Below are 56,078 nucleotides of genomic sequence, written 5' to 3'. Positions count from 1 at the left end.
GAATCAAGCCATGGATGAGCTTCAGGGCAGAGATGCGACGGTTTCCTTCTTTGACGACAAGGGCAGCGCGCGGGCCCGTTCCTTCCTTCTGCACCAGGATGTTTTCCGTGGGCAGGTAGCCATCATCGAGCAGGCTCTGGGTCAATGCCCAAAACCAATCTGGGTTCGTGGCGATAATCGCTTCGACGGCGCTGCGCTCATCTGGCTGCGGTAAGGTCCGGTAGTTGCTCAAATCAAGATTCAACTGCTTGACCGGCGTAAGCGCGGTAACTGGCATATCCCTGTCCTCCCCCTGTTGACCGCCGGAGTTTACCCGAGCTTACGGGGTAGGGACTGGCTTCAGGTTTACGGCACCCCGGAAGGGTTAGATCCTCGCTGGCATCCCGCCCAAGCCTCCTTGGCCCGTTTCCAGAACCTGGGACGACCGAATGTGGCATCCGCAATTTTCGATGCACGTTTTCTGACATCGTAAGGCGAGGGTGAATCTAAAGGAACTCTGGAGTCTGCCGCTATGCCTGTACCAATGCGGACAGGCGGGGAATGGAAATGCAACACCTTTCGGCGTACCTGATGGAGATTCCGGACCTCAACGAGGCAGAGGGGCGGGTGCTTTATCAAGAAATCGATTCGGTGGTCGATTCTTGGCTCAACAGAAAAGGGGTCGCCGACCTCTCTGCCGACAAGTCAACGTTTGTCTCGAAGACCGAGGGGCAGACCGGCTCCGTAACGCAGGCGTTCTTCTCGAACGACCAGGGCGATCTCAGGGAAGTTATTCTGGAGGAGCCCACATACGACGGGCATACCTTCAGGACGGCCCTCCGGGTTGTCCGTTCCTCACTGAGGGTAGTTGTGTATCTGACTTTGGCGGCGCGGAACAGCCACAGCATCATCCGGCCCGGGTTCGTTGTCCCACGGTGTCCCGAAATCATCCACAAGATTCGTGGCCTCCGTGATGACTGGAGCCTGGGAACCACGAAGCTGGGCGCTGGTGGTGTCATCGACTTTACCGAGGAGGCCGACGGCATCAGGCTGGCCAGTAGCATCCTGTCGCCTCGCCGGACCATGCCTATCGTGGCGGTTTCGGTCGATGAAGGTGAAGAGCGATGGCCGGGGCTGTCCAAGCAAATTGCCCGGGACCTCTCGGCACTCGCCACCTTGGTCCGCCTCAGTGAGGAAGCCAGCTGGGGATTAACGGACGAAGTTGGCAGCAGACTGTCCTGCTTCAACGGCGCGGTGCGCCTCTATTGGCCCGTTCTGAAGGGCACAGTCGAGCATAGGGTGCCGGGACGGGTCTGGACCCCCGACCGGTTGAGTAACCTCGACAGGGATGGCGAGGGGATGGAGAAGTTGAGGGACCAGCTTCGCATGACCGTAATGAGCGCGGCGGCCCTTGGCGTCGAGCCTCCCTTTGAAATCCAGGAGATTCGCAGCCACCGGGCAAGGATGCGCATCCGGAAGCTGGAGGAGGACGGAAAGTCCACAGCGGAGGAGCTGGTCCTCGCCCAGGAGTTTTTGAAAGAAAACGAAGAATTGCGGGAAGAGATAAAGGCTCTCCACCAAGTCATTGCCCAGATGAAGGGCGGGTACGAGGTGGAGGGAAACGCTGTCGATGAACCGGAGGAGGCTGGTGAGGCCAATGCCGGGGAGGAGAGTCCCGAACCTCAGCCCGGGGAAACCCGGTTCTACAAGAAAACCCATTCTAAGCCCGGCTACGACGTCCTGGTTCAGGTTGCCGATTGCGGCCATAACAACTGGGAGTCGGCACACAGCGCCCACAAGGCCCGGAAGGGATTGATTCGACTCGAAGGCAAAGACGACTGGACGCTCCTCAACCATTGCGCCACTTGTACAGGGGGTGGTCGCTGGCGCGTCCGCTGGTGACGGCTTGCCGAAGCCAAGCCGGGGTCTCAGAATCGGGGTCACAACCCAAACCACCGACTTGGGGCCTGAAAGCGTTGGTAGGGGTGGGGTCTAGCGTCTCCCAACCACTCCGGCAGAAACAAAGAAAAAGCGCCCCTCGTGGGCGCTTTTTTTCTGCCCGGACATCATGCCCATCGACGGCGCGAAGTAACCATATTCCCCGAGAACGGCACATACGTGGATCAGGCGTAGTCACGCTCATGCCGTTCGAGGAAATCCACCCGCAATGAACGCACTCGCCCAGGCATTTCCGGCAGCCCGCCTCACAACGGCATCGCGGCCCGGGCATGTCGTTCTCGGGGTCAACAATTTCTGCAATCTGCGTTGTCTCATGTGCGATGTCGGCACCGGCAATAGCGAGACCAACTTCGGCGCCAACCTGATGGGGGCACGGACGAAGTCCATGCCCTGGGACCTGTTCCAGGGCATCGCCGACGATATGGCGGCCTTCTGCCCCGAGGCGCGCCTGGGCTTCGCATTTACCGAGCCGCTCGCCTGGCGGCCGCTCGGTGACGCACTGGCCTATGCCTCTGCGCTGGGCTTGTATGCGACGGTCACCACCAATGGGCTGCTGCTGCCGAAACGGGCGGCGGAGTTCGGGGGAGGGCGCTGCCGCGGTTTGTTCGTTTCGCTTGATGGTCCTGCGGCCCTGCATGATCGCATCCGTCGCCACAGCGGCAGCTTCGCGCGCGCGGTGGAGGGGATCAGGGCCGTAGCGGGGCTACAGGATGCGCCCGAGATCTCCGTCTTCTGCACGATCAGCGAACACAACGTCGGTCACCTGAAGACCTTCCTTACCGACATCAGTGATCTACCACTGAAGCATGTCGGGCTGATCCACAATAATTTCGTGACGCCAGCGATGGCGAACGAACACAACATGCTCTATGGCGCGACTTATCCCGCCACACCTTCGAACAGCTTCGAATCCGATCCGACGACGATCGACATCGTCCGCCTGGCCGACGAACTGGCCGACATAAAGGCCACGACCTGGCCGTTCAGCGTCACGATCCAGCCTGATCGCACGAGCGAGGCGGACCTGGACATCTACTATCACCATCCCTCGCAGTTCGTTGGCCGTCGCTGCCACGATGCCTTTCGCATTCTGATGGTCGACGCTGATGGTGAATCAGTACCCGTGCATGGACGGTGCTATCGGTTTCCGATTGCCAATGTTCGGGATGCCGGGCTTGAGGGCATCTGGAATCACTCGAATATAGAAGCGCTGCGGACGGCGCTTAGCGAGGCTGGGGGGCTTCTGCCTGCGTGCAGCCGGTGCTGTGGTGGGTTTGGTATCTAGAGCAGCCCTTTGCTGCTGGTCAGCTGCCTCTTTTCCCATCTTCAAGAATTTATGGACTGGAATTGTCCAGAGCGATGCTCTTATGCTTCGAAGGCAGGCTGCCGCGATCGGTGCGGAGCGAATGACCACCTGTCTGGCTTTTGAGGATTCAAGTTGATGATTTTCGACAACGCGCTGGCTGGCGAAGTGAACGCGCGGATGCGCGATTGCCTGAAGATCTTGGATGAAACAGTTGGGCATGTTCAGAATGTGCTTCCGGAGGATGAGTTCAACCGCTTCCGGAAAGCTGCAGGCAAGGTTATGGGCGCTCTGATTTTTGAGATATTGAACCCGTTGTGTGAAGCCCATCCGGAGCTATGGCCACCTGAACTTGCCAGAGGCGTTCACCGCCCACGCAACGACTGAAACGCGTTCAATGCATCTTGGCGTGATGCGCCCAGCTCAACCATAGGCATCGGATATCCCGAGCGCTTGCGTGCCGACTCGTCTTTCCATGGCTCGTGCACCAGATCGACAGGCAGGTTGGCCAGTTCGGGCAACCACTTGCGCAGATACGCGCCCTCGGGATCGAACTTCTTCGACTGCGTTACCGGATTGAACACCCGGAAATACGGCGCCGCATCTGCCCCGCAGCCAGCCACCCATTGCCAGCCGAGCGTGTTGTTGGCCAGGTCCGCGTCCACCAGGGTGTCCCAGAACCAGCGCGCTCCGGTGAGCCAGTGCTGACGCAGGTTCTTGGTGAGGAAACTTGCCACGATCATGCGCACGCGGTTGTGCATCCAGCCGGTGTGCCATAGCTCCCGCATGCCGGCGTCCACCAGTGGGATGCCGGTGCGGCCTTGCTGCCAACGTTCAAGTTGCGCTTCGTCCTCGCTGGCCCAGGAGAATTTGGCGAAGCGGGGGTTGAAGCTTTCGGTGGGCGTGTGCGGAAAGTGGTACAGCAAGTGATGCGCGAACTCGCGCCAGCCCAGCTCGCGCAGGTAAGGCTCGATAACCGGGCGACGGCGCGCGTCCACGCGTTGCAGCTGCGAGTGTAGGGTGCGATGGATCTGCTGCGGCGAGATCTCACCGAAATGAAGGTGCGGCGATAGCCGAGAAGTGCCGTGCCTCGCGGGCTTGTCGCGTCCGGTGGCGTAGTCACCCAGGGCGTCGTCGCAGAATAGTTCCAGTGCTTCGTTGGCGCCGCGTTCGCCGGGTTGCCATGTTTCGCCAAAGCCCTTTTCCCAGCGCACGGGAGGCAATAGGCCGAACGCTTCCAGCGGAAGACCCCCGGATAGTTCCGCCCACTGAACCTTCTCAGGTTCCGCGAGTGGCGATGGCGTGCTGATCGTCTGGCGCAGGTTGCGCCAGTACGGCGTAAAGACGCGGTACGGCTCACCTTGTTGGGTTTTCACCTGCCAGGGTTCGGACCACAGGTTGGCCGAGTGGCTGTGTACGGCGACACCCGCGTCCTGCAAAGCCGCCTTGACGTGGGTGTCGCGTGCGATGGCCGCCGGCTCGTATTGGCGGTTCCAATAGACCGCTTCAGCGCCGCTACGATCGATCACCTGGCGCAGCACGTGTAGTGTCTCGCCTTGCGCAAGCTGCAAATGCACCCCTTGCTCATGGAGGTCCGCCTGCAACGCTTCTAGCGAATGATGCAGCCACCATCGGCTTGCCGCTCCCATCTCCCACGGGGCTTCTTCCCGGTCCGCCTGGATGTAGAGCGGGAGAATCTTCGCATGCTCGCTGCAGGCGGCAGCCAATGCGGTGTTGTCAGACAGCCGCAAGTCGCGGCGGAACAGCATGATTGCGGTACTCATGAAAGCGAGAGTTTCCTTACTGGATGCCGCGTGAAGATCATCACCCTCGATACCGCAGCGCCTCGATAAACAACGTGAAGGCCGACGACGTATGCCGCCGGTTCGGGTAATACAGGTGATAACCCGGAAATGGCACACACCATTCGTCCAGCACCGCGATCAATCGTCCATCGTCCAGATACGGCTTGGCGAGGTCCTCGGGAACCCAAGCAAGGCCAAGGCCTGCAATGGCTGAATCCAGGATCCGGGGACCGCTGTTCATGATCAGCTGGCCCTCCACGCGCACCTTGATTTCGCGGCCATCCTTCTCGAATTCCCACGGATACAGCGCGCCGTACGAGGGCAAGCGCACGTTGATGCAGTTGTGCGACACCAGGTCCTGCGGGGTGAGGGGCGGCTTCCGATCCTTGAAGTACGAGGGCGACCCCACCACGATCATGCGGAAGTCCGGCCCGATGCGCATGGCGATCATGCCGCTGGCGACCTGCTCGCCGATGCGCACGCCGAAGTCGAAGCGGTCGGCCACGATGTCCACCAGCTGGTTGTCGATCGATACTTCGATCTTGATGTCCGGATAGTTCGGCAGGAAGCGTGCGAGCATCGGCTGGATCACCGTGGCCGATGCGTGCTGCGACACGGTGATGCGGATCATGCCGGCGGGTTTTTCGCGGAAGGAACTTAAAGCTGCGACTTCCGCTTCGATGTCGTCGAACATCGGGCCAATGTTGTCCAACAGCCGTTCGCCCGCTTCCGTGGGCGACACGCTGCGCGTGGTGCGGGTAAGCAGGCGCACGCCCAGTCGGCTTTCCAGCTTGCGTACGCTATGGCTGAGCGCCGATTGGGTGGTGCCCAGTTTCTTGGCCGCGCGGGTGAAGCTGCACTCCCGGGCGACGGCAAGGAAGGCGCTCAGTTCGTGGAAATCCTTGCGCATGGGTTATGACCGCCTTTCATGACCGGCTGGAAAAAGTGGCCTCAAATGGCCGATTCATAGGATAGGCGCGTGGATAAGCATGCGGCAATCGCTTATTCATGAATCCAGGATATAGATCCTAGTAATTCCCAGGGGCTAATTCGAAGCCGGCCGCGCCCATAGACTTCTTGGGACCCCGCCACCCCTATCGGAGAATTCCCATGCAAAAACGAACCCTCGGCAACAGCGGCCTACAAGTGTCAGCCCTTGGCCTGGGCTGCATGAGCATGAGTTCTGGCTACGGCCCGGCCGCCGACAACAAGGAAGCCATCAAGCTGATCCGCACGGCGTTCGAGCGCGGCGTCACCTTCTTCGATACCGCGGAAGTCTATGGGCCTTATGTCAATGAAGAACTGGTGGGCGAAGCCCTGGCGCCGATGCGCCATGAGGTGGTGATCGCCACGAAGTTCGGCTTCAAGAACGCGGAGCTGAAGCAGGGCCTGGATAGCCGGCCGGAGACTATCCGCAATGTCGTGGATGCGTCGCTCAAGCGGCTGAAATCGAACGTCATCGATCTTCTTTACCAGCATCGTGTGGACCCCAATGTTCCCATCGAGGATGTTGCCGGTGCTGTGAAGGAGTTGATCGCACAGGGCAAGGTGAAGCACTTCGGTATGTCCGAGGCCGCCGCCGCGACCATCCGCCGTGCCCACGCCGTGCAACCAGTGACTGCGTTGCAGAGTGAATATTCCCTGTGGTGGCGTGAACCGGAAGCGGAAATTCTCCCCACCCTGGAAGAACTCGGCATTGGCTTCGTACCGTTCAGCCCGCTGGGCAGGGGCTTTCTTACCGGTGCGATCAACGACACCACCAGCTTCGATGCTACGGATTTTCGCAGTGTCTCGCCGCGCTTTTCGCCCGAAGCGCGCAAGGCCAACCTGGTGCTGGTGGAGGCCATCGGCCGCATCGCCGCCGACAAGCAGGTGACGATGGCGCAGATCGCACTGGCGTGGTTGTTGGCGCGTAAACCCTGGATCGTTCCCATTCCGGGCACGACGAAGCTGCATCGGCTTGAAGAAAACCTGGGTGCGGATCGCGTCGAGTTGACGTCGGGTGATCTAAAGAAGATAGCCGAGGCGATCGATGGGTTCGAAGTGCAGGGTGAGCGCTATCCTGCGCAGATGCAGGCGCTCGTCCAGCGTTGAGCGCCCACGGATCAGGCGAATGAACGCCTCGGCATTTACACCCTAGCCTGGTCTTCCGCCACTGGAATAACGGTTAACCAGACTGCTTCATGTCGCCGAGTACGTTCATTCGCCACCGTGGCTCGTCGCCCGGTCCCCGTTTCAAGAAAGGGTAGGGGTGGCGGGCGAGCCAGGGTCGAAGACCGGGAATGACGGCTGGGCATACGCCCGCCTGGTCGCCCGCCGTATGGCGGTGAACCCCGGGTCCCGCAGACGATGCTGCGGGACCCGGTCATTCCCCGGGCTTCGACACCCGGTTGCCGGACCTTCCGGCAACACGCAAATGATCCCGGTTTCTGCGCAGCGACTCCATATGCGAATCGTCGCAAAATAGCCCTACACAACCCATCAAACGATGCTCAATTCCAGACGACACATAACGACGCGTGTCGCCATCAAGGAAGCGTCTTCTACGCCATCGCAGGCTCGCCGGTCATCTGGACATACGCGGTAGCAACCGTCGTCTCCGCTGCAAAGAACGCAACAAGATTTCCCAACCCACCAGCTTCCCGATGCAAGCTGGCCGCCGCAGCCTGGATGTCATCCACCAGCTCAGCATTCTGTCCGGTGATGGTGTTCAACTCACCAAAGGCGGCGCCCATCTGCGCCAAAGCCACGGTCTGTTGCTTGCTACCCATGGCGATGGTGGCCGAGTGATCGGCCACGCGCGCGAAGCCGGTAACGATGTCGTCGAAGGAGGCGCGCGACTGGGCGGCAAGCACGGCGCCGGCTTCCACGCGGTCAGTGTTGTCATCGATCAGCGCGCGGATCTCCTTGGCCGAGTCCGCGCAGCGGTGGGACAGGCTGCGTACTTCAGCCGCCACCACCGAGAACCCGCGTCCCTGTTCGCCGGCGCGCGCGGCTTCCACGGCTGCGTTCAAGGCCAGCAGGTTGGTCTGGAAGGCGATGGCCTGGATGATCTCCACGACTTCGGCGATGCGGGCGCTGCCGCCCTTGATCTGGGCCATGGCGTCCAGGCTGCGCGCCACGATGTCGCGGCCATCGCGCGCTTTCTCGCCCAACTGCTTGATCTCGCCATCCACCGCCTGGGTGAGCGAGGCGTGGTGGACGATGGCATCGGAAAGGCTGGCCAGCTGGGCTGAGGATTCCTCGAGCGCCGCCGACTGGCTCTGCGTGCGGTGCGATAACGACTCGCTGCCGCCGGACATGATCCGGCTGATGTTGCGTACGGTGCCCGAGCTTCCGCGAAGGCCGGTGACGATGTCCTGGAGCTTGTCGTCCATGGTAGCCAGCGAGCGTGAGAGCACGGCCAGTTCGTCGTTGCCGTCCTGGGTGGTTGCCTGTCCAAGACGGCCTGAGGTGATGCCTTCGGCCACGGTGGATGCCGCACGCACACCGCGCAACACACGGCGGAGCAGCAGCACGTCCAGTAGCAGGGCCACCACGAAACCGATGCCGATGGCGCCCAGCATGGCCCAGCGGGCCACGGTTACCTGGTGCACCTGTTGCTCGAACCGCTGCGCGCCGTCGACGGCGACCTTGTCCAGGATGTTGCCGGCGTCGGTCTGCAAGGTGATGTAGACCGGCCCCAGCAGGTCGTCCTGCACTTCGCTGGCTTCGTCGTATTTCTCGGTGGTGAGTTTTTCGGCCATGCGGTCGAAGAACTTGTCGATCGATGCCTTGTGGCTGGCGAACGAAGTGTAGTCGTCGCCCTTGGGCACGCCGCCGCTGATCTGCAGGTACGCATCCCACATGCGGGAGATGAGCTTCTGGTTGGTGTGGATCACGCCGGCCGCGCTTTCCGAGCGCGAAGGCAGTTTCATCTGCAGCGACTCCTGCACTTCCTGGGCGCTGGAGCGGTAGACGTTCATCATGCGGCCCACGACGCTGGCCGTGGCAAGTTCGGAGCTGTACATCGTGCGCAAAGCATCGCCCGCGCGGGACATGGCGGTCATGCCGATGGCGGCAGATACCGCCATCACTACCACGAAGCAGGCGATGCGCAGGACGAAGGTGACGCGAAGGCCGGTAAGGCGGGGAAGGGTGGGGAGCTTGAAGCTGGGAAAAGGCACGATCGGTTTCCTGGGGAGGGAATATCGGGGGAGTACGTGGCTCGCCCGTTTATCGACCGTGCGTGGCTTTACTTAAGTAAAAAATCCTTTAATTTCAATTATTTCAGTTGTATTTCAAGGACGGGTCGAGCACGTGTCACCTGCCGCCATGCCATCCATCCCATCACCGCCAGCGCCACGAATCCTGCGTACAACACGGCGGTGACCAGAAGCGACTTGTAGACGTATTCGCCCACGTAGATCACGTCCACCACGATCCACAACGGCCACGCGGCGGTGTGCCGGCGCGCCTGCCACCATTGGGCGACCAGGCTGAAGGACGCGAGTGCCGCATCGAGCCACGGCAGGGCGGCATCGGTGCGGTAGTGCATGAATGCGCCCAGTGCCACGGCGCCCACCACGCCCAGGCCCATGTGCCATAACGCTTCGCGTGCCGGTAAGGGCGCCACGCGAACGCGGCCGTCGTCATCCAGGTTGTTCAACCATCGCCGCCAGCCGTACACGATGAAGGCCGCGAACGCGCCTTGCAGTAAGGCATCGGAATAAAGCCGCGCATCAATGAATACCCACGCATAGGCCACCACCGACACCAGGCCCACCGGCCAACACCATGGGTGACGGCGCGCGGTAAGCCATACCGCCACCGCGCTGACGACTGCGGATGCCATTTCAAACCAGGAAAGCTCAAAAGTCATACGTCACCGACAACCGTGCCAGTCGCGGCATGCCCGGGAACAGGTAGCTGTCGCCACCACTGGTGCCGGTGTCCCGCCAATAGAAGTGGTTGAACACGTTGTCCACGTTCAGGCGCCAGGTGAGTGCATGGCCGTTGAGCTGTGCCTCGTAGCGAAGGCCCGCGTCGAACACGTGGTAGGCCGGCACGCGCGTGGCGCCGTCGGGCGTGGCCACGTTCGGGCTGGCATAGCGCCAGCCGCCCAGCAGGCTCAGGCGCGGCACGAAGGGCAGGCGGTAGTCGGCGTAGACGGCCGAGCGCAGGCGCGGCACGTTCACCACCTGGTGATCTTCGTACGAGGGTATGCCTGTGTCCTGGGCGCGGGCACGGATTACATTGATGCTGGCGGTCAGCCGGAAATTCTCCGTGACACGTCCCGCGGCGTTCAACTCCACGCCGGTGTGCACTTCGTTGCCCTGCTGAACGAAGGTGAAGCCGGTAGCCGAGTCGTCAGGCCGAGCGAACTGGTAGGGCTGACTGATGCGATACACCGCCGCTTGCAGATCCAGCGTGTCGCTGAAGGCGTATTTCACGCCGGCTTCGAGCTGGCGGGACAACAGCGGCGGCAGGACGGTGCCGCCATTGGTGGTCCAATAGGGCGCCGCGGCGCCCAGCGACAATCCCTTGCTGAAGCTTACGTAGGTCGTCAGCGGGGCGGTCGGCTGCCACATCAGCGCCGCCTGCGGCAGGACTTTGATCAGGCGTGTTTCACGGGAAAGCACGCCGGTATCGTCGTACTCGCGCTCGTTCAGCCGCACGAAACGGGCGCCGGCGATGGCCTGCCAGGTGTCCGAAAAGTGCACGCGATCCACGGCGAACAAGGCGCGCTGCCAGCTGGTGAGGGTGCGCGCCGAGGGGCCCGGCTGGTTGGGCGAGGGGTCGAAGTAGGGCGGGTTCTTTTCGTCGATATTCGCCGTGCCGACGTAATCGTAGACATACGGCCGCTGGTCCATCGTGCGGCGGAAGGCGCTGGCGCCGATGTTCACTTCGTGGGTGATGGAACCGGTATCGAAGCTACCGGCGACCACAGCACGCACTTCGTCGTTCTGCCGAGTGTCGTCGGGGCTGCGGAAATCGTAGATATCGTAGTCGCCGTTGGGGGCGAAGAAATATCCTGGCGTGGCGCCCGAAGCGCAGCTTGCCGCGTAGAAGCAGCCATAGGCGAAGGCGACGTTGTCGTCGATCCGGGTGCGGCTGTGCCCGGCGGAAAGGCGCATCGTCCAGTCGTCGCTGAAACGGTAGCTATAACGCAGCGTGGTGTTGCTGGCGTTGATGCCTACCGGACGCTGCCAGGGTTGGTAACCCAACAGCTGCGTGCGGCTGGGATGCGGGGGAAGGGTGGTTCCGCCAAGCAATTGGTAGCCTGACACCGAGCGCTGGCCGCTGGTCTGGTAGTCGGTGTCCAGTTCCAGCTTGCTGTCGTCGTTGATCTTCCAGTCGGCCGCCAGCGAGATGAAGCTGCGGCGGCCGTCAAGGTGATCCACGTAGGAGTGCATGGTCTCGTGCGCGGCATTTACGCGCAGCCCGAACGCCGGTGTAAGCCAGCCACCCAGGTCTATGGCGGTATACGTCGAGCCGTGGGAATCGGTACCGATGGTGGCCGTATGGACGTCCGCAGGCCGCTTGCTGACATAGTTCACCAGGCCGCCCGGGGCCACCACGCCGGCTTCCAGGCCGCCAATTCCTTTGAGGATTTCCACGCGCTGCTTGTCTTCCAGTGGCACCAGCTGCTCAGCGGAAATCGTGAGGTCGTTAAGGCGGAAGGCGGTGGCAAGGTCCAGCGGGAAGCCGCGGATGGCGATGTCCTGGTAGTACCCCACCGGCGCGTAGTTGTCGCCGACGGCTGCGTCGCTTCGAACAAGTTCGCTCAACGAGCGCGGCTGGCGGTCGTCGATCTGGTCGCGGGTGATCACCAGGATCGAGGCGGGCGTGTCGTGCAGCGGCGCGGAGCCGAAGCTGCCGAAGGTGTCCAGTTGCGCGTCGCTGGCGCGATAGCCTTTGTCGACGGTGGCATTGACGTCAACGGTGGCAAGGTTCTTGGCCTGCGCCACCGAGGGCGCATCCGGCGCGTCCGCGGCATGGGCCACGGCGAGGGCGGAAAACAGGGCAAGGGCGAGCGGGGTACGGAGTAGGGTCATCGTCGTCTTCGGGCAAAACGAAGCGACGGTAAACCGCATCGCCGTCCTGGCGATGCGACTTATCAAGCTCCCTACGCCGGTACTAACCGGGTCAGGTTCCAAGGGACTCTCTCAGCCTGACTGTACGCCAGGCACCCCCGCTTCAATCCGCCAATTAGATCACGAATTGCCCGGATGTTGTCGAATGGCGGTGAGGAGCGCCTCGCCCTCCGGGCTGTGGAACCACGCCGCATGTCCCAGCAGGAAGGTCTCGTAAGCCACCTGGGCATGGGCGGGTGCGCCGGTGACGGCCTGGAAATACTCAATTTCCGAGAGCGCGAAATCGACGTGGACGATGGGCAGCAGGTCGGCAAGCAGGGCGATGTCGCCGGCCGATAACGGCCGCGCCTTTCGATAGCCCTCGATCAGCGCCAGGGCGATGTCCACGTGCGCAGCGCCGGGTTCGCCAAGGGCGAGCCAGGCAATCGCGTTGCGTTCGATGGCCGTGGCAAGGTCGAACAGGGCAAAGGTCGGTGCCGACAGGCCGAAGTCGAAGACGGCGGTGATCCGTGCATTGGCGTCCGCGCCGCTCCATCCGAGGTTGGATACGTGCCAGTCGCCGTGCGTCCATAGCGTGGGCTTTGCGGCCAGCGCGTCGCGGGCGCGTGCATGCCATGGTTCAAGCGCTGTGCGAAGTTGATCGCGCCACGGACGCTCGCGCAGGTAGTCGCGCAAGGCGGGGCGTTCGGCGAACTGGTTTTCAAGCGCCGTGATGGGATCAGCCGCCAGGATCAGGTCACTTCGCGCCACCAGGATATGCGTGCCGCGGTCGCGTTCGGCAAAACCTTCCGAAGCCTCGTGCAGCTTGCCCAGCATGTGGCCGGCAGTACGTGCGTGGGCGATGTTGTCCAGCGGCGACCACGAGAACGCTTCGCGGTAGACATCGCCGGTGATCGCCTCGTAGAGCTCGTAGACCCAGTCACCAGCCTGCACCGCGGTGCGTCCGATCGTATCGGTGAGCAGCTCGGGTACGGGCATGCCTCGCGAGCGAAGGTGATGCATGAAGCGATGTTCGATATCCAGTGACTGGATCGATCGCACCTGGCGGTGATGTCGCTTGACGAACACCGTGCCCTGGCCGTGGCGCACCAGGGCCGCCGCCGAGAGCGGCCGCGGGCTGTGCCATGTGATCGCCAATGGCGGCGCCAGATGCGGGTAGTCCATGCTTAGCGCCGCCAGTTCATCCAGGGTGAGCGCGGGCCAGTCCGGTTCGAGGTCGTCGCCGGCAAGGCCGTGGACGCGATGGCTGGTATCGCTCATGGAAGACGGGGCTTGAAGGCTAGGGTGGCTGATTATCACTCGTTGGCCCGACAAGAGGGGTTGCCAAGACGGCGCATGCTGGACACACTCCTTACGGCTCGCGCGTTGAGGGACGTAAGCGGGCGCCTTTCCACGACCGGAATGAACCATGCAGACCACCGTTCGCGCGGCTGTCGCCGCTTCCCTCCTTGCCCTGTGCTGCCAAGGCCTGGCTGCCACCACTATCGTGCAGGACGTCCCCCGCCCACTGGGCACCCACCGGCCCAGTGCGGCCACCATTGCCCAGTGGCAGGACCGCCGCTTCGGCATGTTCATCCATTTCGGGCTTTATTCCGCCCTGGGCGGCGAGTGGCAGGGCAAGCGCATCGACAACGGCTATAGCGAGCAGATTCTCGCCAACGGGAAAATCGACGGCGCAGCCTATGCCGCCACCGCGGCCTCGTTCAATCCGGTCGACTTCGATGCCGACGCCATTGCCAGGCTCGCCAAGGCGGCGGGCATGAAGTTCATCGTGATCACGTCCAAGCACCACGATGGTTTCAACATGTTCCATACGCGCGTCACGCCGTACAACATCGTCGATGCCACGCCATTCAAGCGCGATGTGGTGAAGGAGCTGGCCGAGGCCTGCAAGAAGGAAGGGCTGGCCTTCGGTGTGTATTACTCCACCATCGATTGGCACCATCCGGGCGGCAACACCTATATCGAGGGCAACAGCAATCCGATCACGGCGGGGCAGGAAGCCTTCAACGTGGCGCAGCTGAAGGAACTGCTGGGCAACTATGGGCCGATCGCCGAGATCTGGTTCGATATGGGCAAGCCCACGGCGGCGCAAAGCCGGCACTTTGAAGAAACCGTACACGCGCTGCAGCCGCAGACCATGGTCTCCGGCCGCGTGTGGAACCACCAGGGCGATTTCACCGTGATGGGTGACAACGCGGAGCCCAAGGTACGCGTTGAAGAACCCTGGCAGTCGCCGGCGTCGATGTTCCCTGAAACCTGGGGTTATCGCAGCTGGCAGGAACGCGGCGATGTGCAGGCGAAGGTGCGCGAGAACATCGCCCGCCTGGTGCGCGTGGTCAGTGCGGGTGGAAACTACATCCTGAACATCGGGCCGAAGGGTGATGGCAGCGTGGTGCCGTTCGAAGCCGACGTCTTGCGCGGCATCGGGGCCTGGATGAAGACCAACGGCGAGGCGGTGTATGGCACGCGGGCATCGCCGTTCGGCAAGCTCGATTTCGGCCATGCCACGACGGGACGCGACACGGTTTACCTTTTCATCGACCAGGCGCCGGCCGATGGCGTATTGCATCTTCCGGGCGTGGTCGGGTCGCCATTTGGCGATATGCGGGTGCTTGGTGGAGCAAAGGCCGTTGCCATCGAGGCCACGCATAAGGGCGATGGGCTCGACATCCAGGCCGGCAGCTTGCTCGCGAGGCAGGCGGCGAATGCGTTTGAGCCAGTGATCGCCCTGTCCCTGGCGCGGCCCCTGCGCGTCACCCCGCAGGATGTGCGCGCCCCGGTCAATGGCGTGGTGACATTACCTGGAGCGGACGCCGAGAAGTTCCTCAACTACAACGGTTACGGGTATGAAGATCCCGACACCGTGTACAAGTTGCAGTGGCACGCCGCGCTCGACAAGGGTCGCTACGAGGTGACCATCCGTTACGCCGCGTCGCCATCACCCAGAACCGTGGCGTTGGTGGTGGACGGACACGCCCAGGCACTGGTCCTTCCAGCCGGGCAGGGCGAGCAGTCGGTAACCGCGTACGTTGGGCGCGATATCGCCCGCCAGCCCGACGCCATGCAACTGGAACTGACGCCCTCCGAACCCTTCAGCAAGGGCACGCCGCTCGGCGTTGATGTCGCAGAGATATCGGTGCGTGCAACGGTGCCAGGCGAGAAACGCCCTCTTTGAAGATGGCGGTTCTAGTCCGCCACGGCGTACGGCGTACGATGGGCGAGCGACGGGCATGCCGGTGGATGGCTGCCGGGGCCGTGTACCGCCACCGATAGCGCGGTCAACGCGTAGGCCGCGCGGTCCGACAGCGGGTCGCTGCCTACGGGCGGCAGCGTGACATGGGCGCGCCTGGCAAGCTCATGGGCGAAGTGCATCATCGATTCGCGCCGCGTCGCTTCCGTGCTGTAGGTGAAGCTCACGGTGATCGACGATTCGTCCAGTGTCTCGACCATGTGCGGTGATGTCATCGGGATGTACGCGCCGGTGCCGGGTGCCAGGTCGTAGCGATGTGCGCGCTCGCGGAACTCCTCGCGCCATTGCACCAGGGCCAGGTCGTGGCGGGCGTGGAAGCTTGCCCGGGCGCGTTCGCTGCACACGTATTCATCGTCCGGATCCCAGACGTATAGCGTCTTGTGCCCGCGCACCTGCAGCAGCAGGCCATTGTTGCGATCGATGTGGTACGGCGTGACGGTATGCGGCGAAGCTACGAAGATCCAGCCAGCGCGGTAGTACATGCCAGGGTCGATCGCCTCGAGATGGTCGCGGATGGGATCCATCGCCTCGTCGATCAGCGTGCGGTAGACCGGGTCCGCCTGGATGTGCCGCAGCAGCACCCATGCCTTGGCGTTGCTGATGTCGTGGATGGAGTCCACGATCGAGCGGTTGTTCGGAAAGAGCTTGCCCACTTCGTCGAAGTTCGACCCTGGCGTGGCGTTGTTGTTGAATGAGAACCAGCGCGTCGTGCCGCGGCAGCGCTTGCCAAGTTGGGCAAGCTCGTCGGGCGCGAGCAACGGATGGTCGATGAAATCGTGGGTCAGGCCCTGGGTGCGGGCGGGATGGAAGTTGTCCCAGTCCATCGTGATGGACCGGCGTACCGGCATGTCCATGGGAAGGCACCAGCAGCTTGGTTACCACCGTTCTACGCCTGCGCCAGCAGGCGCCGCGACTTGCCGGAAGGTCTAGCGGCAGCCTTGCGAAAGCCGCAAGAACTTGCCGTTTATGAGCATTCCATGGCCCGTTCCAGCGGGATAGCAAGATGCCGCAATGGGACGCGCAAACACGCCAATTCGTAAGAATTTACGGGCATCCAAAAGCCTCTCCAGTGCGCATCTAGGCAGTTCGACCGATGTTACAGATGTGCATCACTTCGATGGCCAAGAACCTCGCGCATCCGGTCGCGGTCCGGCGCCGAGCCCTTGAACGCGGCGCGGCCGCACCTAAATAGCGGGAGCCGGTGCCTTCGGGGCCGGCCAACCATGCCCCACGAGGGGTTTTTGCTTTCCATTGCTCAGTTGAGGATGTGACCCACATGCGTACCGTCGATTTTGCCCCGCTGTACCGTTCTTCCATCGGTTTCGACCGTCTGTTCGACCTGCTCGAGACCGCCAACCGCGCCCAGCCCAACGACAACTGGCCGCCGTACGACACACTCAAGACCGGCGAGGACACCTACCGCATCACCATGGCGGTGGCAGGCTTCGCTGAAGGCGACCTCACCATCACCCAGCAGCCGAACCTGTTGATCGTCACGGGCGAAAAGAAGGTCGAAGCCGAAGGTGAATACCTGCATCGCGGCATTGCCTACCGTCCGTTCAACCGCCGCTTCGAGCTGGCCGACCACGTGCGCGTGGCGGGCGCGAGCATCTTGAATGGCCTGCTTACCATCGACCTCAAGCGCGAAGTGCCCGAGGCAATGAAGCCGCGCCAGATCGAGATCAGCACCGGCGCCACCATAGAGCATCGCCTGGCTGACGCTGCCAAGGCCGCCTAAGGCGCCTGAGGGGCAAGGAAGCCATGAAAAAGCCGCCCTTTGGGGCGGCTTTTTCTTTGTCAGGGAATACGGGCGGCCAGCGCCGCCTGCTCGACTCCTGGGTCTGGCGGTTCACGCGTACCCGGTGCCTCGGGATTGTCCGGGTGAATGGGCTGCTCCTCAGGAACTACATCCGGACCCGGTGCGGGAACCTCGGGTTTTGGCGCACTGGGTGTTTCTTCTGGATTGGCCGGGGTGAGGCCGGGCTTCTCCGGGATCTGCGGGCTCTGCATTGATCGCTCCGTGGCGAGTGTCCAGGCCACGGTGGATAAAGCTGCGTGATGGCAGTGTCGCGCGGGCGACAAGGCCCCGTATCGCTTGTTACCCTTGCCGTCTTACGCTCCCAAGGACATGGCCATGAGCCTCATCGAAACCCCCGTCTCGTTCGGCGAACTGATCGACAAGATCACCATCCTGGAAATCAAGTCCCAGCGCATCGAGGATGCGGGCAAGCTGGCCAATGTGCGCAACGAGCTGGAATTGCTTAACGCCACCTGGGGCAACGCGCCGGCGTCACACACCGACATCTCGACCGAGCGTGCACGGCTGCTCGCCGTGAACGAAAGGCTGTGGGACATCGAAGACGAGATCCGGGTGAAGGAGTCGGCGCAGGAGTTCGATGCCGCCTTCATCAAGCTGGCGCGCTCGGTGTATTTCGAGAACGACGAACGCGCCGCGATCAAGCGCGAGATCAACCTGAAGCTGGGTTCACAGCTGGTGGAAGAGAAGTCCTACAAGGATTACCGCGCCAAGTAAGACCTAAAGCCCGAGGAATTCCCGGCACGCCTCGAAGCGATCGATCATTTCATCGGCCTCGATGAGGTCGGTGACGCCGGGAAATTCGATCTTCGTTCCCCATGGAATGTCGCTCGCCGGCTTGCGCAGGAATTTCCGCGCGGCGGCATCGTACTTGTCCACGCACCAGCGCCGGTCGGAGTACGGCCCGGAACGATGCGGGTTGCTGGCGGCATGCAAGCCCAGGATCTTCGTGCCCACGGTGTTGCCCATGTGCATGGGGCCCGAATCGGGGGTTAGGAGCATCGGCGCGCGTGAGAGCAGCGCCAGGTAGCGCTTCAAGGTGTCGCGGCCTGTGAGGTCTACCGGCGCGTGCCTGACCTTGCCAAGGATGCGGTCGGCGAGCTCCCGCTCAGGCGCCGACGGGCCGCCAGTAAGCAGCACCCGGAAGCCGCGCTGGTGCGCATGGTCCATCACCGCCGCATAGCGTTCGGGCAGCCAGTTGCGCACGGTGTGGCTGGACATCGGGCTCACCAGCAGCGATGGCTCGTCGCCCGGCAATTGTTCAGCCGCCCACGCATGGGCTTCCTCGTCGATGGGAATATCCCAACGCACTTCGGTCTGCTTCAGTCCCAGGGGCTCGATGAAGCTGCCCATGGCGTCGAGCACGTGCTCGCCGGTGCGCGAGGGGATGCGTTCGTTGACGAACAGGCCGTGCAGGTCTTTCGAGCGAGCATGGTCGTAGCCGACGCGTCGCCTGGCCTTCACCGCCAATGAAAGGATGTTCGAGCGCAGCGCCACCTGCATGTGCAGCAGTGCATCGAAGCGGCGGCCGGCCAGCGCCTGGCGCACCTCGGCCATGCCCTGGCGGCCCTTGCCCTTGTCGAACGTGATGAATTGAACGCCCGGGACGTCGCCCACGAGCTTGCGTTCGAGCTTACCCACGATCCAGGTGATCGACGTGGCCGGCCATGCGGCCTGGATGGTGTGCACCAGCGGCACCACGTGGGTGACATCGCCGATGGCGGAGGTGCGAAGCAGGCAAAGGCTGCCTGGGACTGCGTTGACGGGGCTTGGCATTGCTAGACTCACCTTCCGGTGACAGTGGCGGCGGATCGAACGGTGCAGTCGATGATGATGACAGACGAGCGCGTACTTGCCGACCAGGGCGGCGGCATCGTCTTCGATGCAGCGCTGGTACCTGCGGTGGATCGCCGATGGTTCGAGCCGGCCTGGTGGCAGGGCCAGGGCGCACTGGCATCGGCCGCCGGCGGCCGCGGCGGCGTGAGCATCGTGCGCACCGGCGCTGGCGAAGCGGTGCTTCGGCATTACCGCAGGGGCGGCATGGTGGCCAACCTACTGGGCGACCGTTACCTGTGGCTCGGTGTCGACCGCACCCGCAGTTTCCGGGAATTCCGTTTGTTGGCGCACCTGATGGCCCGGGGCCTGCCGGTGCCGGCCCCGCTTGCCGCGGGATTTGTCCGGCATGGCCTGCGTTACAGCGCGGACCTGGTGACCTTGCGCATTCCCCACGCGTTGACCCTGGCTGAAAAAGTCGCAGCGCATGCACTCGATACCGAGCTTGCCGGACAGGTTGGCGCGCTGGTGGCGCGCTTCCACCGCGAGGGTGTGTGGCATGCGGATCTGAATGCCCACAATATCCTGGTCAACCCCGAAGGCCTGTACCTCATCGATTTCGACCGTGGCCGCTTGCGCGCGCCACACTTGTCCTGGCAGCAAGACAACCTCGACAGGCTTCGCCGTTCACTCTTGAAGGTAGGCGCGGCCCGCTCGGGCAAGGACGCTTTCGACACCGAGGTGTGGAAGCCGTTGGTCTATCGCTACGAAAGGACGTTGGGCGCATGAGCTGGCAGCTGCGTTTTCTCGGTACCGGAGCCGCCCACGCCGTGGAACTGGGTTCGTCCTCGGTCGTCCTGGAACACGATGGCCGGCCACGGCTGTTGATCGATTGCGGCCCGGATACGCTTGATCGCTACCAGGCGGCCTACGGCGCGCTGCCTGAGGCGATCTACGTCACCCATGTGCATCTTGACCACGTGGGCGGCCTGGAGCGCCTGTTCATCCGGCTATGGTTCGATCAAGCACTGCGTGGGCGCTGCAAGTTGTTCCTGCACGCAAGCCTGGTGCCCTGGTTGCAGGGGCGCATTGCCGACTATCCGGGCGTGCTGGCCGAAGGCGGGGTGAACTGGTGGGAGGCGTTCAGCCTTGTGCCCTGTTCGCGCGGCTTCTGGCATGAAGGGCAGTGGTTTGACGTTTTTGCCACGCGCCATCATCGCGCGGGCACCTCCTACGGCCTGGCGCTGCACGGCAGCTTCGTCTACACCGGCGATACGCGGCCGATTCCCGAGACGCTGGCGGTGGTTGCCGCACACGGCGAGCTGGTCGCCCACGATTGCGGTTTGGTCGGCAATCCCTCGCATAGCGGTGCCGACGACCTGGCGCGCGAGTACGACACGGACCTCCGGGCGCGCATGGTGGCCTACCACTACGGTTCACAGGACGACGGGCGGAAGCTTGAAGCCCTGGGCTGGCGCATCGCCCACCCGGGCGAATCCCTTGCATTGCCCGATCCGCTGCCGCCGAGGACCGATGCGGGCTAGGTCCGCCTTGTGCCCCGTGCCGCGTGTCATTACAATTCCGCTTCTTTGCCGGCACGGAAGCGGGCAGGGAAGACGCGTCAAGCGTGTGGAGAGGTGTCCGAGTGGTTGAAGGAGCACGCCTGGAAAGTGTGTATACGCCTTAAAAGCGTATCGAGGGTTCGAATCCCTCTCTCTCCGCCAAGTCGATTGGCCGAAATACGGTGGCCCTGACGGTCCCCCCGCGACGATAGTTCGTAAACTCCGCCAGGTCCGGAAGGAAGCAACGGTAGCGAATGATTCGGGTGCCGGGGTGTGGCTGGCAGGGCCGCCACCTTTTTGGGCGTTCGCATCCCAAGCCACTCCTTGGCACAATCCACTGTCGCCCCAAGGTAGTGAAGGCATGAGTTATCAGGTTCTGGCGCGCAAGTGGCGCCCCCGTAAATTCGCCGAACTCGTGGGCCAGGAACACGTGGTCCGCGCGCTCACCAATGCGCTCGAATCCGGGCGCATGCACCATGCCTACCTTTTCACCGGTACCCGCGGCGTGGGTAAAACCACCATCGCGCGCATCTTCGCCAAGTCGCTCAACTGCGAACGCGGCGAATCGTCCGATCCGTGCGGCGAGTGCTCCGTATGCACCGCGGTGGACGCCGGCCGCTTCGTGGACCTTCTTGAAATCGATGCCGCCAGCAACACGGGCGTGGACGATGTCCGCGAGGTGATCGAGAACGCGCAGTACGCGCCTTCCCGCGGCCGCTTCAAGGTGTACCTGATCGACGAGGTGCACATGTTGTCCAAGCCCGCGTTCAACGCGCTCTTGAAGACACTCGAAGAACCGCCGCCGCACGTGAAGTTTTTGCTCGCCACCACCGACCCGCAGAAACTGCCGGTGACGGTGCTCTCGCGCTGCCTGAAGTTCAATTTGAAGCGCATGTTGCCCGACCAGATCAGTGGGCAGATGCTGCATATTCTCGGTGCCGAGGGCATTGCCTTCGAGGACGAGGCCGTGGATGAAATCGCCCGCGCCGCCGACGGCTCGATGCGTGACGGCCTGTCGTTGCTCGACCAGGCCATCGCCTATGGTGCCGGCGCGCTGAAGGCCGCCGACGTGCGCGCCATGCTGGGCAGCGTCGATCGCGGCCAGGTGGTGGGCCTGCTCCAGGCACTGGCGGCCAACGATGGCCCGGCATTGATGGCCGAGTGCGATCGTATCGCCTCGTTCTCGCCGGATTTCGCCGGTGTCCTTGACGACATCGCAGGCGTCCTGCACCGGCTGCAGATGACGCAGCTGGTGGCGGGCCACGGGCTGGATGATGCCGCCGAAGCCGCCCTGGCCGAACGCCTGTCGGCCGAGGACGTGCAGCTGTACTACCAGATCGCCACTACCGGCCGCCGCGACCTTAACCTTGCCCCGGATGCGCGTACCGGCTTTGAAATGACCTTGCTGCGCATGCTGGCGTTTGCCCCGGCTGACGGCGAAGCCGCACCCGCGCCGCGACGCGCGCCGGCGATGCCCGCTGGCGATGCCACGGGTAGCCGTGGCGGCACGTCCCGCGGCCATGCGGCGACTGCCCCGGCGCCGGCGGCAAGTACGCGCCCGCCGCCGCCGGCTTCATCGCCAGCGAGCCGGGGTCAGGGTAATGACTCTGACCCCCAGCCACCGCCACGCGCGCCCGCGCCAACCGCCCCGGTATCTTCCGCGGCCGCCGACGGAGAGATCCCCGACTGGCACACGCTGATCGAGCGGGCGAACCTGCGTGGACCACTGGGCCAGCTGGCACAGAACGCATCGATGCGCGGCGTCGACGGCGAAACCATGACGCTGGTACTGAAGCCCGCCTACATGCACCTGGCCGTGGAACCGCTCACCGGCCAGATGGAGGAGCGGCTCACCAAGGCCGTGGGCAGGCGCATCCGCCTGCGCTTCATCGCCGACCACGCCCCCGGCGAAACACCGGCCGACCGCGCCGCCCAGATGCGCGATGCACGCCAGGCCGATGCAGTGGACGCCATCGGCAACGATCCCCTGGTACAGGCACTGCAGCGCGATTTCGGCGCACGTGTCATACCCCAATCCATCAAGCCCCTGGAGCAATGACGTGAAGGCACAAATCGGTCAGCTGATGCAGCAGGCCCAGCGCATGCAGGAAGACATGAAGCGTGCGCAGGAAGAAATCGCCCGCATGGAAGTCACCGGCAGCGCCGGTGGCGGCATGGTCACCGTGATCGTGACCGGCGCCCACGAGGTTCGCCGGGTGAAGATCGATCCGAAGCTCGTTGCCGACGACCTGGAAATGACCGAAGACCTCATCGCCGCCGCCTTCAACGACGCGGTGAACAAGATCGCCCAGGTAAGCAAGGACAAGCTCGGCGGCGTCACCGCCGGCCTGAACCTGCCGGCCGGCATGAAGCTGCCGTTCTGACCTACTGATGAGCAGCAGTTCGAAACTCCTTGCCGAACTGATCGACGCCTTGCGCTGCCTGCCTGGCGTAGGCGGCAAGAGCGCCCAGCGCATGGCCTTCCATCTGCTCGAGCGCGAACGGCAGGGTGGTTTCCGCCTGGCCGCGGCGCTCGAGGCCGCCATGCGCGATGTCGGGCATTGCAGCCGCTGCCGCACCTTCAGCGAGGAACCGGTGTGCCCGGTGTGCGCCAGCGCCAGCCGCGACAAACACGTGCTGTGCGTGGTGGAGTCGCCGTCGGACCTGGTCGCCATCGAACAGGCCACCGGCTATCGCGGCCTGTATTTCGTCCTGCTGGGTCGCCTTTCGCCGCTCGATGGCCTGGGGCCGGAGGAACTGGGTTTGCCGATGCTGGCCCAGCGCCTGGGCGAGGGCGAGGTCGAGGAGATGATCCTTGCCACCAACCCCACCGTCGAAGGCGAGGCCACGGCGCATTACCTTGGCCAGCTGGCGCGCGCCGCCGGCATCCGCGTCACCCGCCTTGCCCATGGCGTGCCGCTGGGCGGCGAGCTGGAGTTCGTCGACCGTGGCACGCTGGCCCATGCTTTTGGCAGCCGCCAGGTGCTGGGCTCCTGACCTCATCGGAAAACCCCTGATATGACCGATACCATCTTCGCCAAGATCGTCCGTCGCGAAATCCCCGCCGACATCGTCTACGAAGACGACGACGTGCTGGCTTTCCGCGATCTCAATCCGCAGGCTCCAGTGCACGTCCTGTTCATCCCGAAGCAGGCCATCGCTACCTTGAGCGATGCCACCGCGGACGACGCCGTGCTGCTGGGCAAACTGCTCCTGGCCGCAGCTCGCTATGCCAGGGAGCAGGGCTTTGAAAAGAACGGCTATCGCACCGTGATCAATACCAACGAAGACGGCGGGCAGACGGTATTCCACCTGCATGTCCATCTGCTTGCCGGGCGCCGGATGACCTGGCCACCGGGCTAAGCATGAAAAGGTTCACGCCATAAAAAAAGCCGGCTTTCGCCGGCTTTTTTTTGCTTGCCCATTGCGCTACCGGCGCGGCACCGGGCGTGGTACCACGATCACCCGGCGCGGGTAATAGCCGTAACCGCCGTAACCACCCCAGCCGCCCCAGTACGGACCGCCCCAGTACGGGCCGAAGCCCGGGCCCCAGAACGGGTCGTAGTAACCCGGCGGGTAGTTGTAGATCACTCGCTTGGGCCACAGATAGACCACGTCGGCTTCCACACGCGGGTACGCGTAGTCGAAATCGCCGACCTTCTGCGAGACCGTGCCATGGATGGTGCCGGTCACGGAGATATCGCGACCGCGGGTGAAAACTTCCGGATCGTAGAAACCTTCGCGGCAGGCGACGAAGCGGCCCTGGTTATCGGACTTGTCGCCCGTGGGACGCGCCTGGCTATCGAGGGTCTTCGACAGGATGTAGAAGCAGGTTTCCTGCGGACCGGGTTCGGTCTTGATGATCTCGCCGCCCCAGCGAACCTTGGTACCACCGGCGCCACCCTGCTGCGCACCGGCCGTGGTAACGGGTGCGAAGTTGCCTTCCAGTGGCTTGGGGATCGTGGCGCAGGCGCCTAACGTTACGGTGGCCGCCGCGAGCAACAACGGCTTGGTGATCGACATGGTTTCAACTCCCTGTGGGTAGCGGATCGCGAACGATCCGGGGGACGGTGCTATTTGACCACGCGCGGCGGTCGGAATTCCCTAGCCATCCTTGCGAATCGACGTGCCAGTTCAGGTGCCGGTTCGCTACGGGCATAAGTGAGGTGGTTGTATAGGGTGCCCAGACTTTCCAATTCCTTACGTTGTGAAGGCCAAAAACGAGCTGCACGTGAAAAATAATGCCCAGGCGCTTCACTCGCCCGTGATGCCAGGCCACGGCGCTCAAGCCTTGCCTTCAACCTTGCCAGTGCACGCTGGGCCACGTCGCCTTCCGGGCGTCGGTAGAGCGCCCAGCCCAGCCCGATGGCCGCCAGCAGGCAGATGCCGCTGGCAAGAATGGTCACAAGCATGGAAGGTGGTGCTTCACGCACGCCGAAAGGTTGCAGCAGGCTGCGCTGGCGCAGGGCGTCAAAGCCAGTAACGCCCTGGGCCCATAAGCGGTTGACGATGTCCCAGCGATTGCGCGCGGCCTGCAGCCACGCCGGCTGGTACCAGGGACCGCTGCCATCGCCGGCGCTCGTGCCATCGGCGGCGATGCGTTCGGGCCGTACGGCTCCGGTGGGGTCAAACCGCACCCAGCCACGCCCGGCCAGCCACACCTCCGACCATGCATGGGCATTGGATTGCCGCACCAGCAGGTACTGCCCCAGGCGATTGTAGAAACCGCCCTGGTACCCGGTGACCACGCGTGCCGGAATGCCGGCGGCGCGCATCAGGAAGGTGAAGGCCGACGCGTAGTGCTCGCAGAACCCCTCGTGGGTGTTGAAGAGGAAATCGTCGATGCTGTCGCGCCCCAACGGGGCGGGAGCCAGCGTGTAGCGGAAGCCGCCATCGTGGAACAGCCCCAGTGCCGCCCGGGCGATGCCTTCGTCGTTCTGGCCGAAGGTCAGGCGCCACTGCTGCGCCAACGCGCGTGCGCGGGGATCGAAGTTGGGTGGAAGCTGCAAGCCCAGCCGTCGCGTGTTCTCATCGAGGTCGGCCTGCAGGCCGTAGCCCAGCGCGGAGCTCAGGCGGTAGCGGCGAACATCGTCGATGCGGTCGTTGGAAGACAATTCGCGGTCGGCCGATAGCCTTGCGCCTTCTGGTGCGGCCATGGGCACGTCCAGCGCCGGCAAGGTACGTCGATGGGTGGCTTCCAGGGTGATTTCATAGGTTGCCACCGGCCCCTGTGGCAGCAAACCGGCCACTTCGCCGCGGCGGCCGTAACCATGGTCCCAGCGCCGGCCGTCGAAATTCCACATGACGAAGGCGCGGAAGTAGCGCTGGTCAGGGCCGGGGGCCACACCATCGAACGACACGCGCATGGCGGCCGAATCGTCGGTCAGCAGTTCGGTAAGGTCGCCCGGCGACATACTCGAGGACAACCCCGGTTTCGCCGTGTCGGCCGCCGGCGCACCCCACAGCGGCTCGGAAAGCCGCGGCACGAACAGGAAGGCGAGCAGGGCCAGCGGTACCGCGGCGGCAAGCAGTCCCAGTGCCGGCAACGCCGCCTGGGTGATCGTGCGCTGCGCCTGGCCGGGCTCCAGCGAGCGCAGGCTCATCAGCGCCGGCACGATGGCCAGGGCAACGGCCACCGTCACCACCAGGCCCTGGTCGGAAAGCAACGCCGCCATCAGCGCGAAGCAGGCGAAGGCGACTGCAACACGCACATCGCGCACGGTCTCGCATTCGAACGTCTTCAATACCAAGAGGCCCACCGCGAAGGCGCTGCCCGGCTCACGGCCGAAGAGGTTGCCATACCAGACGACGATGCCTGCCAGCAGGCCCAGTGTCAGCGGAAGCTTCAACCACATGGGCGTCTTGCCCGGCCGGTGCCGCCGCCGCCAATGGCTGGCCAGCAGGGCAAAGCCGAGCAAAAGGGTCAACCAGATCGGCAGGTGCGAGGCATGGACGGCAACCACGCAGGCCATGGTGATGCAGACCAGGTTGAACGTCCCGGCCGAAATCGGTGCCTCGCGGACCTTATGGGTGAGCGCGTAGAGGAAGTTCATGGCTGCAGTGCCAGGGCGGTCATGCAGCGGTGGAAATGTTCATCACCCTGGGCGACATCGAACAGACGGTCCGGCAGTGCCAGGCTCCAGCGATAGCCGGCGAGGTGGGCTTCGTTGACCCAGCGCGCCAGGCGCGCGATGCGCGACTCGTTGTCCATGCCATGCATCGATTGCCACGAGAGCTGCCACTCGGCCTCGGGCGCGGGTTGCTCCATGTCCTTCACCAGCAGGAATTCGTGCCGCGCGCTGAGCTTCCAGGCGATCTGCCGGCGCGGGTCGCCCGGACGGTACATGCGCAGCGCTGCCGGTTCGTCACCCGGATGCGGACGTCCGCGATCGGCATCGAGTGAAGGATCGCGCGGAGGTGGACCGAAGGCTTCGGCCCGCGGATACACCAATACCTTGTGTTCGGGATGCAGCCAGCTCCAGGCGCGGAACATGCCTAGCGGCCAGGTGGTGAACAAGCGCATCCGTGGCATCGCCATGTAGCCGCGTTGTTCGGTGGGCAGCGCAAGTTCCAGCGTGACGGACACATCTGAGACGACGGCGAAGGCCAGGCGGCGGCCTGCGACATCCATTTGCAGCGAGCTGCGCGTGCGCTTTCCCGGGGCGATGTCGATCGTCAACGGCACGTCTTCGCCGGCAACGACGGTCTGCGCGCGGATGGCCGTCAGGGCAATACCATCAAGCGTTCGAAACGCCACCAGCATGCTACCGGCGGCGGCGGCGCCGACCAGGCAGGTGAGCAGCAGCGCTGAGTTGTTCGAATAATTCAGCGCGCCAAGCACCATCACCGCAAGAAGCACGGTGAAGCCCAGGCCGAAGCCGGTGGGCACGATGTAGATGCGGCGGCGGTGCAGCACGATGGGCAAGGCTTCGGGGCTGCGTAGCCGTGTCAGCGACGGCAGCCGTCGTTCGGCCCTGCGCAGCACGGCCGACCATGCCCGTGCAACGCGGGTCATCCGACCGCGACTTCCGCCAGGATGGCGCGGGCAATGGCTTCGCGATGGGCACCCTTTCCGGGGATAAGCCGATGCGAGGCGGCAGGTACGAACAGGGCCTGGATATCTTCGGGAAGGACGTAATCGCGCCCGCTAGCCAGCGCCCAGGCCCGGCTGGCCGCCAGCAGGGAAAGCCCCGCGCGCGGCGACAGGCCCACGCGTATATCAGGGTGCCGGCGCGTGGCCGCCAGCAGGGCCTGCAGGTAATCGAGCAATGCCGGGCTCACCGTCGTTGCCAGCGATTGGGTGTGCAACATGTCCAGCGCCGCGCCATCGAGCGTGGGCTGCAGCTGGGCCAGGATGTCGCGGCGGTCGGCGCCGGACAGCAGCGCACGTTCGGCGGCGGCATCGGGATAGTCCAGGCTCACGCGCAACATGAAGCGGTCGAGCTGGGAATCGGGCAAGGGAAAGGTGCCTGCGAGATCGAGCGGGTTTTGCGTGGCCACCACGAAGAACGGCTGGGGCAGTGCATGCGTGACGCCGTCCACCGTGGCCTGGCCTTCGGCCATCGCTTCAAGCAATGCGCTTTGTGTTTTCGGCGAAGCGCGGTTGATCTCATCGGCCAACAGCAGCCGGGTGAAGATCGGGCCCGGATGGAATCGGAACGTGCCACCATCGCGCTCGTACACGCTGACGCCGATAATGTCGGACGGCAGGAGATCGGACGTGAACTGGATGCGCTGGAAATCGAGATCGAAGGTGGCCGCCAGGGCATGGGCCAGGGTGGTCTTGCCCACGCCCGGTACGTCTTCAAGCAGCAGGTGGCCGCGGGCGATGAGGCAGGTGAAGGCCAGCTTCACCTGGCGCGGCTTGCCCAGCAGCACGCTGTTGACCTGTTCGATCCCGGCGTCGAGCCGGCGTTTGAACGTGTTATCGCGAATCGGTTCGGGTGCGGACATGTGCGGGGAAGGCAGCCTGTGAGGATGGACCGGGGCCCGGGCCATGACCGGACCAGTGTAGTGGCCGCCCGCGATGGCTGGCGAGACGCATTCCTCGTCGCCTTTCTTGCGGTGCAGGTGGTCAAGTTCGTCATCGCCGCGCGCCTGTCGCCCTTTGGCGACGAAGCCTTCTACTGGATGGAAAGCCGTCGCCTGGACATCGGCTATAGCGACCTGCCGGCGCTCACTGCGTGGATGATCGCCTCCGGCGAGCATGTACTGGGGCATGGACTGCTGGGCATGCGGCTGGTATTCCTGCTGGTCGGTGCCTGCCTGCCGTGGCTGGTGGTGGCCCTGGCACGCCATGTCGGCGACCGTCGCCAGGGGTGGCAGGCGGGATTGCTTACCCTTGCCTTGCCGCTGGCGGGAAGCCTCGGTGTACTGGCCTTGCCCGACGTGCCGCTGACCGTGGGGATCACCCTGGCCACGCTTGGGCTGGTCCGTGCCTTCGATCGGGACCGGTGGGGCGACTGGTGCCTGGTGGGCCTGGGCTTGGGCATCGCGTGGCTGGCGCATTACCGGGCGGCAATGCCGATGCTTGCCGGCTTGTTGCTGTTCACCTTTACGTTGCGCGGCCGTGCGCGATGGTTGCGTCCCGGATTCTGGCTGGCCATGGCGATCGCCGCCTTGGGCCTGGTGCCGATCGTCCTTTACAACCTTCGCCAATCGGGCGTGGGGCTGGCCTTCCAACTGGTCGATCGCAATCCCTGGCAGTTCCACGCCGACGCCCTGGTGCAGCCGCTGGAGCAGGCGTTGGCCTGCACGCCACTGCTTTATGGCTTTCTGCTGTGGGCTGCGTGGCAGGCGTGGCGACGCCGTGCGCAGGCCCCGTGGGACATCATCGCCACCTTGTCGATCACTTTCATCGTGGCCTGGTTCGTACTGGGCCTGTTCGCCGACGACCTGCGCTTCCGCGCGCATTGGCCGCTGCCGGGCTACTTGCCCTTGCTTGCCGTGCTTCCGGCGTTGTGGCGCGGGGTGGATCGCAGGTTTTTGATGGCCACGGCCGGTCTGGCGGTGTTTGGTTTGCTTGCCGGCTTCATCTACCTGGCCGCGGCTTCGTCGCCAGCGGGCGCTGAGCGCCTGGCTGGCTGGAAGGCATTCCCGGCCAACTTCACCGGCTGGCAGGAAGCCGCCGCGTCGATGGCGCCACTACTGGCTGCCCATCCCTCCGCCATCCCGGTGGCCGACAATTTCATGCTGGCGGCGGAATTGTCGTTCGCCCTGGATCGCCCCGTCCGCAGCCTGGACAGCCCGTTGAACAGCAAACATGGCCGGGCGCCGCAACTGGCAGCCTGGCATCTGGATGAAGCAGGACTGGCAGCGATGAAGGGCGCGAGCATCGTGCTGGCGGTGGATGAGACCTCGCTTCGCGAGCGTGAGCGCCTGCCATGGTGGACTTCGCTTTGTTCACGGGTGGCGGAGCCTGTGCCTGTCGGCCGCCTGGACCTCTTCGAAGGGCGCAAGCGCATTGCTTACTACCTGGCGCAGGTGCCCACTGGCCCGCTGCCGCCGGCCAATACCGATCAGTGCGTGTTCGTGACCGAAGCGGTGAGGGCGGCGACAGGCCAAGGTGCACCGGCTGGCGCCGCCGGGAATTAGCCGGGCGAGGGCCGGATATGGTCGCGCACGGCCACGTCCAGCGCATGCTGGGCTTCGTACAGGTCACGCAGGCCCGGTTCAATGCGTTGCCGCGCCTTGGCCAGGGCCTGGACGGCGCTATCGAGGTCGGCCTGGCTGGCCGAGGGCGCTTCGTCGCGAATCCAGATGCGTTGCTGGAGCAGGGCGCGCAAGCCTGAATCGAGCGCATGGCGGGCCTGCTGTTCGCCGGCCGCCGGTCGGTCGGGGGTCTCGGCCATCATGGCGTGGGCGCGCTGCAGGCGGATCCGGCATTCCTTCAGGTCCGACTCCAGGCGGTCGGCATGGTCCAGGAGCGTTGCAAACGTGCGCTGGCGGCGGCGTGCCCGCCCCTGGCTGACCATGGCGGCCAATCCGGCCAGGAGCAGCGCGGCGAAAATGCCGACGAGGATCGCCGGGGCAGGGACATTCACGGGTGTATCCTCTGAATTCGCGCCCCAGGCGTCAGGCAGGGGCCAAGTCTGCCGCAAGGCCGGCCGTTACTGCAAAACCCAAGGGGTGGCTTAAGCCGCAAGTGCTTCAGAATAGTTGACTTCCTGGCGCCCGCTGCCTACCATTTCCCGATTATGTCCGTGACTTTGCCCTCGTCCCTGGATGTGTGGCGCATGGTGACGGCGCGGCGCAGCTTCGAAGGATCTCTACCGGTGTCGGGTCTTACCCGCCTTGTGGAGGTGCTCGCGGCGCCGGACGGCGAGGTAGCCTACACGGTGGATTTCGGTCGGGACGAGTTCGGGGTGGCGTATGTGGCCATCCGTGCGAACGCGCCTCTCACGGTGACCTGCCAGCGCACGCTCGAGCCGTTCGTGTTGCCGGTGGTGATCGACACGCGTCTTGGCCTGATTACCGACGAGCGCGACGAAGCCGCGATGCCGCCCGGTTACGAGGCCTTGCTGGTGGAAGACGATGGACGCGTGGCCATGGCTGCGGTCATCGAGGATGAATTGCTGTTGGCGCTGCCGCTGGTCCCGGTCAATCCGGACAGCACGCTGCCCGAAGAACTGGTGGCTCCCGACGAAGAACCCCCGTCGGATAGCCGTACCGATAACCCGTTCGCCGTTCTTGGCGAACTCAAGAAACGCTAGTTTTCGCTGGAGATAGATCATGGCCGTTGCCAAGAGCCGCAAGACCCCGTCCACCCGCGGCATGCGCCGTTCGCACGACGCGCTGAAGACCGTGCAGCTGTCCACCGATCCCACCAGCGGCGAGGTGCACCTGCGCCACCACGTCACCAAGGATGGCTACTACCGCGGCAAGAAGGTCATCCAGACCGCCGGCCCGGTGGTCGAGGAAGATTGATCCCAAGCGGAGGGCTGTCGCTCTCCGCTGCCAGTTTTGACCGACAAGGCGGCGCGGAAACGCGCCGCCTTGTTTTCGCGCGTCCGTTCGGTGCGTTGAGCATGTGCACTCCATACCCTCGCGCATCCGGCCGTTCGATGGCACCATCCGCGTTTTGACCTTCAGCCAGGCCACCGCATGACCACTGCTTCGCTCGCCTTCGTATTTCCCGGACAGGGTTCCCAGGCCGTGGGCATGCTCGCCGAGCTTGCCGCCGCCCATGCGGAAGTGAAGGCGACCTTCGACGAAGCTTCCGCAGGCGCCGGCCGCGACCTCTGGACGCTGTCCCAGCAGGGCCCGGAAGAGGAACTGAACCGCACTGAGAACACCCAGCCGGCATTGCTCGCGGCAAGTGTTGCCGCGTGGCGCGTGTGGCAGTCCGTGGACGGCGCGGTGCCCGCCATGCTTTCGGGCCATAGCCTGGGTGAATACAGTGCCCTGGTCTGTGCCGGCGCGTTGTCATTGCACGATGCCGCGGGCCTGGTGGCCGAGCGTGGCCGCCTGATGCAGCAGGCGGTGCCTGCAGGCGTGGGCGCGATGGCCGCCATCATCGGCGGTGATGATGAACAAATCGCCCAGGTGTGCGCCGAAGTGGCGCAGGGCGAGATCGTCGCGCCAGCCAATTTCAATTCTCCAGGGCAGCTGGTGATCGCCGGCCACGCCCCCGCCGTGGATCGCGCCATCGCGCGCCTGGCGGAGCTGGGCGTAAAGAAGGCCATTCGCCTTGCCGTTTCGGTGCCGTCGCACAGCATGCTGATGCGCGAGGCCGCCGACCGCCTGGGCGAGCGCATGGGCGCGGTGGCCTGGAGCGAACCGCGCATCCCGGTGGTGCAGAACGCCGATGCCCAGGTGCACCAGGGCGTCGACGCCATCCGCGAAGCCCTGCAGCGCCAGCTGTACTTGCCGGTGCGCTGGACCCAGTGCGTACAGGCTCTCGGCGCCGCGGGCATCACCCGGGTAGTCGAGTGTGGCCCCGGCAAGGTGCTCTCGGGCCTGGTCAAGCGCATCGACAAGGCCATCGAGGCCCGCCCCATCGGCACGCCCGACGACCTCGCCGCCGCCCTGGCCTGATCCACCCCATCCCCGAAGGAACATCACCATGACCCAGCCCCTCGCCGGCGAGATCGCCCTGGTTACCGGTGCCAGCCGCGGCATCGGCGCCGCCATCGCCGACACGCTCGCCCAGGCCGGCGCCACCGTGATCGGCACCGCCACCAGCGATGCTGGCGCCGCAGCCATCGGCGAGCGCATGGCTGCTGCCGGCGGCCATGGCCGCCGCCTGGACGTGACCGACCCCGCCGCCGTCGAGAATCTGGTGGATGAAATCGGCAAGACCTTCGGCGCGATCTCGGTATTGGTGAACAACGCCGGCATCACCCGCGACCAGCTGCTGATGCGCATGAAGGAAGAGGATTTCAATGTCATCATCGACACCAACCTGACGTCGGTGTTCCGCACCTCTAAAGCGGTGCTTCGCGGCATGATGAAGGCGCGCAAGGGCCGCATCATTTCCATCGCCTCGGTGGTCGGTGTCACCGGCAACCCGGGGCAGGCGAACTACGCGGCCGCCAAGGCGGGCATCATCGCGTTCTCCAAATCCCTGGCCAGGGAAATCGGTTCGCGCGGCATCACCGTGAACGTGGTGGCTCCGGGCTTCATCGATACCGATATGACGCGCGCCCTCTCAAGCGAGCAGCGCGAGGGCCTGATGGGCCAGATCGCCCTGGGCCGGTTGGGCGACGCCTCGGACATCGCCCATGCGGTGGCCTTCCTGGCCTCGCCGCAGGCGGCGTACATCACCGGTGAGACGCTGCACGTCAATGGCGGTATGTACATGCCCTAGGGGTGAACGGGCAGGCGGCATGGCTGCCGATTCGCCTCAGGGCGGATTTTAGTGGACAATCACGCTTTCGCGTCGGCCCAATGGGCTTTCGCGGACATTTCAGTGCTGGCGGCGGGCGCTGGCGGCCCCTCGGGGTTAGCCACTACAATGCCGCCGGCTTTTTCCCTCGGGAGGTATTGGTAACCATGAGCACCATCGAAGAACGCGTCAAGAAGATCGTCATCGAACAGCTGGGCGTCAAGGAAGATCAGGTCACGGCCAATGCGTCGTTCGTCGACGATCTGGGCGCAGATTCGCTGGACACCGTCGAGCTCGTCATGGCGCTCGAGGAAGAGTTCGAGACCGAAATCCCTGATGAGGAAGCGGAGAAGATCACCACCGTGCAGCAGGCCGTCGACTACATCAAGGCCCACTCCAAGGACTGATCGTCCGCTGATTGGCCGGCCTGCCTGATGGGCCAGCCATCATCGAGCACCATCGAACGCTGCGCCACAAGGGCGCAGTTTTCGTTTCTGCATTTCGTAACCTGCGCATGCGTATGGTTACGGGACTGGCACGCTTAAGGAAGTTCACGCATGAGCAAACGACGTGTGGTTGTCACCGGCATGGGCATCGTCTCGCCCGTCGGCAACGATATCGCCACCGCCTGGTCCAACGTGGTCGAGGGCCGCAGCGGCATCGGCCCGGTGACCCATTTCGATGCCAGCGGTTATGCCACGCGCATCGCCGGCGAAGTCCACGATTTCGACGCCTCGGCATGGGTACCGGCCAAGGACGTCAAGCGGATGGATCCCTTCATCCATTACGGCATAGCCGCCGGCATGCAGGCCTTCCGCGATTCCGGCTTCACCATCACCGAACAGAACGCCGAGCGCGTGGGCGTGGCCGTGGGCGCCGGCATCGGCGGCCTGGACACCATCGAGTCCACCGCCCTGGAACTGGCCGCACGCGGTCCGCGCAAGGTCTCGCCGTTCTACGTACCCAGCTCGATCATCAACATGATCTCGGGCCACCTTTCGATTTACCTGGGCCTGACCGGTCCGAACATCGCGCTGGTGTCGGCGTGCACCACGGCTGCGCATAACATCGGCATGGCCATGCGCCTGATCCAGTACGGCGATGCCGATGCGATGATCGCCGGCGGCGCGGAGTTCGCCACCACGCCCACGGCTATGGCCGGCTTCTGCTCGGCGCGTGCCATGACCACGCGCAACGACGACCCGGCCGGTTCCAGCCGCCCGTGGGACGCCGGTCGCGACGGCTTTGCGCTGTCCAATGGCGCCGGCGTGCTGATGCTCGAGGAATACGATCACGCCAAGGCGCGCGGCGCCAATATCTACGGTGAGATCGTCGGCTTCGGCATGAGCGGCGACGCGTACCACATCACCGCACCCAGCGGCGACGGCGCGGCACTGTGCATGAAGAACGCACTGCACGATGCCGGCGTGAATCCGACCGACGTCGATTACGTCAACGCGCACGGTACCTCCACGCCCGTCGGCGACCTGGCCGAGGTGGGTGCGGCGAAGAAGATCTTCGGCGACTACGCCTACAAGCTTGCGATGAGCTCGACCAAATCGGTCACCGGGCACCTGCTGGGCGCCGCCGGTGGCGTCGAGGCCATCTTCTCGCTGCTGGCCATTCGCGATGGCGTGATCCCGCCGACGATCAACCTTGAGCAACCCGGTGAAGGCTGCGACCTCGATTTCGTACCCAAGACCGCGCGGCAGGCCAAGCTCGACATAGTCATTTCCAACTCGTTCGGCTTCGGCGGTACCAACGGCACGCTCGCCTTCCGGCGCGCCTGAAGCAGCGGCTGGCCGTGGCGCACGTTACCCGCCAACTGGCCGGCCGCCGCGACCTGCTCGCGCTGGCCGCCGCGTGGCCTGAACGCTACCCGGGCTTGCTCGATAGCGCCGTGCGAGGCACGGCGCAGGCGCGCTACGACCTGCTCTTCGCCTTCCCGCAGGGCGAGCTTTGCCTGGGGCGCGATGGCATCGTCCGCGAGGGCGAGCGCGTGCTCACGCGTGGTTTCCTCGACGCGCTCGATGACGCCTGGCGCGACCAGCGCACCGAGCCGCGCACCGATGGCCTGCCGTTTGCCGGTGGCTGGATGGTATTCCTGGGCTATGAACTGGCCCGCGAAGTGGAGCCCAGCCTCTGGCTTCCCGCCGCGCCCGGAAGTCTGCCGATCGCGATGGCGCTGCGCTGCCCGGCCGCGATCATCGTCGATCACGAGCTCGACCAGACCATCCTGGTGGCTGAGGAACGCTACGCATCGCTCATCGATGACATGGCCGCGGATCTGGACCAGGCCGGCGATGAACGGTCCTGGGCACCGTTGCCTGCGCCCTTGTCGATCGACGAGGACGAAGCGGCACGGTTCATCGACGGCGTGGCACGCATCCACGAGCATCTTGCCGCGGGCGATATTTTCCAGGTGAATCTTTCCCGGCAATGGCGCGCGCGGTTCGCCGAACCACTGCCGCCGGCGCAGCTCGCCGCGGCACTGCGAGCGGCCAATCCCGCTCCATTCGCCGGCCTGCTGCAATGGCGCGAATGGGCCATCGTCAGTTCATCGCCCGAGCGGTTGGTGTCCTCGCGCGACGGGGTGGTACAGGTGAGGCCGATCGCCGGCACTCGCCCGCGCCACGCCAACGACGATGACGCACGCATGGTGCAGGAATTGCACGCCCATCCCAAGGAGCGTGCCGAGCACGTGATGCTGATCGACCTGGAGCGCAACGACTTGGGCCGCGTCTGCGAGCCGGGCAGCGTCGAGGTGGATGAACTGATGACGGTGGAGTCCTATGCCCATGTGCATCACATCGTCAGCAACGTGCGTGGCCGGCTGCGCGAGGGCGTGACACCGGGGCAGGTGATCGCGGCCACGTTTCCCGGCGGCACCATCACCGGCTGTCCGAAGGTGCGCTGCATGCAGATCATCGCTTCGATCGAAGGCGTAGGGCGCGGCGCTTACACCGGTTCCATGGGTTATCTCGATCGCGACGGCAGCATGGACCTCAACATCCTGATCCGCACCATGACGCTGGAAGGCACGCGGCTAAGCCTGCGCGCCGGCGCCGGCATCGTCGCCGATTCCGACGCCCAGCGGGAGCTTGCCGAGACCCGGGCCAAGGCGCGGGGCATGCTGCGGACACTCGGCGACCTGTCGTGAACGATCCGGCCCGCTGGCGCGTGGACGGACGGGCGGCCACGGAACTGCCTGTGGGCGACCGCGGCCTGGCGTACGGCGACGGCCTGTTTGAAACCATGCGCGTGGTGGCGGGCAGGGCGCCATTGTGGACGTGGCACATGGAGCGGCTGGAGGAAGGCTGCCGCAGGCTTCAGCTGCCGCAGCCAGCGTCTGCCATGCTCGCCGATGAAGTTTCCGCCGCCGCCGATGGCCTGGATGACGCCGTGGTGCGCATCACCTGGACAGCGGGCAGTGGTCCAAGGGGCTATGCACGCCAGGCGACGGTTTCCGGACGCCTGATCGTGGTCGCGTCACCCGTGCATCACGCCGATCCCTTCATGGCGACCCATGGCGTGGCGCTGTTCGAATGCTCCACGCGCTGGTCGTTGCAACCGAGGCTTGCCGGCATCAAGCACCTCAACCGCCTGGAACAGGTGCTGGCGCGTGCCGAGTGGGAGGATCCTTCCTTCATCGATGGGCTGATGCTGGACATGGATGACCGGGTGATCAGCACCACCGCGGCTTCGATCGGCCTGGTCGTCGATGGTGTACCGATGTTCCCGGCGCTACATCGCTGCGGCGTGGCCGGCGTGGGCCGGCGCCTGGCGATGGCAAGCCTGCCGGACGCGGTCGAAGCCGATATCGACCGAGCCATGCTGGCGTCGGCCTCGGAGGTATTCCTTGCGTCCTCCGTTCGCGGCATGCTTCCGGTTCGCGCCATCGGCGACCGGCACTATGCGACAGGTCCGGTGGTAAGAGCCCTGCAGGCGGCATGGACCACCGCCGGCATGCCACCCTTGCGTCCTGCGGAGCAACCATGAAGCATCCACGCGGCCGCGCGCTGCTGCGCCCGCTACTTGCCGTCGTCGTACTGATCCTCGTGGCCGGTGGATTCCTCGGTTTCGACTACGTGCGCTTCACCCGTGCTCCGCTCGCCATTCCGGCGGCCGGCGACACCATCGACGTGGGTCGCGGCACCAGTTTCCGTGACATCGTGGCGGACCTGCGCCAGCGTGGCATCACCCGCGCGTCGCCCTGGTACTGGCGGGCGCTGGCGGCACAGATGGGTGTGGCCGGACGCCTGCACGCAGGTGAGTACGCGCTCATGCCGGGCACCACGCCGCGCGGCTTGCTGGACAGCATGGCGGCCGGTCGCGTGATCCAGCGCTACGTGACGATCGTCGATGGCTGGACATTCCTCGACCTGCGGCATGCGCTTGCGCGCGGCGACAAGCTCTCGCAGGTGGCGGCAAGCCTTTCCGACGACGACGTCATGAAGCAGATCGGCGCACCGGGGCAGTTTCCCGAAGGACGCTTCCTTCCCGAGACCTATGCCTACGTCAAGGGCGACAGCGACCTGGATATCCTGAAGCGTGCCCATGCCGCCATGGCCAAGGCACTGGATCAGGCGTGGGCGAACCGTGCCACCGACCTGCCGCTGGCGTCGGCGGACGAGGCACTGATCCTGGCCTCGATCGTGGAGAAGGAAACCGGTCGTGCCGACGAGCGCCCGCGGATCGCCGGGGTGTTCGTGCGGCGCCTGCAACAGCACATGCTGCTGCAGACCGATCCCACGGTGATCTACGGCATGGGCGCCGCTTACGCCGGCAACATCCACAAGGCGGACCTGGGCCAGGACACGCCGTACAACACCTACACCCGCGCCGGCCTGCCGCCGACGCCCATCGCCATGCCGGGCAAGCCCGCGCTCGAAGCTGCTACCCATCCGGCGGCAGGCAGCGAGCTGTATTTCGTTTCGCGTGGCGACGGCAGCCATGTGTTCTCAGCGTCGCTTGCCGAACACAACCGCGCCGTGGCCTGTTACCAGCTGCATCGATGCCAGTGACGTTCCCTGCACATGCAGGTGGCATCATGCAAGCCATGACACCGATGCCGTGGCACGAAGAACCCTGGACCCTGCTCAAAGGCCGTCGCGAGCGCGGGGTGATGCCCCACGCCCTGTTGCTGGCCGGTCCGCCCGGCCTGGGCAAGCGCATATTCCTCGATCGCCTGGCCCAGGCCCTGCTGTGCCAGGCACCCGTGGATGGCGATGCCTGTGGACGGTGCAAGGCCTGCCTGCTGTACGCGGCCGGCACCCATCCCGATCGCGCCACCATCGGCCTTGGCTTGCGCAAGGACGGTACACCCCGCACGGAAATCGTCATCGACCAGGTGCGCGAGCTCTCGCAGCGCCTGGCCATGTCCAGCCAGTTCGGCGGCTGGCAGGTCGCCAGCATCGATCCGGCCGATACGATGAACACGGCGGCCGCCAATGCCTTGCTCAAGACCCTCGAGGAACCGTCCCGCGAAACCTTGCTGGTGTTGGTGGCCGATGCCCCATGGCGGCTGCCGGCGACGATCCGCAGTCGAACCCAGCGCGTGGATTTCAACCTGCCTTCGGCTGAAATGGCGATGGCGTGGCTTGAAGCTGAAGGTGTGTCCGATGCGGCAACGGCGCTTGCCGCCGCTAACGGCAATCCGGGGCAAGCCCGCGCGTGGGCGGCGCAAGGGCAGCTGAAGGCCCGCCACGAAGTCCGCAACGACCTTCGGGCCCTGGCCTCGGGCCGCGGCGATCCGATGGAAATAGCCCGGCGTTGGCAGGCGGCCACGCCGCCGGCCTACCTCTGGTTCGCGGCCCAGGCCGTGGCTGAGGAGTCCCGGGCCCGCGCGCAGGGCGGGGAAGCACCGCTGGGCAGCGCGCTGGACGGTTTCGCCCTGGACGCCTGGTTTGCCTCGGCCAATCGCGCGCGCGAAGCCTTGCGGGGGCCGCTGCGCACGGACCTGGTCATGCTGGAGTTGCTGTCCGCATGGCGATAAGCGTCGCCGCCGATGGCCGTTTCGATGGGCTGGGCGCAGCCACCGCACGCGTGGGAACAGTGCTGCCGCCGCTCAACGAGCGCGTGCGCATGCTGGTGGTCTCGCCCCATCCGGATGACGAATCCCTGGCGGTGGGTGGCCTGATCCAGGCGGTACTGGGCGCGGGCGGGAGCGTGGACGTGCTGTTGCTCACCGACGGCGACGACAACCCTTGGCCGCAGCGCTATATGGAACGCCGCATCGTCATCGATGCGCAGGCCCGGGCACGTTGGGGAACGCGGCGCCGGGGCGAGGTACGCGCGGCGCTGGCGAGACTGGGAGTGAGTGAATCCTCACTGCACGCCCTGGGCTGGCACGACATGGACGTCACCGGTTGCCTGTCGCGCGATGCCTCCGCCGCGATAGCGGCGATCGATGCGGTGGTCGCCGACACCGCTCCCACCCTGATGGTGTTGCCCGCCCTGGGCGACCGCCATCCCGACCACGGCAGCGCCCATGTGATGGCCCGCCTGGCGGCGAGGGCTGCCGCGCCGGAGACGCACGTCGTCACCTACATGATCCACGGCCGGGTCGATGTGGGTACCGCTGCCGCCAGGCTGCCGTTGACGCCGACGATCGAAGCGGGCAAGCGCAGCGCCGTACGTGAGCACCGCACCCAGCTGAGCCTCAGCGGTAAGCGCATGCTTGGCATGGTCCAGCCGGATGAAACCTTCGCCTTGCCCACGCCGCCGCAAGCGGCCTTGCCCTGGCATCCGCCGGTATGGATCAGGCCGGGCCTGCAGCTTCTGGTGGTATCGGGGCAGGGGAGCAGTCACTGGCGATGGCGCGATGCCCCGCTGGAACACACGCGGCAGGGATGGGTCCTGCACGACCCCCTGCTGGAACGTGGAGGTTTCGTGAAACTCTCCTTGCCCCTCCGCTCGCCGTGGATATTCGACCACTGGGGATGGGCCGAGCTTGCTCCGCGCGGCGCCGGGTCGCTAGCATGAGGCCTTGCCCCACCTTTTCGGGATTCGCATGAACGTCTCCGCCGCACCCCGACAGGGCATCATTTCCCTCAAGATCAAGGATGAAGCCGCGCTCTACCAGGCCTACATGCCTTTCCTGAAGGGCGGTGGCATATTCGCCCCCACAGCCCAGCGCTACAGCCTGGGTGACGAAGTGGTCCTGCTTCTTACCCTGATCGACGAATCCGAACGCCTTTCGGTGGCCGGCAAAGTGGTATGGATCACCCCCATCGGCGCACAGGGCAACCGCACGGCCGGCATCGGCGTGCAGTTCAACGAAACATCCGATGGCGAGGCCGCTCGTGCGCGCATCGAGAATATCCTGGCGGGCATGCTGGCCTCCGAGCGGCCGACGCAGACGATGTAATTGAAGGTCAATTGCCGCACCACGGGAAGATTACCCTTTTAAGCCTTGTCTGAATCCCTGTACCGACTGGTACAATGGGACGGTTAATCGTTTTCTTTCCGTTCCATGGTGGATGTCCCTTGCGCTCGGCCGTGCCGCCGCCGGGGCTCCTTGACCAGACTGCTCGCCCCACGAGTGGTCACTGATGCGCCGAAGTCCCCAAGGCGCGGAGGTACGTGTTGCCGTGCTCGCCGAATACTGGCCCGTCCTGTTGTTCATCGCCGTTGCCATCGGGCTGGGTATTGCCTTGCTGGTGATCGGCCTGCTGGCCGGTACCAGCCGGCCCACTGCCGAAAAGCTCGCTCCTTATGAATGCGGTTTCGAGGCGTTCGAAGACGCTCGCATGAAGTTCGACGTCAGGTACTACCTGATCGCCATCCTTTTCATCATCTTCGACCTGGAAATCGCTTTCCTGTTTCCGTGGGCCACGGTGTTCTCGGACCTCGGCGTGATCGCCCTGGTGGAGATGGGGCTGTTCCTGCTGTTGCTGGTGATCGGTTTCGCCTACGTCTGGAAGAAGGGAGCGCTCGAATGGGAGTGATGTCCAGCATCGACCGGGTGATGCACAACCCGCCGCCGCTCAATATCGTCGACGACATCCTGCGGCCGAACGGTGACAGCCCGATCGTCCAGCGCGGTTTCGCCACCACCAGCGTGGATGCGCTGATGAACTGGGCGCGCACGGGGTCGATGTGGCCGATGACCTTCGGCCTTGCCTGCTGCGCGGTTGAGATGATGCACGCTGGCGCCGCCCGCCTGGACCTGGACCGCTACGGCGTGATCTTCCGTCCCAGCCCCCGCCAGTCCGACGTGATGATCGTGGCCGGCACCCTGGTCAACAAGATGGCCCCGGCGCTGCGCAAGGTCTACGACCAGATGCCCGAACCGAAGTGGGTAATTTCCATGGGTTCGTGCGCCAACGGCGGCGGCTATTACCACTATTCCTATTCCGTGGTGCGCGGCTGCGACCGCATCGTGCCTGTGGACATCTACGTGCCGGGCTGCCCGCCCACGGCCGAAGCCCTGATCCACGGCATCTTGCAGTTGCAGAAGAAAATCCGCCGCACCCACACCATCGCGCGCTGAAGGACCGCACATGAGCGAAAACCTCCAGACCCCGCTTGTCGGCCGCCTTGCTGCGCGCTTCGGCGATACGCTGCGCGTCACCGTGGTGCGCAACGAAGTCACCGCCGAAGTCGCCGCCGGCGATCTGCTGGCGGTGGCCAAGGCCCTGCGTGACGAGGCCGAATTCCGCTTCAGTGTCTATATCGACACCTGCGGCGTCGATTACCTGGGCTACGGCCAGACCGAATGGGATACCGACACCGCCCAGGGCGAGGGTTTCTCGCGCGGCGTCGAAGGCCAGGCCATGGGCCGTTTCAACTGGGCCGAGCGTCCGCGTGAAACAGGCCAGCCGCGCCGCTTTGCCGCCGTGGTCCACCTGCTGTCGATCGAACACAACCGCCGTATCCGCCTGCGTATCTTCTGCGAAGACGACATGCTGCCGGTGGTGCCTTCGCTTACCGGCATCTGGCCGGGCGCCGACTGGTTCGAACGCGAAACCTTCGACCTCTACGGCATCATCTTCGAAGGCCATCCCGATCTTCGCCGCATCCTCACCGACTACGGTTTCGTCGGCCATCCGTTCCGCAAGGATTTCCCGCTGATCGGCAATGTCGAGGTGCGCTACGACCCCGAGCAGAAGCGCGTGATCTACGAACCGGTATCCATCGAGCCGCGCGTGCTGGTACCGCGCACCATCCGCAACGACGCCGACCTCGACCAGGCCCGTGCCGAAGCCGCCGACCGCTGGCGCGAGAACTGAACATGCAGGAAATCCGCAACTACACGATGAACTTCGGCCCCCAGCATCCGGCCGCGCACGGTGTGCTGCGCCTGGTGCTGGAGATGGATGGCGAAACGGTGGTCCGCGCCGATCCCCATGTGGGCCTGCTGCACCGCGGCACCGAGAAGCTCGCCGAGTCCAAGCCGTTCAACCAGTCGATCGGCTACATGGATCGACTGGATTACGTCTCGATGATGTGCAACGAGCACGCTTACGTCGGCGCCATCGAAAACCTCATGGGTATTGAGGCACCGGTGCGCGCGCAGTACATCCGCACCATGTTCGACGAGATCACCCGCATCCTGAACCACCTGATGTGGGTCGGTTCCAATGCGCTCGACCTCGGCGCCATGGCGGTGTTCCTGTACGCCTTCCGCGAGCGCGAAGAGCTCATGGATTGCTACGAGGCGGTGTCCGGTGCGCGCATGCACGCCACGTACTACCGCCCGGGCGGCGTCTACCGCGACCTGCCCACGCAGATGCCGCAGTACCGCGAATCCCCCTGGCACAAGGGCGCGGATCTGAAGCGCATCAATGCATGGCGCGAAGGCTCCATGCTCGATTATCTCGACGCGTTCACCGACGACTTCCCCGAGCGCGTGGCCGAGTACGAAAGCCTGCTCACCGATAACCGCATCTGGAAGCAGCGTACGGTGGGCATCGGCGTGATTTCGCCGGAGAAGGCACAGGCGTGGGGCATGACCGGCGCCATGTTGCGCGGTTCGGGCATCGCCTGGGACCTGCGCAAGAAGCAGCCGTATGCGTCTTACGCCGAGATGGATTTCGATATCCCCGTCGGCGTCAATGGCGATTGCTACGACCGGTACCTGGTACGCATGGAAGAAATGCGCCAGTCCAACCGCATCATCAAGCAGTGCGTGAAGTGGCTGCGGGCCAACCCCGGCCCGGTGATGGTGCAGAACTTCAAGGTGGCGCCGCCCAGCCGCGCCGACATGAAGGAGGACATGGAAGCCCTGATCCACCACTTCAAGCTGTTCACCGAAGGCTACGGCGTGCCCGCCGGCGAAACCTACAAGGCGGTGGAAGCACCCAAGGGTGAATTCGGCTGCTACCTGGTGTCCGACGGCGCCAACAAACCTTTCCGCGTGCACTTGCGCGCACCGGGCTTCGCCCACCTGTCCTCGATGGACGCGGTGGTGCGTGGCCACATGCTCGCCGACGTGGTCGCCATGATTGGCACTTACGACCTCGTCTTCGGCGAAGTCGATCGCTAAGGGCGACGGGACAAGAACATGAAAGCAACAGGACATTACGCCGAGGTCAAGGATGTCGATCCGATCGCGGTGCTCGAGCAGCACACCCGCGATCACATCGACCACTGGGTGTCGAAATTCCCGCCGGACCGCAAGCGCTCGGCGCTGATCCAGGGGTTGATGGCGGCCCAGGAGCAGAACCGCGGCTTCCTTACCGATACGCTCATTACCGCCACCGCCAAGTACCTCGACCTCCCGGCCGTATGGGCCTACGAGGTGGCGAGCTTCTACTCGATGTTCGAGACGGTACCGGTGGGCCGCAACAACGTGGCCGTCTGCACCAACATCTCGTGCTGGCTCAATGGCGCCAACGACATCGTGCGCCATTGCGAAGGCAAGCTCGGCATCCGCACCGGCGAAAGCACGGCCGACGGCCGCATTTACTTGAAGCGCGAAGAAGAATGCCTCGCGGCCTGCTGCGGCGCGCCGATGATGGTGGTTAACGGTCACTACCACGAGAATCTCACGACGGCGAAAGTCGACGAGATCCTCGACGGTTTGAAGTAGGAGCGAAGGCAGATGGCAAGCACTACCGGTCCCGTCGGTCCCGCACCCCTGGAGCATCAGGTCGTTTATACGACGCTCCACTTCGACAAGCCGTGGGCGTTGGACAACTACCTGTCGATCGGCGGCTACGAAGCCTGGAAGAAGATCCTGGCCGAGCGCCCGGATCCGGGCGCGATCATCGACGAACTGAAGAAAAGCTCGCTGCGCGGCCGTGGCGGCGCAGGCTTCCCTACGGGTCTGAAGTGGTCGTTCATGCCGCGAACGGCGCCGGGCCAGAAATACATCCTGTGCAATTCCGATGAATCCGAACCCGGTACCTGCAAGGACCGCGACATCCTGCGCTTCAACCCGCATGCGGTGATCGAGGGCCTGGCCATCGCCTGTTATTGCACCGGCTCCACCGTTGCCTACAACTATCTGCGCGGTGAATTCCACCACGAGCCCTTCGAGAATTTCGAAGAGGCCCTGAAGGAAGCCTACGCCGCGGGGCTGCTGGGCAAGGGCCTGGGCGGCGACCTCGATGTGGACATCTACACCGCGCTGGGCGCCGGCGCCTACATCTGCGGCGAAGAAACCGCGCTGATGGAGTCGCTCGAAGGCAAGAAGGGACAGCCGCGCTTCAAGCCGCCGTTCCCGGCAGGCTTCGGCTTGTACGGCAAGCCGACCACTATCAACAACACCGAAACCTATGCGTCGGTGCCGGCGATCCTGCGCCATGGCGCGGACTGGTTCCTGAATTTGGGCAAGCCCAACAATGGCGGCCCGAAGATCTTCTCGGTGTCCGGCCACGTGGCGAAGCCCGCCAACTACGAGATTCGCCTGGGCACCTCGTTCAACGAGCTCTTGGAAATGGCCGGCGGCATCCGCAACGGCAACAAGCTCAAGGCCGTGATTCCCGGTGGCTCGTCGATGAAGGTGCTGCCCGCGTCGCTCATCACCGAGTGCACCATGGATTACGACAGCCTGCAGAAGGCAGGTTCGGGCTTGGGTTCCGGTGCCGTGATCGTCATGGACCACACCACCTGCATGGTCAAGGCCTGCCAGCGCATCGCGCAGTTCTACAAGGCCGAGTCCTGCGGCCAGTGCACGCCTTGCCGCGAAGGCACCGGCTGGATGTACCGCGTGCTCACCCGCATCGTCGAAGGCGAGGGCACCCAGGACGACCTGCATCGCCTGAAGGCCGTGGCCGGCCAGATCGAAGGCCACACCATCTGTGCCTTCGGCGAAGCCGCCGCATGGCCGGTGCAGGGCTTCCTGCATCACTTCTGGGACGAGTTCGAATATTTCGTCACCCACAAGCGTTCCAAGACCGAAGACATGCTCGCCCAAGCAAACCGTGGAGTGGCCGCCTGATGAGTGCGCAGCCCGCCAACAACACAGCGCCCGATCTGGTCAACATCGAGATCGACGGCCGCTCGCTGCAGGTACCGAAGGGTTCGATGATTATCCACGCGGCCGACGCCGCGGGAATCCCGATCCCGCGTTTCTGCTACCACCGCAAGCTTCCCATCGCCGCCAACTGCCGCATGTGCCTGGTGGAGATCGAGAAGATGCCCAAGCCCGCACCGGCTTGCGCTACGCCGGTGGGCGAGGGCATGAAGGTGTTCACGCGCTCGGACAAGGCGCTGAAGTCGCAGCGCAACGTGATGGAATTCCTGCTGATCAACCATCCGCTGGACTGCCCGATCTGCGACCAGGGCGGCGAATGCGAACTGCAGGACGTCTCGCTGGGTTACGGCCGTTCGGTATCGCGTTACAACGAACGCAAGCGCACCGTTTCCGACGAGGATCTCGGCCCGCTGGTCGCCACCGAGATGACCCGCTGCATCCAGTGCACCCGTTGCGTGCGCTTCACCAGCGAGATCGCCGGCACCTACGAACTGGGTGGCATGAGCCGCGGAGAAGACCTCGAGATCGGCACGTATATCGGCAAGACGATCGAGAGCGAGCTTTCGGGCAACATCATCGACGTCTGTCCGGTGGGCGCGCTCACCAACAAGCCGTTCCAGTTCAAGGCGCGTGCCTGGGAACTGATCGCCCGCCCGTCGGTGGGCTACCACGATGCACTCGGTTCCAACCTGTGGCTGCATTCGCGCCGCGGCGAGGTGCTGCGTACGGTGCCCCGCGACAACGAGAACATCAACGAGTGCTGGCTGTCCGATCGCGACCGCTACAGCCATCAGGGCCTGTACGCGGATGACCGCCTGAAGGCGCCGATGGTCAAGCGTAACGGTGCCTGGGCAACCACCACCTGGGACGATGCCCTGGCGGTTGCCGCCGAGGCGCTGAAGAAAACACCCGGCGCCGATCTCGGCATCCTGGCCCATGGCGCCACCACCAATGAAGAAGGCGATCTGCTGGTGCGCCTGGCCCGCGGTCTGGGCAGCGCGCACCTCGACCATCGCCTGCGCCAGCTCGACTTTGCCGACAACGCCACGGCCACGCCGTTTGCGCTGCCGGTGAGCCAGCTGGACAAGGTGAAGTCGGCGTTGCTGGTGGGCTCGGCCCTGCGCCATGAAATGCCGCTGCTCAACCATCGCCTGCGCCAGGCGGTGAAGAAGGGCGCAAAGGTGTACGCGGTGAACCCCGTGCACTTCGACTTCAACTATCCGCTGGCCGGCGAAGCCGTGGCCGCGCCGCACGCGCTGGTGGCGGAACTGCTTACCCTTGCCCGCGCCGCTGTCGATGACGGCGCTGCCGCACCTGGTGCGCTGGCCGATGCCATCAACGGTGTCAAGGCCGACGACGATGTCCGCGCCGCATACGCCACCCTCAAGGGCGGCGATGCGGTGGTGATCCTGGGCGAGGCCGCGGCGCTTCATCCGCAGGCGTCCTGGCTGCGTGCCGTGGCGAAGTTCATCGCCGCTGCCGCGGACGCTGCCTATAACGAGATCCCGGTGGGTGCCAACGCCGTGGGCCTGGCACGCGTCGGCGTGCTGCCGGGCAACGGTGGCCTGGACGCCCGCGCCATGCTGTCCCAGCCACGCAAGGCCTACCTGTTGTACGGCATCGAGCCGCAGCACGATTTCGCCGATGGCGCTGCCGCTTTCAGCGCACTGGACAACGCGCAGGCCGTGGTGGCCTGTTCGGCCTACGCCAGCAAGTCGTTGCTGGAAGTGGCAAGCGTGATCCTGCCGATCGCCCTGGCTCCCGAGAACGACGGCAGCCTCACCAACGTCGATGGCCTGGAGCAGGCTATCGCCGCCGGCGCCAAGGCGCCGGGCGAAGGCCGCCCAGGCTGGAAGGTACTGCGTGCCCTGGGTGGAACGCTTGCCGTGCCGGGCTTCGAGTTCGACGACCTTGCTGGCCTCAGGTCTGCCATCGGCGAGCGCACGGCGAATCCGCGCGCCATGCTGGCCGACCTCACCGCCAAGCAGGGCAGTGGCCTCACCCGCATCGCCACGCTGCCGATCTACCGCAGCGATGCGGTGCTTCGCCGCGCCACGGCGCTGGCGGCGCATCCGCTCAACCGCGAGCCTGCGGTGTACCTGCACGCGGACGATGCGAAAGCCGCGGGCCTGGCCGACGGCGATACCGTCCGGGTGGGTAGCTCCGATCCGTTGCCGGTGGTCGTTTCCGGCGCCGTGCCGGCTGGTGCTGCCTGGATCGAAGCGGGCCACGACGAAACCGCGATGCTGCCGCCGTATGGCGCAGCCCTCACCCTGAGCAAGGCTTAAGCGCATGTTCGATCAATTCTGGACGCACTTGCTCCTTCCGGTGCTCTACATCCTGGCGATCGTCGTGCCGCTGATCCTGGCGGTGGCGATGTTCGTCTACTGGGAGCGCAAGGTCATCGGCTGGATGCACGTGCGCATGGGGCCGAACAAGATCGGTCCGCTGGGCATGCTGCAGGCCTTCGCCGATGTGGTGAAACTGCTGATCAAGGAAGTGATCCTTCCCACCAATTCCTCGAAGTTCCTCTACTACCTTGCCCCGATGCTGGCCCTGGTGCCCGCGTTCGCGGCGTGGGCGGTCGTTCCCTTCGGCGAGAAGATGGTGCTGGCCAACGTCAACGCCGGCGTGCTGTATCTGCTGGCCATGACGTCCCTGGGCGTCTACGGGATCATCCTGGCTGGCTGGGCATCGAACTCCCGCTACGCCTTGCTGGGCGCCATGCGCTCGGCGGCGCAGGTGATCAGCTACGAGCTGGCGATGGGCATGTCGGTCGTCTGCGTGCTGGTGCTTACCGGCAGCCTCAACCTTACCGACATCGTGCACGCGCAGGCGGGCAACAAGGGCTTCTTCGACTGGTACTGGCTGCCGCTGCTGCCGGTGTTCATCATCTACTTCATCTCCGGCGTTGCCGAAACCAACCGCGCGCCATTCGACGTGGCCGAGGGCGAGTCGGAAATCGTCGCCGGTTTCCACGTGGAATATTCAGGCTCGGCGTTCGCCATTTTCTTCCTGGCCGAATACGCCAGCATGATCCTGGTGAGCTTCCTGGCCGCAATCTTCTTCATGGGCGGCTGGCTGTCGCCCCTGCAGGGCTGGATCACCGCCGATGCCCCGCGCTGGATCAACTGGATCTGGACCGGCGGCTTCATCTGGCTGTTCATCAAGGCCTTCCTTTTCTCCTTCCTGTTCCTCTGGTTCCGCGCCAGCTTCCCGCGCTACCGCTATGACCAGATCATGCGCCTGGGCTGGAAGGTATTCATTCCCATCACCATCGTCTGGGTCTTCGTCGCCGGCCTCATGAAATATTACGGCTGGGTCACCATCGGCACGGGGGCTTGAAGCAAACCATGTCTCGCATAACGCACTATCTCAAAAGCCTGCTCCTGATCGAGTTGTTCAAGGGCATGGGCCTGACCATCCGCTACATGTTCAAGCCCAAGTACACCGTCCGTTATCCGATGGAGCACATTCCCAAGTCGAACCGCTTCCGCGGGCTGCATGCGCTGCGCCGGTACGCCAACGGCGAGGAACGCTGCATCGCCTGCAAGCTGTGCGAGGCGGTGTGTCCGGCGCTTGCCATCACCATCGACTCGGCCCCGCGTGAATCGGACGGCCAGCGCCGTACCACGCGCTATGACATCGACCTCTTCAAGTGCATCTACTGCGGTTTCTGCGAGGAAAGCTGCCCGGTGGATTCGATCGTGGAGACGCACGTGCACGAGTACCACTTCGAGCACCGCGGCGAGAACGTGGTGAACAAGCTGCAGCTGTTGGCCATCGGCGATCGCTTCGAGCAAGACATCGCCGCTGCACGGGCCCAGGACGCGGCTTTCCGCTGAGGACAACCACATGAATCCACAGCTGATCCAACTCATCATGTTCTACGCCTTCGGTGCGGTTGCCGTGGGCGCTGCCCTTGCCGTGATCACCCTGCGCAATTCCGTGCATGCGGTGCTTTCGCTGGTGCTTACCTTTTTCTCCGTGGCCTGCATCTGGCTGCTGGCGGAAGCCGAATTCCTGGCCATTGCGCTGATCGTGGTCTACGTCGGCGCGGTGATGGTGCTGTTCCTGTTCGTGGTGATGATGCTCGACATCAAGATGGAGCAGGTGCGCGAGGGCTTCGCCCGCTACCTGCCGGTGGGCATCATCGTGGCGCTGGTGATGCTGGCCGAGATGATCGGCATGATCGGCGTGCGGGCGATGGGCCTGCACGTCATGGGCGAAGACCCCGCCGCGGCGGCGGGGCTTTCGAACACCGCATGGCTTGGCCATGCGCTGTACACCCAGTTCCTGCTGCCGTTCGAAATCGCAGCCATCATCCTTACCGTCGGCATCGTGGCCGCCGTGGCCCTGACCTTGCGCCATCGCGGTGGCGTGCGGCACCAGTCCGCGGCCGAGCAGGTGGCGGTCGACCCGCGTACCCGAATGCGCATCGTCAAGATGGCTTCGGAAACGATGCCCACGGAAACCGTTCCCCCCGTTGCCCCGTCGCAGGAGACCTCGCCGTGATCACGCTCGCGCATTTCATCGTGCTCGGCGCGGTGCTCTTCTGCATCGCGGTTGCCGGTGTCTTCATCAACCGCAAGAACGTCATCGTGCTGCTGATGGCGATCGAACTGATGCTGCTGGCGGTGAACATCAACTTCGTGGCCTTCTCGCGCTTCCTGGGCGACGTGCAGGGGCAGGTGTTCGTGTTCTTCATCCTTACCGTGGCCGCGGCCGAGTCGGCCATTGGCCTGGCGATCCTGACCTTGCTGTTCCGTAACCGCAGCACGATCAACGTCGCCGAAATCGACAGCATGAAGGGCTGACGCACATGGATCTTTCACTTTCGGTCCTGATCACCATCGCCCTGGCGCCGCTGGTTGGCGCGCTGCTGGCTGGACTCTTCGGCCGCGTGATCGGCCGCGTTGGCTCGCACTGCGTGACCATCCTGGGCGTGGGCATCGCCTGCGCGCTTTCGATCCACGTGCTGTGGCAGCTGGTGTCGGGGGACGCTAAGAATTTCAACCAGGATGTCTACACCTGGTTCCAGGCCGGCAACCTGCACGTGAGCGTGGGTTTCATGGTCGACCGGCTCACCGCCATGATGATGGTGGTGGTGACCTTCGTGTCCCTGCTTGTGCACGTGTACACGATCGGTTACATGGCCGACGATCCGGGCTACCAGCGGTTCTTTAGCTACATCTCGCTTTTCACCTTCTCGATGCTGATGCTGGTGATGAGCAACAACTTCATGCAGCTGTTCTTCGGCTGGGAAGCGGTAGGCTTGGTGTCGTACCTCTTGATCGGCTTCTGGTACAAGAAGCCGACGGCGATCTACGCCAACCTCAAGGCGTTCGTGGTCAACCGCGTTGGCGATTTCGGCTTCCTGCTGGGCATCGCCGCAGTACTGTATTTCCTTAATACGCTTGACTACGCCACGGCGTTCGACAGCGCCGGCGCGCTGACCGGCCGCGCCATCACGGTGGTCGGTGGCCACGCGTGGCCTGCGGCAACGGTGATCGGCGTCCTGCTGTTCATCGGTGCGATGGGCAAGTCTGCCCAGGTGCCCTTGCATGTGTGGCTGCCCGATTCGATGGAAGGCCCCACGCCGATCTCGGCGCTGATCCACGCCGCCACCATGGTGACGGCGGGCATCTTCATGGTGGCGCGCATGTCGCCGCTGTTCGAGATGAGCGAAGGCGCGCTTTCGTTCATCCTGGTGATCGGCGCCACCACCGCGCTGTTCACCGGCCTGATCGGTATCGTGCAGAACGACATCAAGCGCGTGATCGCCTATTCAACGCTGTCGCAGCTGGGCTACATGACAGTTGCCCTGGGTGTGTCGGCCTATAGCGGCGCCGTGTTCCACCTGATGACGCACGCCTTCTTCAAGGCGCTGCTGTTCCTGGGGGCGGGCTCGGTGATCATCGGTATGCACCACGAGCAGGACATGCGCTACATGGGCGGCCTGCGCAAGTACATGCCGGTCACCTGGATCACCATGTGGATCGGTTCGCTGGCGCTGGCCGGTACGCCGTTCTTCGCCGGTTTCTATTCGAAGGACGCCATCATCGAGGCGGTGGGCGAGTCCCATCGCTGGGGCGCGGGGTATGCCTACTTCTGCGTGATGGCGGGCGTGTTCGTGACCTCGTTGTATAGCTTCCGCCTGCTGTACATGACGTTCCATGGCGCCGAGCGCTTCACCGTCGTCGGCCATCATGGCCATGGCCATGCCGCGCATGGGCACGCTGCGGTTGTTGGGGGTCAGAGTATTCACTCTGACCCCGGGCATGACGCGCACGGTCACGATGCCGCCGACGAACACAAGGAAGATTCGCACCACACGCCGGGCGAGCTCGAGCACGCGCCGTCCGAGTCGCCGTGGGTGGTCACCGTGCCGCTGATACTGCTGGCGATCCCGTCGTTGCTGATCGGCTTCTTTACCGTGGGCCCAATGCTGTACGGCGGCTGGTTCGGTAAGGCCATCCACGTGGAAGAGCAGAACAATGTGCTGGGTGAGCTGGCCCGTGACTTCCACGGCGCCACCGCCGCGGCGCTGCACGGCTTCATCCAGTTGCCATTCCTGCTGGCGCTGGCTGGCTTCATCGTGGCCACCGTCATCTACCTGTTCAAGCCGGCGCTGGCCGACTCGATCAAGCGTGCGCTGCATCCCATCTGGCGCGTGCTCGACAAGAAGTATTGGGTGGACGAGGTCTACTTCGCCATCTTCGCCAAGGGCGGTGTCAAGCTTGGCCGTGCCTTCTGGCGCGGCGGCGATGCTGCCGTGATCGATGGCGTTCTGATCGACGGTTCGGCCAGCCTGGTCGAGCGCATCGCTTCGGGCGGCCGCCGCCTGCAGTCAGGTTTTCTTTATCACTACGCCTTCGCCATGATCCTCGGCCTTATCCTGCTCTTGGGCGGGTATTGGCTGGTCGGGCAGGGCTGAGCCACAGGGAATAGAGCATCCATGTCCAACCACTTGCTCAGCCTGCTGATCTGGCTCCCCATCCTCGGCGCGGTTCCCGTGCTGCTGGCCGGCGGGCAACGCCCGAATGCCGCGCGCTGGATTTCCCTGCTCGTGGCCGTGGCGACTTTCGCCGCGAGCCTGGCGCTGGTCCATGTGTACGACCCTTCCACCGGCACGATGCAGGTGGGTGAGAACTTAAACTGGATCGCCAGCGTCGGCATCCACTACTCGCTCGCGGTCGATGGCATTTCCGTGGCGCTGATCGCGCTCACCTCTTTCACCACGATCCTGGTGATCGTGGGTGCGTGGGAGGTCATCGCGGTGCGTACGCACCAGTACATGGCTGCCATGCTGGTGCTGGAAGGCCTGATGGTGGGCGTGTTCTGCGCCACCGATGCCTTGCTGTTCTACGTGTTCTTCGAGGCCATGCTGATCCCGATGTTCATCATCATCGGCATCTGGGGCGGCCCGCGGCGCGTGTACGCCACGCTGAAGTTCTTCATCTACACGTTCTTTGGCTCCATCTTCATGCTGGTGGGGCTGATCTACCTGTATTCGAAGGCGCATACCTTCGATATCGCTACGCTTGCGCACCTGCCACTGTCGATGACCGAGCAGTCCTGGCTGTTCTTCGCCTTCCTGCTGGGTTTTGCCATCAAGGTGCCGATGGTGCCGGTGCATACGTGGCTGCCCGATGCGCACGTCGAGGCGCCTACGGGAGGCTCGGTGGTGCTGGCGGCGGTGATGCTGAAGATCGGCGGCTACGGCTTCCTGCGTTTCTCGCTGCCGATCGTGCCCGATGCGTCGGAGCATTTCGCGCCGCTGGTGATCGTGCTTAGCCTGATTGCCGTGGTGTACATCGGCTACGTGGCCCTGGCCCAGGAAGACATGAAGAAGCTGGTGGCGTATTCGTCCATCGCGCATATGGGTTTTGTCACCCTGGGCATCTTCATCGCCTTCATGCTGGTGCGCGAACACAACAACGTGCAGGCGGCTCACCTGGGCATGCAGGGCGCGATGATCCAGATGATCTCGCACGGGTTCATCTCTGGCGCCATGTTTACCTGCATCGGCGTGCTGTACGACCGCATGCACACGCGCCAGATCAAGGACTACGGCGGCGTGATCAACGTCATGCCCTGGTTCGGCCTGTTCTACGTGTTGTTCGCCATGGCCAATAGCGGCCTGCCGGGCACCAGCGGTTTCGTCGGCGAGTTCATGGTGATCCTGGCCGCCTTCCAGGCAAACCCGTGGATCGCGCTGTTCGCCGCGTTCACCCTGATCATCGGCGCCGCGTACACGCTGTGGATGGTCAAGCGCGTGCTGTGGGGTGAGGTCACCAACCACCACGTGGCCGAGATGAAAGACATCAATGCCCGCGAGACCTTTGTCCTTGCGGCGTTCGCTGCCGCAGTCCTGCTGTTCGGCATCTGGCCCCAGCCGCTCGTCCACCTGATGGACGCATCGGTCGGCCAGCTGGTCCAGAAACTGGCGTACTCCAAGGTTTGATGGAACATCCCATGCCGACTTTCAATGACTTCCTGATCCTGCTTCCCGAGGCCTACCTCACGGTGGCGGCTTGCGTGATCCTGCTGATGGATGCCTTTCTCAAGGGTGGCCAGCGCGTAGCCATCCACTGGCTCTCGATCATCGTGCTGCTGGTGGGTGCGTGGCTGGTGATCGACGGCCAGCCCGCCACGGCGGTGTCGGGCTTCAGCGGCATGTTCATTCGCGACCCGGTGGCTGAGATCCTGAAGGTGTTCTCGCTACTCACCACGGCGTTGATGTTCATCTACTCGCGCGGCTACCTGCGCGACAGGAACATCAACGAGGGTGAGTACTACGCGCTTACCCTGTTCGCGGTGATCGGCATCATGGTGCTGGTATCGGCCGGCAGCCTGGTCACGGTGTACCTGGGCCTGGAGCTGCTTACCCTGAGCTCGTACGCCCTGGTGGCGCTCAACCGCGATTCGAAGCTGTCGTCGGAGGCGGCCATCAAGTACTTCGTGCTGGGTGCGCTGGCCTCGGGCATGCTGCTGTACGGCATGTCGATGATCTACGGCGCCACGCATTCGCTGGACCTTGCCACCATCCTGCACGTGCAGAACGTCGAGTGGCGCAACCTGATGCTGTTCGGCGTGGTCTTCGCCATCGTCGGCATCGGCTTCAAGCTCGGCGCCGCACCCTTCCACATGTGGATTCCCGACGTGTACCAGGGCGCGCCGACGGCCGTCACCATCTTCATCGGTACCGCCCAGAAAATCGCCGCCTTCGGCATGGCCTACCGCCTGCTCGATTCCGGCCTCGGCGCCTACGCCCACGAGTGGCGAATGATGCTGGCGGTACTGGCAGTACTGTCGCTGGCCATCGGCAACCTCCTGGCCATCGTGCAGACCAACCTGAAGCGCCTGCTGGCCTATTCCACCATCTCGCACATGGGCTTCCTGCTGCTGGGCCTGGTAGAGGCCAACCCCGCGGGCTACTCGGCCGCCATGTTCTACGCCATCAGCTACGCGCTCACCTCGGCGGCAGCCTTCGGTATCATCCTGGCCATGTCCCGCGCCGGCTTCGAATGCGAGGAAATCGACGACTTCAAGGGCCTGAACCAGCGCTCCCCGTGGTTCGCCTTCCTGATGATGCTCGTGATGTTCTCGCTGGCCGGCGTACCCCCACTGTTCGGCTTCTTCGGCAAACTGCTGGTCCTGCAATCCGCCATCGACGCCGGCTTCCTCTGGCTGGCAGTGGTCGGCGCCGTATTCGCCATCATCGGCCTCTACTACTACCTGCGAGTCGTCAAAGTCATGTACTTCGACGCCCCCGTGGAAGGCACCGACGTCCGCGCCCAACCCGACATGCCGCTACGCTTCGTCCTGTCACTCAACGCCCTCGCGTTGCTGGCTCTCGGCATCGCCTGGGGCCCCCTGTTTGCATGGTGCCAGCGCGCCTTCGGGATTACGGCCTGACGGACGCCACATGAGTCGGAGGGGGCGGGGGAGCCGCGGGGCTCTCCCTGGTCACTAAGTCCTCGTCCGGCTTCGCCGTCCTGCGGAATCGTTCTCAGGGAGAGCCCCGCGGCTCCCCCGCCCCCTCCGACTCATGTGGCTACCTTGAGGAGTAATCCCTCGTAATAGGAGAGGGGTCGCGCGAGTTCCGGGGGCGCTCTCCGCGCTGTGAAAATTCCGGCCGGGAAATCAGTGTCCACCGATCGCAATTACCGCAAGCGCACGTGCTCTGCTTCGCATGACACTGTTACGTCCGAGGGAGTCGGGGGGGGGGGGGGGGGGGGGGGGGGGGCGCCGGGGGGGCGTCCACCCAGCAGCGGAGTGAGGAAAAAACAAACCCCC

Annotated in this window: 55 protein-coding genes, 1 tRNA gene, 1 other RNA gene and 1 riboswitch (1 of these 58 only partly in view); of the genes, 42 read left to right on the top strand and 15 right to left on the bottom strand. The window is 64.4% G+C overall.

The window, feature by feature from the left end:
• Positions 1–277: the 5' portion of a hypothetical protein gene (locus NDK18_RS02975; RefSeq protein ID WP_250627054.1), read on the bottom strand. Its footprint begins 1,148 nt before the window's first position; only the first 277 of its 1,425 coding nucleotides appear in the window; its start codon is at positions 275–277; its stop codon lies off the left edge, out of view.
• Between the two features lie 269 nt (positions 278–546).
• Here NDK18_RS02975 and NDK18_RS02970 point away from each other — a divergent pair, with 269 nt between their 5' ends.
• The 3 genes from NDK18_RS02970 (at position 547) to NDK18_RS02960 (ending at position 3,628) form a co-directional block, all read left to right on the top strand.
• Positions 547–1,881 carry a syntaphilin domain-containing protein gene (locus tag NDK18_RS02970; RefSeq protein WP_250627053.1) on the top strand — a complete coding sequence of 445 codons (1,335 nt, stop codon included), beginning with the start codon at positions 547–549 and terminating at the stop codon, positions 1,879–1,881.
• A 265-nt stretch (positions 1,882–2,146) separates the two neighbouring features.
• A complete protein-coding gene (locus tag NDK18_RS02965; RefSeq protein ID WP_250627052.1) occupies positions 2,147–3,223 on the top strand; it encodes a radical SAM protein in 1,077 nt (358 codons plus the stop codon).
• A 156-nt stretch (positions 3,224–3,379) separates the two neighbouring features.
• On the top strand, positions 3,380–3,628 hold the full coding sequence (locus tag NDK18_RS02960) for a hypothetical protein (RefSeq protein ID WP_250627051.1): 249 nt from the start codon (positions 3,380–3,382) through the stop codon (positions 3,626–3,628).
• Here NDK18_RS02960 and NDK18_RS02955 read toward each other — a convergent pair.
• Together NDK18_RS02955 and NDK18_RS02950 are read right to left on the bottom strand one after the other, a co-directional pair.
• On the bottom strand, positions 3,607–5,025 hold the full coding sequence (locus tag NDK18_RS02955; protein ID WP_250627050.1) for a cryptochrome/photolyase family protein: 1,419 nt from the start codon (positions 5,023–5,025) through the stop codon (positions 3,607–3,609). The two genes, NDK18_RS02960 and NDK18_RS02955, sit on opposite strands and share 22 nt — an antisense overlap.
• A gap of 40 nt (positions 5,026–5,065) precedes the next feature.
• Entirely contained in the window at positions 5,066–5,956 is an 891-nt protein-coding gene (locus NDK18_RS02950) for a LysR family transcriptional regulator (RefSeq protein ID WP_250627049.1), read from the bottom strand.
• A gap of 200 nt (positions 5,957–6,156) precedes the next feature.
• On the opposite strand from NDK18_RS02950, the gene NDK18_RS02945 reads away from it, so the two are divergent.
• Entirely contained in the window at positions 6,157–7,140 is a 984-nt protein-coding gene (locus tag NDK18_RS02945) for an aldo/keto reductase (RefSeq protein ID WP_250627048.1), read from the top strand.
• 449 nt (positions 7,141–7,589) lie between these two features.
• Here NDK18_RS02945 and NDK18_RS19390 read toward each other — a convergent pair whose 3' ends face one another.
• The 4 genes from NDK18_RS19390 to NDK18_RS02925 all read right to left on the bottom strand — a co-directional run bounded on the left by NDK18_RS19390 (position 7,590) and on the right by NDK18_RS02925 (position 13,382).
• Entirely contained in the window at positions 7,590–9,212 is a 1,623-nt protein-coding gene (locus tag NDK18_RS19390; RefSeq protein WP_250627047.1) for a methyl-accepting chemotaxis protein, read from the bottom strand.
• A gap of 98 nt (positions 9,213–9,310) precedes the next feature.
• Positions 9,311–9,880 (bottom strand): nicotinamide riboside transporter PnuC, encoded by a 570-nt coding sequence (pnuC, locus tag NDK18_RS02935; protein ID WP_250627046.1) that lies wholly within the window; start codon positions 9,878–9,880, stop codon positions 9,311–9,313.
• A gap of 16 nt (positions 9,881–9,896) precedes the next feature.
• Positions 9,897–12,083, bottom strand: coding sequence for a TonB-dependent siderophore receptor (locus tag NDK18_RS02930; RefSeq protein ID WP_250627045.1), 2,187 nt, complete (start codon positions 12,081–12,083; stop codon positions 9,897–9,899).
• Between the two features lie 51 nt (positions 12,084–12,134).
• Positions 12,135–12,232, bottom strand: a riboswitch (TPP riboswitch).
• A gap of 10 nt (positions 12,233–12,242) precedes the next feature.
• Entirely contained in the window at positions 12,243–13,382 is a 1,140-nt protein-coding gene (locus NDK18_RS02925; RefSeq protein ID WP_250627044.1) for a phosphotransferase enzyme family protein, read from the bottom strand.
• Positions 13,383–13,530: 148 nt separating this feature from the next.
• Here NDK18_RS02925 and NDK18_RS02920 point away from each other — a divergent pair, with 148 nt between their 5' ends.
• Complete coding sequence (locus NDK18_RS02920; RefSeq protein ID WP_250627043.1) at positions 13,531–15,300, top strand: alpha-L-fucosidase; 1,770 nt, start codon at positions 13,531–13,533, stop codon at positions 15,298–15,300.
• Between the two features lie 11 nt (positions 15,301–15,311).
• Here the strand turns inward: NDK18_RS02920 and NDK18_RS02915 are convergent, their stop codons facing one another.
• The gene (locus NDK18_RS02915) at positions 15,312–16,229 is read right to left on the bottom strand and encodes a cupin-like domain-containing protein (protein ID WP_250627042.1); all 918 of its coding nucleotides are present in this window, start codon (positions 16,227–16,229) and stop codon (positions 15,312–15,314) included.
• 422 nt (positions 16,230–16,651) lie between these two features.
• Between NDK18_RS02915 and NDK18_RS02910 the strand changes: the two genes are divergently transcribed.
• Complete coding sequence (locus NDK18_RS02910; protein ID WP_250627041.1) at positions 16,652–17,113, top strand: Hsp20 family protein; 462 nt, start codon at positions 16,652–16,654, stop codon at positions 17,111–17,113.
• A 59-nt stretch (positions 17,114–17,172) separates the two neighbouring features.
• Here the strand turns inward: NDK18_RS02910 and NDK18_RS02905 are convergent, their stop codons facing one another.
• Positions 17,173–17,385, bottom strand: coding sequence for a hypothetical protein (locus tag NDK18_RS02905; protein ID WP_250625805.1), 213 nt, complete (start codon positions 17,383–17,385; stop codon positions 17,173–17,175).
• 124 nt (positions 17,386–17,509) lie between these two features.
• On the opposite strand from NDK18_RS02905, the gene NDK18_RS02900 reads away from it, so the two are divergent.
• The gene (locus NDK18_RS02900; RefSeq protein ID WP_250625807.1) at positions 17,510–17,908 is read left to right on the top strand and encodes a DUF6165 family protein; all 399 of its coding nucleotides are present in this window, start codon (positions 17,510–17,512) and stop codon (positions 17,906–17,908) included.
• Between the two features lie 3 nt (positions 17,909–17,911).
• Here NDK18_RS02900 and NDK18_RS02895 read toward each other — a convergent pair whose 3' ends face one another.
• Positions 17,912–18,967 (bottom strand): glycosyltransferase family 9 protein, encoded by a 1,056-nt coding sequence (locus NDK18_RS02895; RefSeq protein WP_250627040.1) that lies wholly within the window; start codon positions 18,965–18,967, stop codon positions 17,912–17,914.
• 54 nt (positions 18,968–19,021) lie between these two features.
• Here NDK18_RS02895 and NDK18_RS02890 point away from each other — a divergent pair, with 54 nt between their 5' ends.
• From NDK18_RS02890 to NDK18_RS02855, 8 genes are all read left to right on the top strand, one after another.
• A complete protein-coding gene (locus NDK18_RS02890) occupies positions 19,022–19,753 on the top strand; it encodes a 3-deoxy-D-manno-octulosonic acid kinase (protein ID WP_250627645.1) in 732 nt (243 codons plus the stop codon).
• Positions 19,750–20,508, top strand: coding sequence for an MBL fold metallo-hydrolase (locus NDK18_RS02885; RefSeq protein ID WP_250627039.1), 759 nt, complete (start codon positions 19,750–19,752; stop codon positions 20,506–20,508). Before NDK18_RS02890 ends, NDK18_RS02885 begins: the two co-directional genes overlap by 4 nt.
• A gap of 87 nt (positions 20,509–20,595) precedes the next feature.
• Positions 20,596–20,688: transfer RNA gene (locus tag NDK18_RS02880), tRNA-Ser, on the top strand.
• Positions 20,689–20,715: 27 nt separating this feature from the next.
• Positions 20,716–20,812, top strand: an RNA gene (ffs, locus tag NDK18_RS02875) — signal recognition particle sRNA small type.
• A 75-nt stretch (positions 20,813–20,887) separates the two neighbouring features.
• Positions 20,888–22,585, top strand: a complete 1,698-nt coding sequence (dnaX, locus tag NDK18_RS02870) for a DNA polymerase III subunit gamma/tau (protein ID WP_250627038.1) — start codon at positions 20,888–20,890, stop codon at positions 22,583–22,585.
• A 1-nt stretch (position 22,586) separates the two neighbouring features.
• Positions 22,587–22,910, top strand: a complete 324-nt coding sequence (locus NDK18_RS02865) for a YbaB/EbfC family nucleoid-associated protein (RefSeq protein ID WP_250625814.1) — start codon at positions 22,587–22,589, stop codon at positions 22,908–22,910.
• A gap of 7 nt (positions 22,911–22,917) precedes the next feature.
• The gene (recR, locus tag NDK18_RS02860) at positions 22,918–23,523 is read left to right on the top strand and encodes a recombination mediator RecR (protein ID WP_250627037.1); all 606 of its coding nucleotides are present in this window, start codon (positions 22,918–22,920) and stop codon (positions 23,521–23,523) included.
• Positions 23,524–23,544: 21 nt separating this feature from the next.
• Entirely contained in the window at positions 23,545–23,889 is a 345-nt protein-coding gene (locus NDK18_RS02855) for a histidine triad nucleotide-binding protein (protein ID WP_250627036.1), read from the top strand.
• A 66-nt stretch (positions 23,890–23,955) separates the two neighbouring features.
• Here the strand turns inward: NDK18_RS02855 and NDK18_RS02850 are convergent, their stop codons facing one another.
• The 4 genes from NDK18_RS02850 to NDK18_RS02835 are packed head-to-tail and all read right to left on the bottom strand — an operon-like array spanning position 23,956 to position 28,479.
• Positions 23,956–24,549, bottom strand: coding sequence for a Slp family lipoprotein (locus NDK18_RS02850; RefSeq protein ID WP_250627035.1), 594 nt, complete (start codon positions 24,547–24,549; stop codon positions 23,956–23,958).
• A gap of 50 nt (positions 24,550–24,599) precedes the next feature.
• Positions 24,600–26,579, bottom strand: coding sequence for a transglutaminase TgpA family protein (locus tag NDK18_RS02845; protein ID WP_250627034.1), 1,980 nt, complete (start codon positions 26,577–26,579; stop codon positions 24,600–24,602).
• The gene (locus NDK18_RS02840; protein WP_250627033.1) at positions 26,576–27,541 is read right to left on the bottom strand and encodes a DUF58 domain-containing protein; all 966 of its coding nucleotides are present in this window, start codon (positions 27,539–27,541) and stop codon (positions 26,576–26,578) included. The genes NDK18_RS02845 and NDK18_RS02840 overlap by 4 nt, the downstream gene beginning before the upstream one ends.
• A complete protein-coding gene (locus tag NDK18_RS02835) occupies positions 27,538–28,479 on the bottom strand; it encodes an AAA family ATPase (protein ID WP_250625823.1) in 942 nt (313 codons plus the stop codon). The genes NDK18_RS02840 and NDK18_RS02835 overlap by 4 nt, the downstream gene beginning before the upstream one ends.
• Before the next feature lie 60 nt (positions 28,480–28,539).
• Here NDK18_RS02835 and NDK18_RS02830 point away from each other — a divergent pair, with 60 nt between their 5' ends.
• Entirely contained in the window at positions 28,540–30,120 is a 1,581-nt protein-coding gene (locus NDK18_RS02830) for an ArnT family glycosyltransferase (protein WP_250627032.1), read from the top strand.
• Here NDK18_RS02830 and NDK18_RS02825 read toward each other — a convergent pair.
• Positions 30,117–30,569, bottom strand: a complete 453-nt coding sequence (locus NDK18_RS02825) for a hypothetical protein (RefSeq protein WP_250627031.1) — start codon at positions 30,567–30,569, stop codon at positions 30,117–30,119. The genes NDK18_RS02830 and NDK18_RS02825 overlap by 4 nt on opposite strands.
• A gap of 153 nt (positions 30,570–30,722) precedes the next feature.
• On the opposite strand from NDK18_RS02825, the gene NDK18_RS02820 reads away from it, so the two are divergent.
• The 26 genes from NDK18_RS02820 (at position 30,723) to nuoN (ending at position 55,697) form a co-directional block, all read left to right on the top strand.
• A complete protein-coding gene (locus tag NDK18_RS02820; RefSeq protein ID WP_250625828.1) occupies positions 30,723–31,238 on the top strand; it encodes a YceD family protein in 516 nt (171 codons plus the stop codon).
• A 19-nt stretch (positions 31,239–31,257) separates the two neighbouring features.
• A complete protein-coding gene (rpmF, locus tag NDK18_RS02815; RefSeq protein WP_250625830.1) occupies positions 31,258–31,452 on the top strand; it encodes a 50S ribosomal protein L32 in 195 nt (64 codons plus the stop codon).
• Positions 31,453–31,629: 177 nt separating this feature from the next.
• On the top strand, positions 31,630–32,562 hold the full coding sequence (gene fabD, locus NDK18_RS02810) for an ACP S-malonyltransferase (RefSeq protein WP_250625832.1): 933 nt from the start codon (positions 31,630–31,632) through the stop codon (positions 32,560–32,562).
• 28 nt (positions 32,563–32,590) lie between these two features.
• A complete protein-coding gene (fabG, locus tag NDK18_RS02805) occupies positions 32,591–33,334 on the top strand; it encodes a 3-oxoacyl-ACP reductase FabG (RefSeq protein WP_250625834.1) in 744 nt (247 codons plus the stop codon).
• 185 nt (positions 33,335–33,519) lie between these two features.
• Entirely contained in the window at positions 33,520–33,759 is a 240-nt protein-coding gene (gene acpP / locus NDK18_RS02800; RefSeq protein WP_250625836.1) for an acyl carrier protein, read from the top strand.
• Positions 33,760–33,909: 150 nt separating this feature from the next.
• Positions 33,910–35,142: a beta-ketoacyl-ACP synthase II gene (gene fabF / locus NDK18_RS02795; RefSeq protein WP_250625838.1), complete on the top strand. Its 1,233-nt coding sequence runs from the start codon at positions 33,910–33,912 to the stop codon at positions 35,140–35,142.
• Positions 35,143–35,150: 8 nt separating this feature from the next.
• Positions 35,151–36,512, top strand: coding sequence for an aminodeoxychorismate synthase component I (locus NDK18_RS02790; protein ID WP_425502743.1), 1,362 nt, complete (start codon positions 35,151–35,153; stop codon positions 36,510–36,512).
• Positions 36,509–37,351: an aminodeoxychorismate lyase gene (gene pabC, locus NDK18_RS02785; protein WP_250627030.1), complete on the top strand. Its 843-nt coding sequence runs from the start codon at positions 36,509–36,511 to the stop codon at positions 37,349–37,351. The genes NDK18_RS02790 and pabC overlap by 4 nt, the downstream gene beginning before the upstream one ends.
• Entirely contained in the window at positions 37,348–38,376 is a 1,029-nt protein-coding gene (gene mltG, locus NDK18_RS02780; protein WP_250627029.1) for an endolytic transglycosylase MltG, read from the top strand. Before pabC ends, mltG begins: the two co-directional genes overlap by 4 nt.
• Positions 38,377–38,411: 35 nt before the next feature.
• Complete coding sequence (gene holB / locus NDK18_RS02775) at positions 38,412–39,347, top strand: DNA polymerase III subunit delta' (protein ID WP_250625921.1); 936 nt, start codon at positions 38,412–38,414, stop codon at positions 39,345–39,347.
• Positions 39,338–40,336: a PIG-L deacetylase family protein gene (locus NDK18_RS02770; RefSeq protein ID WP_250625843.1), complete on the top strand. Its 999-nt coding sequence runs from the start codon at positions 39,338–39,340 to the stop codon at positions 40,334–40,336. The genes holB and NDK18_RS02770 overlap by 10 nt, the downstream gene beginning before the upstream one ends.
• Before the next feature lie 28 nt (positions 40,337–40,364).
• The gene (locus NDK18_RS02765; RefSeq protein ID WP_250625844.1) at positions 40,365–40,721 is read left to right on the top strand and encodes a PilZ domain-containing protein; all 357 of its coding nucleotides are present in this window, start codon (positions 40,365–40,367) and stop codon (positions 40,719–40,721) included.
• A gap of 223 nt (positions 40,722–40,944) precedes the next feature.
• On the top strand, positions 40,945–41,301 hold the full coding sequence (locus NDK18_RS02760; protein WP_250625922.1) for an NADH-quinone oxidoreductase subunit A: 357 nt from the start codon (positions 40,945–40,947) through the stop codon (positions 41,299–41,301).
• Entirely contained in the window at positions 41,292–41,846 is a 555-nt protein-coding gene (locus NDK18_RS02755; protein ID WP_250625845.1) for a NuoB/complex I 20 kDa subunit family protein, read from the top strand. The genes NDK18_RS02760 and NDK18_RS02755 overlap by 10 nt, the downstream gene beginning before the upstream one ends.
• A 10-nt stretch (positions 41,847–41,856) precedes the next feature.
• Positions 41,857–42,585 (top strand): NADH-quinone oxidoreductase subunit C, encoded by a 729-nt coding sequence (locus NDK18_RS02750; RefSeq protein ID WP_250625846.1) that lies wholly within the window; start codon positions 41,857–41,859, stop codon positions 42,583–42,585.
• 2 nt (positions 42,586–42,587) lie between these two features.
• On the top strand, positions 42,588–43,841 hold the full coding sequence (locus NDK18_RS02745) for an NADH-quinone oxidoreductase subunit D (RefSeq protein ID WP_250625847.1): 1,254 nt from the start codon (positions 42,588–42,590) through the stop codon (positions 43,839–43,841).
• An 18-nt stretch (positions 43,842–43,859) separates the two neighbouring features.
• Complete coding sequence (gene nuoE / locus NDK18_RS02740; protein ID WP_250627028.1) at positions 43,860–44,387, top strand: NADH-quinone oxidoreductase subunit NuoE; 528 nt, start codon at positions 43,860–43,862, stop codon at positions 44,385–44,387.
• 12 nt (positions 44,388–44,399) lie between these two features.
• A complete protein-coding gene (gene nuoF, locus NDK18_RS02735; RefSeq protein WP_250625849.1) occupies positions 44,400–45,740 on the top strand; it encodes an NADH-quinone oxidoreductase subunit NuoF in 1,341 nt (446 codons plus the stop codon).
• The gene (gene nuoG / locus NDK18_RS02730; protein WP_250627027.1) at positions 45,740–48,064 is read left to right on the top strand and encodes an NADH-quinone oxidoreductase subunit NuoG; all 2,325 of its coding nucleotides are present in this window, start codon (positions 45,740–45,742) and stop codon (positions 48,062–48,064) included. The genes nuoF and nuoG overlap by 1 nt, the downstream gene beginning before the upstream one ends.
• Before the next feature lie 4 nt (positions 48,065–48,068).
• The gene (nuoH, locus tag NDK18_RS02725) at positions 48,069–49,121 is read left to right on the top strand and encodes an NADH-quinone oxidoreductase subunit NuoH (RefSeq protein ID WP_250625851.1); all 1,053 of its coding nucleotides are present in this window, start codon (positions 48,069–48,071) and stop codon (positions 49,119–49,121) included.
• A gap of 8 nt (positions 49,122–49,129) precedes the next feature.
• Positions 49,130–49,621 (top strand): NADH-quinone oxidoreductase subunit NuoI, encoded by a 492-nt coding sequence (gene nuoI, locus NDK18_RS02720; RefSeq protein ID WP_250625852.1) that lies wholly within the window; start codon positions 49,130–49,132, stop codon positions 49,619–49,621.
• A gap of 10 nt (positions 49,622–49,631) precedes the next feature.
• The gene (locus tag NDK18_RS02715; protein ID WP_250625853.1) at positions 49,632–50,291 is read left to right on the top strand and encodes an NADH-quinone oxidoreductase subunit J; all 660 of its coding nucleotides are present in this window, start codon (positions 49,632–49,634) and stop codon (positions 50,289–50,291) included.
• Positions 50,288–50,593, top strand: coding sequence for an NADH-quinone oxidoreductase subunit NuoK (gene nuoK, locus NDK18_RS02710; RefSeq protein WP_250625854.1), 306 nt, complete (start codon positions 50,288–50,290; stop codon positions 50,591–50,593). Before NDK18_RS02715 ends, nuoK begins: the two co-directional genes overlap by 4 nt.
• A 5-nt stretch (positions 50,594–50,598) precedes the next feature.
• Positions 50,599–52,713, top strand: coding sequence for an NADH-quinone oxidoreductase subunit L (gene nuoL / locus NDK18_RS02705; protein ID WP_250627026.1), 2,115 nt, complete (start codon positions 50,599–50,601; stop codon positions 52,711–52,713).
• Positions 52,714–52,734: 21 nt separating this feature from the next.
• Positions 52,735–54,243, top strand: coding sequence for an NADH-quinone oxidoreductase subunit M (locus tag NDK18_RS02700; protein ID WP_250625856.1), 1,509 nt, complete (start codon positions 52,735–52,737; stop codon positions 54,241–54,243).
• Positions 54,244–54,254: 11 nt separating this feature from the next.
• A complete protein-coding gene (gene nuoN / locus NDK18_RS02695; protein WP_250627025.1) occupies positions 54,255–55,697 on the top strand; it encodes an NADH-quinone oxidoreductase subunit NuoN in 1,443 nt (480 codons plus the stop codon).
• The last annotated feature ends 381 nt before the right edge of the window (positions 55,698–56,078 follow it).

Source organism: Pinirhizobacter soli, assembly GCF_015905305.1.
In the GTDB taxonomy this organism is placed as follows: domain Bacteria; phylum Pseudomonadota; class Gammaproteobacteria; order Xanthomonadales; family Rhodanobacteraceae; genus Pinirhizobacter; species Pinirhizobacter soli.
Note: the sequence above shows the minus strand (reverse complement) of the source record. Positions and strands in the feature narration are given on the sequence as shown.

Excerpts from the sequence above, each read along its gene's own strand:
- NDK18_RS02970 (WP_250627053.1), top strand. The coding sequence starts at position 547 with ATGCAACACCTTTCGGCGTACCTGATGGAGATTCCGGACCTCAACGAG.
- NDK18_RS02965 (WP_250627052.1), top strand. The coding sequence starts at position 2,147 with ATGAACGCACTCGCCCAGGCATTTCCGGCAGCCCGCCTCACAACGGCA.
- NDK18_RS02960 (WP_250627051.1), top strand. The coding sequence starts at position 3,380 with ATGATTTTCGACAACGCGCTGGCTGGCGAAGTGAACGCGCGGATGCGC.
- NDK18_RS02955 (WP_250627050.1), bottom strand. The coding sequence starts at position 5,025 with ATGAGTACCGCAATCATGCTGTTCCGCCGCGACTTGCGGCTGTCTGAC.
- NDK18_RS02950 (WP_250627049.1), bottom strand. The coding sequence starts at position 5,956 with ATGCGCAAGGATTTCCACGAACTGAGCGCCTTCCTTGCCGTCGCCCGG.
- NDK18_RS02945 (WP_250627048.1), top strand. The coding sequence starts at position 6,157 with ATGCAAAAACGAACCCTCGGCAACAGCGGCCTACAAGTGTCAGCCCTT.
- pnuC (WP_250627046.1), bottom strand. The coding sequence starts at position 9,880 with ATGGCATCCGCAGTCGTCAGCGCGGTGGCGGTATGGCTTACCGCGCGC.
- NDK18_RS02930 (WP_250627045.1), bottom strand. The coding sequence starts at position 12,083 with ATGACCCTACTCCGTACCCCGCTCGCCCTTGCCCTGTTTTCCGCCCTC.
- NDK18_RS02925 (WP_250627044.1), bottom strand. The coding sequence starts at position 13,382 with ATGAGCGATACCAGCCATCGCGTCCACGGCCTTGCCGGCGACGACCTC.
- NDK18_RS02920 (WP_250627043.1), top strand. The coding sequence starts at position 13,531 with ATGCAGACCACCGTTCGCGCGGCTGTCGCCGCTTCCCTCCTTGCCCTG.
- NDK18_RS02915 (WP_250627042.1), bottom strand. The coding sequence starts at position 16,229 with ATGGACATGCCGGTACGCCGGTCCATCACGATGGACTGGGACAACTTC.
- NDK18_RS02910 (WP_250627041.1), top strand. The coding sequence starts at position 16,652 with ATGCGTACCGTCGATTTTGCCCCGCTGTACCGTTCTTCCATCGGTTTC.
- NDK18_RS02905 (WP_250625805.1), bottom strand. The coding sequence starts at position 17,385 with ATGCAGAGCCCGCAGATCCCGGAGAAGCCCGGCCTCACCCCGGCCAAT.
- NDK18_RS02900 (WP_250625807.1), top strand. The coding sequence starts at position 17,510 with ATGAGCCTCATCGAAACCCCCGTCTCGTTCGGCGAACTGATCGACAAG.
- NDK18_RS02895 (WP_250627040.1), bottom strand. The coding sequence starts at position 18,967 with ATGCCAAGCCCCGTCAACGCAGTCCCAGGCAGCCTTTGCCTGCTTCGC.
- NDK18_RS02890 (WP_250627645.1), top strand. The coding sequence starts at position 19,022 with ATGATGACAGACGAGCGCGTACTTGCCGACCAGGGCGGCGGCATCGTC.
- NDK18_RS02885 (WP_250627039.1), top strand. The coding sequence starts at position 19,750 with ATGAGCTGGCAGCTGCGTTTTCTCGGTACCGGAGCCGCCCACGCCGTG.
- dnaX (WP_250627038.1), top strand. The coding sequence starts at position 20,888 with ATGAGTTATCAGGTTCTGGCGCGCAAGTGGCGCCCCCGTAAATTCGCC.
- recR (WP_250627037.1), top strand. The coding sequence starts at position 22,918 with ATGAGCAGCAGTTCGAAACTCCTTGCCGAACTGATCGACGCCTTGCGC.
- NDK18_RS02855 (WP_250627036.1), top strand. The coding sequence starts at position 23,545 with ATGACCGATACCATCTTCGCCAAGATCGTCCGTCGCGAAATCCCCGCC.
- NDK18_RS02850 (WP_250627035.1), bottom strand. The coding sequence starts at position 24,549 with ATGTCGATCACCAAGCCGTTGTTGCTCGCGGCGGCCACCGTAACGTTA.
- NDK18_RS02845 (WP_250627034.1), bottom strand. The coding sequence starts at position 26,579 with ATGAACTTCCTCTACGCGCTCACCCATAAGGTCCGCGAGGCACCGATT.
- NDK18_RS02840 (WP_250627033.1), bottom strand. The coding sequence starts at position 27,541 with ATGACCCGCGTTGCACGGGCATGGTCGGCCGTGCTGCGCAGGGCCGAA.
- NDK18_RS02835 (WP_250625823.1), bottom strand. The coding sequence starts at position 28,479 with ATGTCCGCACCCGAACCGATTCGCGATAACACGTTCAAACGCCGGCTC.
- NDK18_RS02820 (WP_250625828.1), top strand. The coding sequence starts at position 30,723 with ATGTCCGTGACTTTGCCCTCGTCCCTGGATGTGTGGCGCATGGTGACG.
- rpmF (WP_250625830.1), top strand. The coding sequence starts at position 31,258 with ATGGCCGTTGCCAAGAGCCGCAAGACCCCGTCCACCCGCGGCATGCGC.
- fabD (WP_250625832.1), top strand. The coding sequence starts at position 31,630 with ATGACCACTGCTTCGCTCGCCTTCGTATTTCCCGGACAGGGTTCCCAG.
- fabG (WP_250625834.1), top strand. The coding sequence starts at position 32,591 with ATGACCCAGCCCCTCGCCGGCGAGATCGCCCTGGTTACCGGTGCCAGC.
- acpP (WP_250625836.1), top strand. The coding sequence starts at position 33,520 with ATGAGCACCATCGAAGAACGCGTCAAGAAGATCGTCATCGAACAGCTG.
- fabF (WP_250625838.1), top strand. The coding sequence starts at position 33,910 with ATGAGCAAACGACGTGTGGTTGTCACCGGCATGGGCATCGTCTCGCCC.
- mltG (WP_250627029.1), top strand. The coding sequence starts at position 37,348 with ATGAAGCATCCACGCGGCCGCGCGCTGCTGCGCCCGCTACTTGCCGTC.
- holB (WP_250625921.1), top strand. The coding sequence starts at position 38,412 with ATGACACCGATGCCGTGGCACGAAGAACCCTGGACCCTGCTCAAAGGC.
- NDK18_RS02770 (WP_250625843.1), top strand. The coding sequence starts at position 39,338 with ATGGCGATAAGCGTCGCCGCCGATGGCCGTTTCGATGGGCTGGGCGCA.
- NDK18_RS02765 (WP_250625844.1), top strand. The coding sequence starts at position 40,365 with ATGAACGTCTCCGCCGCACCCCGACAGGGCATCATTTCCCTCAAGATC.
- NDK18_RS02755 (WP_250625845.1), top strand. The coding sequence starts at position 41,292 with ATGGGAGTGATGTCCAGCATCGACCGGGTGATGCACAACCCGCCGCCG.
- NDK18_RS02750 (WP_250625846.1), top strand. The coding sequence starts at position 41,857 with ATGAGCGAAAACCTCCAGACCCCGCTTGTCGGCCGCCTTGCTGCGCGC.
- NDK18_RS02745 (WP_250625847.1), top strand. The coding sequence starts at position 42,588 with ATGCAGGAAATCCGCAACTACACGATGAACTTCGGCCCCCAGCATCCG.
- nuoE (WP_250627028.1), top strand. The coding sequence starts at position 43,860 with ATGAAAGCAACAGGACATTACGCCGAGGTCAAGGATGTCGATCCGATC.
- nuoF (WP_250625849.1), top strand. The coding sequence starts at position 44,400 with ATGGCAAGCACTACCGGTCCCGTCGGTCCCGCACCCCTGGAGCATCAG.
- nuoG (WP_250627027.1), top strand. The coding sequence starts at position 45,740 with ATGAGTGCGCAGCCCGCCAACAACACAGCGCCCGATCTGGTCAACATC.
- nuoH (WP_250625851.1), top strand. The coding sequence starts at position 48,069 with ATGTTCGATCAATTCTGGACGCACTTGCTCCTTCCGGTGCTCTACATC.
- nuoI (WP_250625852.1), top strand. The coding sequence starts at position 49,130 with ATGTCTCGCATAACGCACTATCTCAAAAGCCTGCTCCTGATCGAGTTG.
- NDK18_RS02715 (WP_250625853.1), top strand. The coding sequence starts at position 49,632 with ATGAATCCACAGCTGATCCAACTCATCATGTTCTACGCCTTCGGTGCG.
- nuoL (WP_250627026.1), top strand. The coding sequence starts at position 50,599 with ATGGATCTTTCACTTTCGGTCCTGATCACCATCGCCCTGGCGCCGCTG.
- NDK18_RS02700 (WP_250625856.1), top strand. The coding sequence starts at position 52,735 with ATGTCCAACCACTTGCTCAGCCTGCTGATCTGGCTCCCCATCCTCGGC.
- nuoN (WP_250627025.1), top strand. The coding sequence starts at position 54,255 with ATGCCGACTTTCAATGACTTCCTGATCCTGCTTCCCGAGGCCTACCTC.